This window comes from Stenotrophomonas sp. S41 (assembly GCF_016624625.1).
In the GTDB taxonomy this organism is placed as follows: Bacteria; Pseudomonadota; Gammaproteobacteria; order Xanthomonadales; family Xanthomonadaceae; genus Stenotrophomonas.
In genome coordinates this window covers 1-57,671 of the sequence record NZ_JACVTV010000016.1, presented here as the reverse complement: position 1 = coordinate 57,671, position 57,671 = coordinate 1, and the positions used below count along the sequence as shown (strand labels likewise).

Sequence of the window (57,671 nt, the reverse complement as noted above, 5' to 3'; positions counted from 1 at the left end):
AGTAATGCAGGATGTCGGCCGGAAATACGGTCAGGTTGAGCAGCCCAAGCACGGCCAGCACGATGGCGCGACGCCAGGCCTGCCCGATCGCGCTCCACGCAGGCTGACGCTGGCTCGCCAGCACCAGGCCGAGCCCGGCCAGCGTCACGAAGGTGGCCGATGCCTTGCCTTCCAGCAACCGGAACAGGCTGCCCAACCCCCCGTGCGCATCGCCGGCCCCCATCGCCAGCCGGAAGTTCACCAGCACCATGCCGGACAGCGCGAGATAGCGTGCGAGGTCCAGCCCGTGCAGGCGCCCTGCCGCTGCAGTCACCCGCGCGCGCCCATCAGTGCCGCCAGCAGCGCGGGGGCCAGCACCTCGACCGAGCCCGCATGCGTCTCCGCCATCTGCCCCAGGCCCGCGCGCAGTGCCGCGCTCTCGATGGCATCCAGCATCACCTGTGCCTGCAGCATGGCTGGCAGCGCAGGACGCCGCCGCTCGCGCTGGGCCAGCGCCTGCAGGGCATCGGCCAGTGCGTGCTGCAGGCGCGCGCGGTTGTTTGCGAAGGCGCGCGCCACATCCGGGTTGCGCGCACACTCGGCCAGCACTTCGACGCTGAGTACCGCCCACTGCGGCTCGCGGCACAGGGCATCGAAGGCGTGCAGCGAAGCCTGCACCTGCTCACGCTGGCCCTCGCTTTCCTGCAGCTGCTGCAGCAGGGGCTGCAGCGCCTCCTGTTCCAGTTCTGCCGCGGCCAGGATCAGCGCCTGCTTGCCCGGAAAGTGGTTGTACAGGTTGCCCAGGCTGACCCCGGCCGCCTGCGCGATGTCACGCATGCTGGCCTGATGGAAGCCTCGCTCCACGAAGCACTGCAGGGCAGCCTGCAGGATGTGGGCGGCACGCTGCTGGTTCTGTTCGTCACGGCTCATGCCCAAACAATGAACGAACGTTCGCTCAAATAAAAGATCCGCCCCGGCGTGCGGAGCGGATCGATTCAGGCGGACCCGCGACTCAACCCGCCTGTTGCGCCGCCCACAGGCGTGCGTAGGTACCCCCGGCCATGCACAACGACTCGTGTCTGCCCTGCTCCACCAGCCTGCCCTGCTCCAGCACCACGATGTGGTCGGCGTGCCGGACGCTCTGCAGGCGGTGCGCGATGACCACCACGGTGCGCCCGGTCGCCAGCTCGCTCATCGCCCGGCGGATCTGCACTTCGGCGGTCGGATCGACGCTGGCCGTCGCCTCGTCCAGCAGCAGCACCGGGGCATCCTTCAGCAGCGCACGGGCGATCGAAATGCGCTGCCGCTCACCGCCGGACAGCGATGCGCCGCCTTCATCCAGCAGGGTGTCGTAGCCCTGCGGCAACGCCATGATGAACTCATGCGCCTGCGCGCGCCGCGCGGCCTCCTGCACCTGTTCGCGGCTGGCATCGATGCGGCCGATGCGCAGGTTGTCCAGCACGCTGCCGGAGAACAGCACCACGTCCTGGAACACCATCGCCACCTGCCCATGCAGCGCGTCGGTGCCGATCTCGCGCAGGTCGGTGCCGCCCAGCAGGATCGCGCCCTCGTCGACTTCCCACAGCCGTGCGATCAGGTGTACCAGCGTGCTCTTGCCCGAACCGCTTGGCCCGACCACGGCCGTCAGGCGGCGCGCCGGCAGCACCGTGCTGATGCCCTGCAGTGCCGGTCCACTTTCACCGTCGTAACTGAAATGCACGTTGCGCAGTTCGATGTCCTGCCCGGCCGGCGACAGCGCCGACGTCGGCTCGGCCAGCGCGTCCACCTCCAGCAACTGCTCGATGCGGGCCAGGGCGCGGCGGCCGAAGCGCAGCAGCAGCACCGACAGGCCGAGGTCGAACAGCTGCCGGTACAGCGGCGCGGCCAACACCAGGAACGCGACCAGGCTGGCCACCGGCAGGCGGCCCTGTGCGGACAGCCACACACCCGCCACGGCCAGCAGCACGAAGCCGGTTTCCAGCACGAAACCATAGGCCGCCACCCACGGCGCCGGCCGCGACTCCACCTCGATCACCGCACGGTGCTGCTCATCCAGCGCCGATTGCAGGCGCGCCCATGCCTGGCCGAAGCGACCGGAACTGCGGATCGTGGCGATGCCCTGCAGGTAGTCCTGCAGTTCGGCATTGGCGGTGGCACTGGCTTCCATTACCCGCACGCCGGCCGCACCGGCCTTCCATTGCGCGATCATCAGCGCCAGCACCGCCACCGGCACCGTGGCGGCCACCACCAGCGCCAGCCGCCAGTCCAGCCATGCCAGGAACACCAGCAGGCCCGACGGCATCGCCACCCCGGCAACGAACACGCCGAGGAAATGCGACCATAGGTTTTCCACCAGCTCCAGGTCCGAGGTCAGGCGGGCGGCCAGGTCACCGCCGCGCTGGCGGGTGAACCAGCCCATCGGCAGGCGCCGCAGGTGGTCGGCAATGCGCAGCCGCGCCTCGCCCATCAGCGCGTAGGCACCAGTGAACACCAGGGGCATGCCGCGCGAACCGGCCACGATGCGCAGCACCACGCACAGCGCCATGCCCGCCGCCAGCCAGGCGATGCGCGGGCCCTGCAGCTGGCCGGTGAACGCATCGCGCAGCAGCAGGTAGAGCAGCGGATACGGCGCCGCTGCGAACAGGCCTTCGATGGCCGACCACACAAGCCCGCGCGTCAGCCGCGCATCGCGTGTGCCCGACAGTTTGTAGCCGGACTGCACCAGTTCGCGGATCATGCCGCACCTCCTTCCGCGCCCAGGCTCCAGGCACTGGCGGCGCTGTAATCTTTCCACAGTTGCTGATACGCCACGCAGCCGGCGATCAGCTCGTCGTGCGTGCCCTGCCCTGCCACCTCGCCGCCGTCCATCACCACGATGTGGTCCGCATCGACCACGCTGTCCAGGTGGTGGGCGACCATCAGCGCGGTGCGCCCGGCGCAGACCGCCTTCAGCGCCTCGCGGATCAAGCCGGCGTTCTCGGCATCGGCGTGCGAGGTGGCCTCGTCCAGCAGCAGAACCGGCGCGTCCTTCAGCAGCGCGCGGGCGATGGACAGGCGCTGGCGCTCGCCGCCGGACAGGCGCGTGCCCCGCTCGCCCAGCGGCGTGTCGTAGCCCTGTGGCAGGGCCATGATGAAGTCATGAGCGCGTGCCGCCTTGGCTGCGGCGACCAGCGCGGCCTCATCGGCCTGCGGGCGCGCCAGCAGCAGGTTGTCGCGCACCGTGCCATGGAACAGGTGCACGTCCTGCAGCACCACCGACATCTGTGCGAGCAGCACATCGAGCGACCAGCCACGCACGTCGACATCGCCGACACTGACCGCGCCTTCCTGCACGTCGTACAGGCGAGGCAGCAGGCGCAGCAAGGTGCTCTTGCCAGAACCGGACGCCCCCACCAGCGCAGTGGTGCGGCCGGCTTCAGCACGGAAGCTGACCCGCTGCAGCGCCGGCTTTTCACCATAGCGATGGCTCACCCCGACGAAAGCCAGGGCATGCGGTGCCGGGGGCTGCTGCGGGTTCAACGGTTCGGACAGCGCCGGTGCGTGCAGCAGCGCCTCGATGCGCTTGAGCGACGCAACGCGGTGCATCTGTTCGCCCAGCGCGTAGGTCAGCCGCAGCAACGGCGCCAGCACCACCGGCGCCACGAGCAGGAACAGCACCCAGGTCGCCAGGTCCAACGAACCGCGCATCAGCAGCCACGCGCCGAGCGGCGCGATCACCACCACGTTGGCGGTGAGCAGGCCGACGAACAGCACCCAGCCGCTGGCACTGACCCGTGCGTAGTCGGCCACCCAGGCCACTGCACCGCGGATGGCATCGGCCAGCTCGCCGAAGGAACGCGCGGACAGGCCGAAGGCCTTCACCACGTGCACGCCGCGCACGTACTCACCTACACGGTCGGCGATGCGTTTCTGCAGCGCGCTCCATTCCATCATGCGCGCGCCCGAGCGCGACATCAGCCACCACTGGATGGCCACGGCCACCGGCAACGGCGTGAGCGAGGCCAGCGCCAGGCGCCAGTCAGCCGCGAACAGCAGGACCAGTGCAGCCAGCGGCACCATCGCCGCGGCGGCTGCATCGGGCAGCATGTGGGCGAGGAAGCCCTCCATCGCGTTGACATCGTCGTTGAGCGTGCGTCGCAGGCTGCCGCTGCCGCGCTGGGCGAAGAAGGACATCGGCACCTCGCCCAGCCGTCGTGCCATCGCCACGCGCACGCGGTGCTGCACCGAGAACGCGCCGCGGTGGGCGAGCACATGGCTGACGGCCATCAGCGCCCAGCGCAGTGCCAGCAGAGCCAGGGCCCAGGCCAGCGACTGGCGGATCACCTGCGCGTCCGGCGTGCTGGACAGCAGCTGCTGCACCACGCGGTACAGGCACCAGAACGGCGCAACGCTCAAGGCGGCCGAAGCGATGGCGGTGAGGGCGGCCAGGCCGAGCAGGCCCGGGGACATCTTCATCAGGCCGAGGAAACCACCGGACGGTGGTGCGCCGGCCGGTGGCGGGGTCGCCACGTCGGTCATGGGGGATCTCCAGTTGCGACCCACACGACAGGCTGGCGGCGTGCTGGCAGCAGCGGATCGGATCAGCGCGGAATGCGTGCACACAGCCTAACGACCGCACGCGCACGCCGCGGCTGTGCGCCGCGCCGCTATCGCTGCACGATGCGCAGAATCAGATCACCTCGCTGCCGCGTGGGCTCAGCGCGCGTAGAACCCCAGGAACATCGCCACCGCCGATTCGGCGACCTTGCGCCGTTCGACCGGGCCCAGCGGCGGCTGGCCCATGGTGACCTGCGGCCAGAACGCGAAGCCCTTCACCAGGCCCTGCAGCTGGTGGTCGGCGAATTCCGGATCGACCTCACGCAGGCGTCCATCGGCGATGGCGGCGCGGATCCATGCGCTCACGCCACCTTCCTTTTCGCCCATGCGGCAGACAATCGCCTGCGCACGCTCGGGCGAATGGATGATCTCGGCCATTGCCACACGCGCCAGGTCGATGAAGTTGGCATCGCCCAGCAGGTCAAGCTTCTGCCCGAGCAGCTGCAGCAGCTGCACGTCGAGCGGCTGGTCGGCGCGGTACGGCAGCTCGACGGCGGCCATGCTGCTTTCCCACAGCTCTTCGAGGATGTGGCCGAACAGCTCTTCCTTGCTGGGGAAATGGTTGTAGACCGTGCGCTTGGACACGCCGGCCGCCGCCGCGATGCGGTCCATGCTGGTCGCCTCGTAGCCGGCGCTGCGGAACTCCTCCACGGCCGCGCGCACGATGGCTTCGCGTTTGCGGTCGGTCAGGCGTTGCGGGGCACGGGACATGGCAGGGAACCAGGAAACTGAACGGATGCGCATATTTTACACCGACCAGTGTACTTTCCTGAAATCGGAAACTACACTGTGCAGTGTACCCAGCGGACGTCCCCGATGAAGCGCCTGCTCCTCATCCTCCTGATCGGAACCCTTGCCGTGACCGCCTATACCTTCTGCAAGTCGTGGTCCCTGCCCGACTTCCCTGATTCTCCGCAGTACCGTGATGGCCGGTTCCAGAATGTCCTGCCGAAACCGGCGATGGGCCTGCGTGCGGGCGTCGAGCTGTGGTGGACCTTCCTGTTCAACCGGCCCAAGGGCACCGTGCCGACCGACCCGATCCCGGTGCAGGCGCTGGACCGTGCCACCTTGGACGCCGCACCGGACCGCACCCTGTTCCGGCTTGGCCACTCCACGATCCTGCTGAAGCTGCGCGGCCAGTACTGGCTGACCGACCCGGTGTTCTCCGAGCGTGCCTCGCCGGTGCAGTGGATGGGCCCGGCACGCTTCCACGCACCGCCGATCAGCATTGAAGACCTGCCGCCGATCGCAGGCGTGATCCTCTCGCACAACCATTACGACCATCTGGACCATGCCGCGGTGATGCAGCTGGCCGGCAAGACCGCGCGCTTCATCGCGCCGCTGGGCGTGGGCGACCAGTTGATTGCCTGGGGCGTGGATGCGGCAAAGGTCGAGCAGCTGGACTGGTGGCAGTCGACCGAGGCCAACGGACTGCGCCTGACCGCAACGCCGGGTCAACACTTCTCCGGCCGCGGCCTCGGTGACAGCGATCGCAGCCTGTGGGCCTCGTGGGTGATCCAGGACGGCGATTTCCGCGTCTTCTTCAGCGGCGACACCGGCTATTTCGACGGCTTCAAGGCCATCGGCGAGAAGTACGGCCCGTTCGACCTGACCATGATCGAGACCGGCGCCTACGACAAACGCTGGGCCTTCGTGCACATGCAGCCCGAGCAGACCCTGCAGGCGCACCTCGACCTGCGCGGCAAGTGGCTGCTGCCGATCCACAACGGCACCTTCGACCTGGCCCTCCACGCATGGCAGCAGCCGTTCGAGCGGATCACCGCGCTGGCGGCGGCGAAGAACGTGCCCGTGGCTACGCCGATCATCGGCCAGGCGCTGGACATGCAGGCGCCTGTGGCGGGTACGCGATGGTGGGAAGCCTCACGTTGAACCCAGGTAGCTGCCAACCTTGGTTGGCGCCTTCCGTCGACCAAGGTCGACGACTGACAGAGCGATAGCCGCCCGCGCTTTGGTAGCTGCCAACCTTGGTTGGCGCTCTCCGTCGACCAAGGTCGACGGCTACCAGGGCGCCCGAAGGCGATCACCCGTGCTGGTGAATCCCAAGACCCTCAGCTCCTTCGGCCAGACCCGACCGCAGCTCCAGCGACGGAATCAGGTAGTCCCCTGCGTTCTGCCGCCGGTACGGAATCACCGCGTCAGTGGCCAGGCCATCCAATCGCCTGCCCAGCCCTTCAAGCACGTCCGCCACGTTCTGCTCGCCCACCTTGCTGCTGCGGTAGATCACGTGGGGCGGCAGCACATCGAAACCGGGATAGAACAGGATCCCGTGCTGGATCGGGAACAGCAGATCATCGATCGGACCGTTGATGCCGCGGGCGGCGTAGTGCGACTCCCAGCCACCGGTGGTCACCACCAGCATCGCGCGCTTGCCGGCCATCGCGCCCTCGCCATAGCGGTCGCCCCAGTGCCGGTCCGAATGCTCACCCACGCCATAGGCGAAGCCATAGGCATAGACCCGGTCGACCCAGCCCTTGAGGATCGCCGGCATCGAGAACCACCACAACGGGAACTGCAGGATGACCGCATCGGCCCATCGCAGCTTGTCCTGTTCGCCGGCGATGTCGGCACTCTGCCGGCCATTGGCATAGGCCTCGCGCGAATCCAGCGAGGCATGGAAGGGGCGCTGCGGATCGCGCCCCGGATGGTCATCGCCATCGATCGGCGCCTTCCAGCGCATGGCGTACAGGTCTGACACCTGCACGGTATGTCCTGCCGCCTGCAGGCGCTGCACGGCGAAGTCCTTCAGCGTGCCGTTGAGCGAGGTGGGTTCGGGATGGGCGTAGACAAGCAGAACGTTCATGGATCACCAGATCAGGGAATGCCGATGACGATAGGCAGCATCACGCTATAGTTGAAATGAATTCCCGCAATTGCCCCCATTGCCATGGACAATATCCTGCGTCGCATCGACCTCAACCTGCTGGTGACCCTGCAGGCGCTACTGGAAGAACAGAACGTGACCCGCGCGGCCGAACGCCTGCACCTGGCCCAGCCCACCGTCAGCATCCAGCTGGCGCGGCTGCGTGACTTGTTTGATGACCCGCTGCTGCTGCCGGGTTCGCGCGGCATGCGCTGTACGGCCCGCGCCGAGGCGCTGCGCGAGCCGCTGGCCGAAGCACTGGAAGCGGTCCGGCGCACCGTCGCGCCGGTGCAGGCGTTCGATCCTGCCCGTGCACAGCAGACCTGGCGGATCATGGCGTCGGACTTCGGCGAATCCACCGTTGTGCTACCTGCACTCCCCGCGATCCGCGATGCCGCGCCGGGCACACGCCTGGCGGTGCTCAGCCTGGCGCCGGCGCAGATGGTGGCGCAGGGCGAGCGTGGTGAGATCGACGTTGCCATCCACATTGCGTCTGAAGCGCCGCCGTCACTGCACCAGCGTCCGCTGTTCCAGGAACGGTATGTCCTTGCTGGCCGGCGCGACCATCCAAAATTGAAGCGACGGCCGACGCTGAAGCAGTTCTGCGCGTTGCAGCACGCGATCGTGTCCCCCGATGGCGGCGGCTTCCACGGCAACACGGACAGCGCGCTGGCGCATGTCGGCGCCCGCCGCGAGGTCGTGCTGTCCGTGCCGCACTTCCTGTTCCTGCGCAGTGCCCTGCTACGCACCGACCTGGTCGCGATGATGCCTTCGCGCCTGGTGGAGGCTGACCCTGCGTTGAAGGCGGTGGAGGCACCGATCGACGTGCCGGGATTCGAGATGATGCTGTTCTGGCACGAGCGCGTGCACCGCGATCCCGCGCATCGATGGCTGCGGGAGCGTTTGGCAGCCCTGTAGAGGCCAACCCTGGTTGGCGCTCTGCCGCTCTGGTAGATCCCAACCTTGGTTGGCGCTCTGCGTAGACCAAGGTCGACGGCTACCAAAGCAAGGACGGTCGACGGCCATCAAGCGTGGTCACAGATCCGGCAAACCCGGCGGATTGGTCTGCGACTGCGGCACGGCTTCCTCGGCCAGGTTCCAGCGCGCCAGGGCCTGCGCATAGGTGCCGCTGCGGATCTGCGTGTTCAACGCTGCGGTGATCGCATCGGCCAGGCCGCTGCCCTTGCGGGTGGTCGCCGAGATCGCCGCGGCATCCGGCCAGCCACCGGGGAACAGCCCCACCCGGCGCACCTTGCCGTCGCGTGCGGAGTACGCACCCGTGGCGTTCGGCTCGAACGACACATCGGCGCGGCCGGTGATCACCGCCAGCCGCCCCACCACGGCATCGTCGAAGTACTGGTACTCCACCGGCTTCAGGCCGGCGGCGATGTTCTGCTGGTCCCAGTGCCGCAGGATCTGGTCCTGGTTGGTGCTCGCCCCGACCACCACCTTCAGCCCGGCCACGTCGGCCGGCTTCTCGATCTTCTGGATCGGCCCGTCGGTGCGGGTGTAGATGCCCAGCAGGTCGAACCGGTAGCTGGAGAAGTCGAACTTCTTCTTGCGCTCCTCGGTCACCGTCACATTGGACAGCACCGCATCGTACTTGCCGGATTCCAGCCCCAGCGGCCAATCCGGCCATGCCACCGGCACCAGCACCAGCTTCAGGCCCAGGCCATCGGCGATCAGCTTGGCGATGTCCGGCTCGACACCCACCACCTGCTTGCTGTCGGCACCGTAGTCGGCCAGCGGCAGCTGCGCCGGATGGGTTGCCACGGTCAGCACACCGGGGGTCACGAAACGGTAGCCCGCCGGAATCAACGCCTGCGCCTTCGGGTCGGGCGTGCCGGTCAGCGCAGGCGCATCGGCACCGGCCAGGGTCACACTGGCGGCAGGCGCATCAGCGGGCGCGCGCACGCGGGAGTAAACGATGCCGGCGATGCCGATGACCAGCACAGCGCCGATCAACAGGGTGCTGCGCGAGGGACCGCGGGATGCTGCAGGGCTCATGGAAGTCCTCGGGTTACAGGGTCTTGGCCAGAAAATCGGCCGTGCGTTGCTGGCGCGGCCGCTCGAACAGCGCCTCGGGGCTGCCCTGCTCGATCACCCGGCCCTGGTCCATCATCACCACGGTGTCGGCCACGCGCCGGGCGAAGCTCAGTTCGTGGGTGACGATCACAAGGGTGGTGCCGGAGCTGGCCAGCTCCTCGATCACGCTCAGCACTTCGGCCACCAGTTCCGGGTCCAGTGCCGAGGTCGGCTCATCGAACAGCAGTACCTTCGGCTGCAGGGCCAGCGCACGGGCAATGGCAATGCGCTGCTGCTGGCCACCGGACAGCTGCCGCGGGAAGGCATCGGCCTTGTCGGCCAGGCCGACACGCTGCAGCAGGTCGCGCGCCTGCTGCTCGGCCTGCGCACGCGGCAGGCCACGCACGGCGATCGGCGCCTCGATGATGTTTTCCAGCGCGGTCAGGTGCGGGAACAGGTTGAAGCCCTGGAACACCATGCCGACCCCGGCACGTCGGCGGCGGATCTCGCTCTCGGGCAGCTCGTACAGCGTGTCCCCGTCGCGGCGGTAGCCGATCAGCTGCCCGCCCACGGCCACATAGCCACCGTCGGCGCGCTCGAGATGGTTGATCAACCGCAGCAGGGTCGACTTGCCCGCGCCCGAAGGACCAATCAGCACGGTCACGCTGCCGGCGCGCAGCTCAAGGTTCACATCCTCCAGCACCGTCTGTTCGCCGAACACCTTGCCGACACCGTGCAGCGCCACCGCGGCGCCCTGCCCGGGCTCGACCTGGGCCGCGACACGCGGTCGGCTGGCCACGCGCGGTTCCCCCTGCGCTGCGGGCCTTACCGGTGAGGACACCCGCGAGATGCTGCGCTCGCGCTGCAGCTGGCCACGCGCGAAACGCTGCTCCACCCGCCGCTGCAGCAGCGACAGCACGGTGAGAATGACCAGGTACCAGACCGTGGCCACCATCAGCAGCGGCACCACTTCCAGATTGCGCCGGTAGATCACCTGCACGGTGTAGAACAGCTCCGGCAACGCCAGCACGTAGACTACCGACGTGCTCTTGGCCAGGCCGATCACATCGTTGAAGGCCGCCGGCAGGATCGAGCGCATTGCCTGCGGCAGGATGATGCGGCGTACCTGGCGACCGCGCGGCAGGCCCAGCGCCTCGGCGGCTTCGTACTGCCCATGGTCGACCGAGAGGATACCGCCACGGATCACTTCGGCCGAGAACGCCGCCTGGTTCAACGTCAGGCCCAGCACCGCCGCGGTGAACACACCGATCAGCTGCGTGGTCGGGTACGAGAACAGGCTGATGCCGGTGAACGGCACGCCCAGTTCGATGGTGCTGTAGAGATAGCCGAGGTTGTTCAGCAGCAGCAACAGCACCAGCAGCGGAATTGAACGGAACAACCACACGTACCCCCATGACACCGCCGACAGCAGCGGCGAGCCGGAGACGCGGGCCAAGGCGAGCAGCGTGCCGAGCGCGAAGCCCAGGCCGGTGCCCAGCGCGGTCAGCAGCAGGGTGCGGCCGAGCCCTTCCAGCACCGGGCGCGCGAAGAACCATTCGGCGAACGTGCCCCAGCCCCAGCGCGGGTTGCCCAGCACCGACTGCAGCCCGATCAGTATCAGCGCCAGAGCCAGCACCGTACCGACGGTCTGCAGCGGGTGCCGCGCCGGTACGATCTTCAAGGCCGGTGCGGACGCGGTTACCGGGCGGGCGGCGATGCCCTCCAGCGCGGTGGAAGGCGTGCTCATGCATGGGCTCCGTGCAGCAGTACAGCACTGGCCGCCGGCAACGGCGCCGACGCGTGCAGGTGTTTCTCGAATGGCAGATGGGCGATGGACTCCGGGTCCGCGTTCAGATCGAACAGCGCGGTGTAGCCATGGCTGAGGTACAGGCCCACCGCCTCGGGCTGGCGGAAGCCGGTGGTCAGGAACACGCGGCGATAGCCCTGGCGAGTGGCCTGGTCTTCCAGCTCCTGCAGCACGCGGCGGGCGATGCCCTGCCGGCGCAGGCCGGGCAGCGTCCAGATCCGCTTGAACTCGGCGGTGTCCGCGTCGCGGTGCGGCATGAAGGCGCCGCCGGAGATGGCGACGCCATCGCGCAGCAGAAGCACGAAGGCCCCCACCGGTGCGGCAAACGCCTGCGCCGGGTAGCGCTGCAGCTCCTCGCGTGCACTCCCGCCGACGCGTCCGCGCACATCGGCGTAGCGGCTGTCGTACTCCTGCTCCAGGCCATCGAACAGCGGCCGCGCCAGTGGATCATCCACCGAGGTGTAGAGGAAACGCTCGTTGTCGAACTGCACGCTCATGCCGCGTCCTCCACCAGGTAGTGCTCGGCCAGGCGCGCCCACAGGCTGGCTGCCGGGGCGATGGCTGCGTCGTTGAACACGTAGCGCGGGCTGTGCAGCGGCGCGCTGTCGCCGTTGCCGACGAATACCAAACTGCCGGGCCGCGCCTGCAGCAGGAAGGCGAAGTCCTCGCTGGCCGTACGCGGCGCGAACGCCCGCACCACCTGCGCCTCACCAAAGCCCTGCCGCGCGACCTCGCGGATGTAGGCGGTCTCCTGCGGATGATTGATGACGCTGGGGAAGCCGCGCGGGAATTCGATCTCGGCACGCGCACCGAACGCAGCGGCGGTCTGCTCGGCAATGTCGGTCACCCGGCGGCGCAGGATGTCGCGCACTTCCGGCAGGTAGGCGCGCACGGTCAGCTTCAGCTCCACCACGTCGGGAATCACGTTGGCCGCCTGCCCGCCGTGGATCGAGCCCACGGTGACCACGCCCATCTGCCGCGGATCCACGTTGCGCGAGACCACGCTCTGCAGCGCAGTGATGATGTGCGCGGCAACCAGGATCGGGTCGACGCTGCCCTGCGGCTCTGCGCCGTGGCCGCCCTTGCCGATCACCTTCAGCCGCGCCCAGTCCACCGATGCCATCGCCGGCCCATCGACGAAGCCGAAGTGCCCCACCGGCACGCCCGGCCAGTTGTGCAGGCCATAGATGGCATCCACCGGGAAGCGCTCGAACAGGCCGTCTTCGATCATCTTCGAGGCACCCGAACCGGTCTCTTCGGCCGGCTGGAACACCAGCTGCAGGGTGCCATCGATGCGCCCGTGATGGGCCAGGTAATGCGCCGCCGACAGCAGGATGGCGGTGTGGCCATCATGCCCGCAGGCGTGCATCAGCCCTTCGTTCTGGCTGGCATAGGCCAGACCGGAATCCTCCTGGATCGGCAGTGCATCGATGTCCGCGCGCAGGCCCAGGCGACGGCTGCCCTGCCCGCGCTGCAGCGTGCCCACCACGCCGGTGCCACCGACGCCCGTGGTCACCGCATAGCCCCACTCCTGCAGCAGCTCGGCCACGCGGGCGCTGGTGCGATGTTCCTCGAACGCCAGTTCGGGGTGGCGGTGCAGATCGTGGCGCAGGGCGATGGCTTCTTCGGCGCGTGCTGCGATCTGCGGCAGCACACCGATCGTTTCATCGTGTCGGCGGGCGTGGCCCGGGGCGATTGGCAGTTCTCCGCTCATCGTCCTACCCCACCTTCCGCGCCGGCTCGGTGTCGGTCGCATGGCGGCTGGCCTTGCGCGGCAGGCCCAGATGGTCGCGCAGGGTCTGCCCCTGCAGCTCGCGCTGGTGGTAGCCACGCGCCTGAAGAATCGGCAGCACCAGCTTCACGAAATCATCCAGGCCCTCGCGCTGCGCGGCAAAACCCAGGATGAAGCCATCGCTGGCACCGGCATCGAACCAGCGGATCAGTTCGTCGGCCACGTGCTGCGGCGTGCCGATGAAGTTCGGCCGCGGGCTGACCGCCTGCAGTGCCACCTGGCGCAGGGTCAGGCCCTGCTCGCGGGCGTCCTGCTTGATGCGGTCGGTGGTGGAGCGGAACGAGTTGCTGCCGATGTCGCCCAGCTCAGGGAACGGCGCATCCGGGTCGTACTGGCTGAAATCATGGTGGTCGAAGAAGCGCCCCAGATAGGCCAGCGCATCGTCCAGGCTGGCCAGCGCGGCAATGGCCTGGTACTTGGCCTCGGCCTCGGCCGCCGTATGACCAACGATGGGGCCGATGCCGGGGAAGATCTTCACGTCGTTGCCGCTGCGGCCATGGGCGATGGCCGAATTCTTCACCTTCTGGGTAAACGCACGCGTCTCTTCCAGCGAAGGCGAATGGGTGAACACCGCATCGGCGTACTTGCCGGCCAGCGCGATGCCATCATCGGACGAACCTGCCTGGAAGATCACCGGCTGCCCCTGCGGCGAGCGCTGGATGTTCAACGGGCCTTCCACCTGGAAGAACTTCCCCTTGTGGTCCAGGCGGCGGAATTTCTCCGGTGCGAAGAAGGTGCCGCTGTCGCGCTCACGCACGAAGGCATCGTCATCCCACGAATCCCACAGGCCCTGCACCACGTCCAGGTATTCATCGGCAATCTGGTAACGCAGCGCATGCTCCGGGTGCGGGCGTCCGTAGTTGCGGCCCGAGCCTTCCAGTGGCGACGTCACCACGTTCCAGCCGGCGCGGCCACCGCTCAGCAGATCCAGCGAGGCGAACTGGCGGGCGACGGTGAACGGATCGCTGTAGGAGGTCGACAGCGTGCCGGCCAGGCCGATCTTCTTCGTCGCGGTCGCCAGTGCGGACAGCAGCGAAATCGGCTCGAAGCGGTTGAGGAAGTGCGGGATCGATTTCTCGTTGATGTACAGGCCATCGGCCACGAAGCCGAACGCGATGCCGTTGTCCTCGGCGGTGCGCGCGATGTCGATGTAGAACTGCAGGTTGACGCTGGCGTCGGTCGGGTTGGAGGGATGCTTCCAGGCATGCATGTGGCTGCCGGGGCCCTGCAGCATGATGCCGAACGGAATGTGGCGCGGAGGGGTGCTCATGGGGGTCGCTCCTGCAGGTCAGGCCACCGCCGCGCGCGGCGCGGGCGACAGCAGTTCAAGGGATGTCAGGCGGGCATCCAGGTCGGCCACGGGGGCGTCGAGGATGAATTCACCCACGCCGAAGCGCCGGTGCAATGCGTCCAGTTCGCCACGCACATGCGCGGCATCGCCGGACAGCACGCTGGGACGGGTTTCCTCGATGCGGAAATCGCTTACCCCGACCTGCCGCGCGTACTCGGCGGCCGCTTCCGGGCTGGGCAGGTTCACCGTCTGGCCCGGGCCGAGGTGCAGCTTGTAGACGCGCAGTGCGCCGATGTGGCGAGCAGCGGCTTCGCTCGTGGGCGCTGCGAAGGCGACCGTGGCCAGCAGCGGCGGCTGCGTGGACAGTGCGCGGTAGGCCTCGAAGGCCGCCTCGATATGGGTCGGATCGCCATCGAAATGCGCCGCATACACAAATCGCCAGCCGAGCTCGGCCGCCTGTCGCGCGCTCTGCCGGCTGGCGCCCAGCAGGAAGCGTTCGGGTGCACTGTGTGGCACAGGCCGCGCCTGCGCGTCTTCCTGCGTGCCGGACAGATAGCCTTCCAGATCACGCAGCTGCTGGGCGAAGTCGGCGAAGGACGGTCGACCCGCGGCCAAAGCTGCGGTCGAGGCCGGCAGCCCACCGGGGGCCTTGCCCACGCCCAGGTCCACGCGGCCCGGCGCCAGCGCTGCCAGCAGGTTGAAGTTTTCGGCCACCTTGTACGGTGCGTAGTGGCGCAGCATCACCCCGCCGCTGCCGATGCGGATGCGCCGGGTCTGCGCCAGCACCCACGCCGCCAGCACTTCCGGCGCCGGGCTGGCCAGGGTCGGTGCGGCATGGTGTTCGGCGAACCAGTAGCGGTGGTAGCCGAGTTGTTCGGCACGCTGCGCCAGCTGCAGGCTGTTGCGCAGTGCCTGCTCGGGCGTGCCACCGTCGGCCACCGGGCTCTTGTCCAATACGCTGATCAGGTAGCTCATGCGCGCGTCCTCGCTCAGGGATGGGCCACGGGAATGCCGAGCAACCCGTTCAGGGCAGCCAGGATGGGTTCGGCACCGGACACGTACTGGCGCTCGAGGTGGGCACCGTTGGCGTGTTCGCTGTGCACGCCCTGCGGCAGCACCAGCTTGGGCAGCGACTGGTCCTGTTCGCCGATCTCGGCAATCACTTCGCGGCGCGGCCGTGCAAAGCCGATCCGGCGCACGTCCAGGTGTGCATCCAGGCCATCGATGCTCGACAGCGCGCCTTCCAGCAGCAGGCTGTGGCGGCAGAAGAAGCGCTGCCCGGGCAGCTGGCCGTCCTCGAACTCGCGGTCCAGCAGGAACAGGATGGGTTTGGGGGTTGCGTCTACAGCCACGGGGTCGTCCTCATCAGGTCCGGCACCGCAGTGCCGCTTCGTCTTCGATGCTAGAGAAGGCCGGCGCTGCATCTGCGCCATCGCGCGACAATCGGCGGTCAGATCCGGCCACGCAGATGCGCCTTGGCCATAAGCAAAACGCCGCCGGTTATGCCGCGCGCTCGCCGCTCACGCGATACGCCGCAATGGCGCGGGTGCAGCGACTGCCTGCACCGCCAGATGGCCAGCGGCACGCTCGGCCGCGAGATCAATTCGCGCCTGCAGCGCAGCGCTGTTGATCTGCGCGCCATCGAAATCCGCCGGCGTGGCATACACCCCGATCGGCAGCGTGTGCGCCTGCAGGAAACTGAACAACGGGCGCAGCTGGTGGTCGATCACCAGTGCATGGCGTTCGCTGCCACCGGTGGCGGCCAGCAGCACCGGCGTGTCGACCAGCGCCTCCAGCTCGATGAAATCCACCAGGTGCTTGAACAGCCCCGGGTAGGAACCGCGATACACCGGCGTGGCCACCACCAGCAGATCCGCCGATTCCACGGTGGCCAGTGCCTGTTCAACGGCCGGCTCAACCTCGGCACGCGTCAGCGACTGCCCCAGCGAGCGCGCGATCGGCGCCAGCTCCACCAACGTCACGCTGGCATGCAGGCGCTCCTGCAGTGCGTCCAGCAGGTGTCGCACCAGCAGCAGCGTCCGCGACGTCGCCGAACTCGACGGCGAACCAATCAATGCAACCACGTTCAATGCAGATGACATGCAATGCTCCTTTCAATCAAAACCGGTAATTGACCCGCCCGTACCAGAACGCACCCACGGTGCTCAGCACATCGCCGGTATCCCAGGTGGTCTCGATGCTGGCCACGTCGCTGGCGCTGCGCGCGTACTCGGGCACCTTGCGGGTGCGCTTGTCGAACAGGTTGTTGATGCCCAGCGCCGCGCTCCAGCCGCCGCCCAGCTTGACGCCGCCGGACAGATTGGTCACCAGGACCGGCGGCTGCTTGTACTCCACGCCGTTGTTCAGGCGCTTGATCGGGCCGTAGTAGGTGAAGTCCAGGTTCGAGCGCCAGCGCCCGTTCTGCCAGCCCAGGCCCGCCACCTGCGTGTAGCTGGGCGTGCGGAAGCGCAGTGCGTATTCGCTGGATTTCGTCAGCAGGTTGATGTTCGGCAGGCCCTGCAGCGCGGCAGGAATGTCGCTGACCTTCTGGATGGTGGTGCGGCCGACGTTGGCCGCGTAGGTCCAGCGCAGCTTGCCCCACGCGGTGTCCTGGTTCGCTTCCAGGGTCAGCTCGACGCCGCGCGTACGGGTGTTGCCCACGTTGGTGAAGTAGCTGGCATAGAACGCATCGCCGGGCAGGATGCTGATGCCGGCCGTGCCCAGCAGCGCATCAATGGTGCTCTTCTGCGCCGCGGTCAGCACCGTGCCGCTGTTGTCGGTGATGTTGGCCGGGTCCTGCGCGTTGTAGCCGATCTGGCTGGACTGGCCCAGCTGGCCGCGGATGTCGATCTGGTACGCATCCACCGCCAGGTGGAAGGCCGGGCTCGGGTCCCAGGTGACGCCCAAGCTGTAGTTGGTGGCTTTCTCCGGCTTCAGCGGCGTCGCGCCGAGGGCAACGGCCGCCGGCGATGACACCTGTGCCACCAGCGTGGTGCCGCACGGGCAGCTGCCGGTGGCTTGGTAGAACTGTGCCCCCAGGCTGGGCGCATGGAAGCCGTTGCTGACTGTCGCGCGGACGCCCAGCGCATCGGTGAAATCAAAGCGCGTGGTCAGGCGCGCGGTCGACACACTGCCGAAGTCGGAATGATCTTCCCAGCGCGCGGCTGCATCCAGGTACCAGCGCGAGGTGATGTTGCTGGCCGCGCCCACGTACACCGCCTTGCTGTTGCGCGTGGCCTTCACCACATCGGCGGTGGAGTAGCCGACGAAGGCGGCGGCACCGAAACCGGTGTACGACTCCCACTGCCCTGCCCCGCGCTCGTACTGTTCATGCTGGTACTCGGCACCGGCACTTACTTCCAGCGGTGAAGCCAGCGCCGCGACGTCGAAGCCGCGGCGCAGGTCGAGGTTCGCGATGCCCTGCTGGTAATCCAGCTTGCCGTCATAGAAGTCGGTGGGCGAGCCCGGGTACGGCAGCGAGAAGTTGGCCGAGTTGCGCGTGTAGGTGCGCACCGTGCTGCGGTTGCCGGTCAGGCTGGCGTCGTAATCCCAGCCAGCCAGCTGGCCCTTCACCCCGGCACTGCCGGTGTACTGCTTCTCCTTGGTCTCCAGCACCGGCAGGAAGCCGTCGGGCCACACGCTCAGCACGCTCGGTGCCTTGTAGGTGGTGAAGATCGTCGCTGGCAGGCGGAAGTTCTGGATCGCCTGCGCGCTGCGGTCGCTGGCGGTCGCCGTGGCGTAGAACTGGGCGTTCTCGCCCAGACCGTGGCCGGCGTTCAGTGCAAAGGACTTCAGCGAATACGACGGTGAACTGAGGATGGTGTTGGCTTCGGCATCGCGCGTGGCCTCGGCCGGGTTCGGCGTCGCACCGGCGGGAAGCTGGTTGTTCGGCCGCAGCGCGACCAGATTGCCGTTGGCATCCACTGCCGGATAGCTCAGGTAGCCATCGATGTAGCGCCGCGTGCGGATGGCGTGGTGCTGGCGGGTGGTTTCGCCAGACAGGTTGACGAAGCCATCCTCCCCCCACGGCAGGCCGACGTTCGCGCGCACGCTGGTACGCGTGCCGTCGCCGTCGATGCTCTGCCCGCTTTCCACCGAAACATCGCCACCCTGCGCCTGCGACTTCAGGATGACGTTGACCACGCCGGTGATGGCATCGGAGCCGTAGATGGCGGAGGCACCATCGCGCAGCACTTCCACATGGTCGATGGCCGCCACCGGAATCAGCGCGAGGTCGGCCCAGGCATGGCCGGGATAGCCGCCACCATTCGCACCGCTGACATAGGCGCTGGCATTGCGGCGCTTCCCATTCACCAGCACCAGCGTGTAGCCCGGCGACAGGTTGCGCAGCTGGTAGCCGCGGATCAGGCTTTCCTGGTCGCTCTGGTAGCCACCGATCTGGCTCAGCGACGGCAGGCTGCGCTGCAGCGCTTCCAGCAGGTTGGCCTGCCCGGTAGCCGCCAGATCCTCGGCGGAGATCACGTCGATGGGCGTGGAACTGTTCTTGACCGTGCGCGTGCTGGAGCGTGAGCCGGTGACCACCACTGCATCCAAAGTAGATGCGGCGAGGTTGGCAGAGGCGGCAGTCGCCGCATCTGCGGGGGCATCTGCCTCGGCAGCATGGGCAGTGGCAGCAGCCAGCGCGGCTGCAATGAGGACAGCAAGGGAATTCAGGACAGGCGAATGGGCGGCAGGCATGGGGGCTCGTGGGGGTGGGCCGGAGACACACCTCCATTCAAAGACCCCGGCCGACGACGCAACAGCCGATATCGCGTCACCCAACCGTCATATCCGGCCAGCCACATGACCGCTGGTAATGACCTTACGCAAGGGGTGATGCCAGGGGTCGGATCCCTTCCGCAGGAAGGGCTCTGACCCCGGTGCGCGCACCGGGCGTCTGCGGGGTCAGAGCCCGTCCTGCGGACGGGATCCGACGCCTGCCATATACCTCGCGGGCATCTGCACATGCCCGCACGCCACTGCGCGCACTGCGGCCGCCTCGGTAGCATCAAGCCATGAGCATCGACCCGACCGCGCCCACCGTCGCCATCGTGGCCTGCCACGGCCAGGGGCTGTTCGAGTTCGGGTGCGCGGTCGGCCTGTTCGCCCCCATCCGCCCGGAACTGGGCGTGGCCTGGTACCGCACCCAGCTCTGCGCCGGCGAACCCGGTGCACTGCGCATGTTGGGCAGCGCACAGGTGCAGCTGCCCTACTCGCTCGATGCCATCGACGACGCCGACATCATCGTCATTCCCGGCTGGCGCGAGCCCACTGAACGCCCACCGCAGGCCCTGCTGGACGCGCTCATTCGCGCCCACGCGCGTGGCGCACGCATCACGTCCATCTGCTCGGGCGCGTTCGTGCTGGCCTGGGCCGGCCTGCTCGATGGCCGCCAGGCCACCACCCACTGGCGGCTCACCGAAGCGCTGGCGCGCGACTTCCCGCGCATCCACGTGCGCGAGGATGTGCTGTACGTCGACACCGGCGACATCATCACCTCGGCTGGCTCGGCAACCGGCATGGACATGATGCTGCACATGGTCCGCAAGGATTACGGCGCGCGCGTGGCCAACCTGGTGGCCGAGCGCCTGGTGCTGGCACCGTGGCGCGATGCCGAGCGAAGCCAGCGGGTCAGCCGGGCCATTCCCAACGGCGAACCCACGCGGCTGGCCAAGCTGATGGAATGGATGCGCCACAACCTGCGCGAGGCGCATTCGCTGGGCAGTCTTGCCGAGCAGGCGGCGTTGAGCCAGCGCACCCTGCAGCGGCAGTTCCTCGAAGCCACCGGCCTGTCACCCATCGACTGGCTCATCCGCGAGCGCGTGGCGTTTGCCCGCGAGCTGCTGGAATCCACCGACCGTCCGCTGCAGTGGGTGGCCGAGCAGGCCGGCTTCGGCTCGCAGGAATCCTTCCGCCGGCATTTCCGCGGGCTGGTCGATGCCAGCCCGACGGAATACCGCAACCTGCATCGCGGTGCGCTCAGTGCGGATCGGCTGGTGGGGTGCTGATCATCCCGGCGCGTTCCAGCTCGGCCGCGACAGCCACTTTCAGGCGCTCGGTGATCGCATCCTCCAGCCGCTCACCCAGCCCCTTCACCGTGTCATCGTAGTAGATGCGATGGATGGTGAATGCCGCAGCACTGGCAACAATTGGCGACACCGATGCGATATCAACGATCAGGCCGCCATGCGCAACGTTGATCTGTTGCGGATGCCCACCCTCGATACGCCTTTCCGTGTACAGCTTGCGGGGATAGGTATCGTAGTGGCATGAATCCTGCCAGATGCCAGCGTCACCCGTGAGCGCGGCACAGGCTGCTTCACAGGCGTTGTGCAGGACACCGACGCGTTCACTGGCCGACAGCGCCATGTAGCCACGATGCTTCACCGCGAGGCCTTCGGCGATGCGCCAGACATCATGTCTGGGGTACGAACGCCGCTCGGCAAAGCGCTTGGCCAGTTGGCTGACCGCCGTATCCGGTGCAGCCAGGAACAGATGCAACGAGCCCCAGAACAGCGAGTCATCCAGCACCAGCGTGTGCTCGAGGTTGCCCGGTTCGCGGAAGAAATGTACCAACGGATGGGCGTCGCTCAAGCCCGCCTTCTCTGGAGCGTCCTCACCGATCAGTTCGAACACCCGCACCATCAGCCTCGAGAACATGTGCTCGAACCCACGTGTACGGTGATGCAGGTACAGGGTGGGATAGAGCTGGAACACGGTCACCATGAACTGCTCGATCGAGATGAACGCCTTGCTGTCGACGTAGAAGAACTGGCCGGACTGACGCGTCCCTACGCGCAGGTGATCCACCAGCCAGTCGAGATCGATGCCGCCGGAGGACACGCCCGCGAAATAGGGATCGCGCTTTGCGTAGTCGAGGCGATCAGCATCCAGCTGACTGGAGACGATCGACGTGTAGATGCAGTCCGGGTCCTGCTTCTCGATCATCGCAGCCACTTCCTCGGCGAAGCCATCGCCGCCGATGCGCTTCAGCACCCGCGCCACGGAGGTCTCGGTCACGATGCGGCGGCTCAGCTTCTCGTGGTTGACCGCGTCCTTGAACTGCTCACCTACCTCGGGGTGGGTCTCGATGAACTTCTCCATCGCGTGCTCGAATGCATGGCTGAACATGCCATGGCCTACGTCGTGCAGCAGCGCTGCCGCCAGGCAGGCCTTGCCCTTGCGTGACCAGTCATCACCGCGGCCCTTTGGCTCCACCACCGACAGCAGACGCTTGGCAACGCCATACACACCCAGCGAATGGGCAAACCTCGAGTGGGTGGCAGACGGAAACACGTGGTCGGAGAACCCCAGCTGCTTCACCCGCCGCAGCCGCTGGAAGTACGGGTCCGACAGCAGGTTCTTCAGTTCCAGCTCGGCCGCGCCTTCAAACTTCACCGCCCCGTGGATGGGGTCCTTGATGGTCTTGCTCGTATCCACAGTCACCTCGTCGTTCTCGGGTTCATTGTCGGCGCATCGCCTGCGGTCCGGAAAGGCAGCCTTGCCGGATCCGAGCGGGCCACGTCGTGGTCGAAGTCGTTCCTCCCATAATCCCGCGGGTAATACGAAAACTGCTTGAGCCGGAAATACTGGCCTGCATCCATGTAGCGGCGCGACAGCTGCAGACTCAAGTGTTCGGCATCGGTGGCATCGATCTCGCGGCTTGGATGGATGCGGCTGATGCCGGTCTCCTGCGCGCTGCCCGCATCGATGGTGCGCGCGCCCAGCTCAACCAGCTCATGCAGGAAGGGGTCGGCCGTCTTCGGTGGCCCATACGCCACCACCGGGCCCACCGACACACCGGCGATGCAACCGGCATGCTCATCCAGCCACTGCTGCGTCTCTCCCAGGGTCCTGGCCGTTTCGCCGCCGTAGATCAGCACGTTCACCTTGGCCTGCACGCACTCGCGCGCGCAGGCGTTCAGCAGCCGCGAGGCGCGGTCCAGGTAACGGTCGGGAAACCGCGACTTGTTCATCGCCACGATCTGCTGCGGCGAAGCGGTCTCCAAGCCGAGGTCCAGCACCTTCATCCCCGCCGCGGCCAGCGCCGCGATGGTGTCTTCGGTCAGCGCGTCCACCCGGCTCTCGGTCCGCCATGCAATCTGAAGGGTGTCGCGCTGCACGCATTCGGCCAGCGCTTCGGCCCAGCGCGCGGTGGGCACGAACATCGAGGCCTGCAGGTACGGCCGGATCTCACCGCCGGCATACTGCGCCTGTACGGCCTTCATCGTCGTCCACATCCGTTCGGCCGGGCCCAGCTTGTCCACGGGGATGTCACGCTCCTCGCAGAAGCCGCAGCCCATGCCGCACCCGCGCGAGGCCTCCACGCTGGGCTGGTAGCGCAGGTAGCCGTCCACCAGCGGGTGATGCAAGGGGCGATCGGGCCGCGGCACGCGCGGTCGGCCCATCTCCGGCAGGCCGGTCAGCAGCGCCTCGATGTACGGCTCGGCCAGCCCTGGCACGAACACCTCGGCCTCGGGCAGTTTGCCGCGCAGCCACTCCGGGTCGGGGCCCACCACCCAGCGCCCGCCGACGACGATCCGGCATGCGGGCAGCGCGCGCCGGATCAGCGTGCAGAACGTGCGCGCCCACGGCAGCGCATGAAAGCTGGGCAGGGACAGCATCAGCGGATACATCGAGGGCAGCCGGCCCGATTGCAGCAGCGCTGCAACGACACTCTCGGGCGTCTCATGTTCACCGTGCACGACAGAAGTGTCGTATCCGGCCAGAGACAAGGTCGTCGCCAGCGAAAGCGCGCCGTAATTCAAATACAGCTGACGCCGCGCCAGCGCATGGTCGCGCTTCTTTGGCGAGGACATGCCTGCCGATACGAACACCACTGCCTCGGAGTGCTTCATGCCATGCTCAAAACCGTCGTTAACGATTTATAGGGCAGACACGATGGCTTTTGTCACGTTTGAAGGGATAGACGGCAGCGGAAAGACAACGCAGGCCAAGCGTCTGATCACGGCATTGGGCGAACGCGACATTGACGTCGTCGCTGCGAAGGAACCCGACGGTGGCCATATCGGCCCGGAAATACGGGCAATCCTGGTGAAACAGCGCGCGCGCAGGCTCGACGCCTACGAAGAAATGCTGCTGGTTTCCGCCGCGCGCCATGACCACGTACGAAGCGTGATTCGCCCAGCGCTTGATGCCGGGTCGTGGGTTGTTTGCGACAGATTCATCGATTCAACCTTCGCCTTCCAGGTCTTCGAGAACACCATGTCCGAGTCGTTCCTCGATGTCGTTTCGAACTATGTCACCGGCCAGACGCGTCCGGACTTCACCTTCATCCTGGATCTCGATGCCAAGACGGCTTTGCAACGTCGTGATGCAAATGCACCTGCGCGACACAGCGACCCGGCCGAGGCGCATCGCAACTTCGGTCGCATCCGTCGCGGCCTGCTGGAGGCGGCGCGGCGTGATCCGCAGCGCTGCCACGTGATCGACGCCACGGGCAGCGAGGAATGGATCACCGCGCAGATCCTTGATGTGCTGCAGGCCGCCGGCCGACTTCACCCGATCGCAGCCTGATGGCATCAGGCCCGCGCATGTTTGTTGCGCGCATGGATGCGCCAGCACTGCGCCGCGAAGCCGATCACGAACACCACCGCGCAGCCCAGCAACACCTGCAGCACCACCGGTGCCAGCGGCGCGGCGGCAATGGGATGGCCCACCGGCACGCGGGTCAGCGTTTCGTTGGTGCCCGGCACCAGTGACAGCAGGAAGCTGAAGGACAAGGCGAACGTCGACAGGTACGGCGCCAAGCGGCCTAGGAAACGCAGCCGCCCCGCGAACACGCCGCCGAAGGCTATCAGCAGCACGATCACCCCGAACGCATGGCCGGGGTTCAACCCGCCGGTGCTGGAGATGGTGAAGGCCGTCGCGACCGACAGCACCAGGCCCAGCAGGTAGAGCTTGCCCGAGCGCGTGGCCGGGTCAATCGCGCGATGGCGAATGAAGCCATACAGGCCGGCCAGGACCGGGATCAGGCTGACGGCAGTGTGGATCGCGCCGAGGGTGGACAGGGGGTGTGCCATGGGATGTCTCCGAGGATGATTGAACCTACTAGTAGGTAGGCTTAAAGGGTAAAAAGAAGGCCCGCGTTGCCGCAGGCCCATCACACAAACCTCAGGCCGCCGCGCTGACCCGCGCAATGGCCAGGCGCGCCAGCGCCGCGAACGTGGCCGCATCACCCAGGCCGCGCGCGGCCAGCATCGCGCCGTGCACCGATGACATGAACGCCTTGGCCTCATCCGCTGCCGAACCCTGCAGCCGCAGCTGGCCGGTCGCCGCGCCCTTCTCCAGCGTCAGCGCCAGCCAGCCGCTCAGATCCTCGAAGTGGCCGCGCACTTCATCGGCGATCTCGGCCGGAATCATCGGCGCCTCCGCGGCCAGCATCGCGCAGATGCAGAACGAGGACGTGCCGCCGGCAATGCAGCTGGACCAGTAATCCACGTAGGCATTGAGCTCCTGCAGCGGGTCGCCCAGCTGCCGGTCGAGCAGCGCCAGGCCCTCGCGCGCCTCGGCCCGGTAGAGCACCACCACCGTCCGCACCAGATCCGCCTTGCTGGGGAAGTGGTGGTGGATGCTGGCCTTGCTGATGTTCACCCGCGCCGAGATGTCGGCGTAGCTGAAACCGTTGTAGCCGCCGGCTTCCAGCAGCGAACGGGCGTGGGCGAGGATCTCGTGGGCTTTGGGGGAGAGCGTGTCTTTCATGGGGACTCACCCTACTAGTAGGTAGATTCACTGTCAATCCGCCGGGCATGGCCCGGCGCTACCGGGGATCGTGGCCTCGCGACCCTGCTGGTGGGTGCCGACCGTTGGTCGGCACGGTGTCGGGTCCGCGGGCCATAACCCGATGCTCGCCAGGCATTGCTTTGCGCCACCGAGGGGCCGCGCCGCATTTCCCGTCGGGCATGCCCAGGCGCCACCCGCGTGAGGATGGCGCTCGCGTTTCTTTCACTGGCACGCCACCCCCACGCACGCAGGATCTAAGCCCCCATCCCGGGCTTTCCAGAAAGGTGTTCTGCAATGGACAAGAATCGTACCGAAGGTGCCAAGAACCAGGTCAAGGGCACGGTGAAGGAAGTGGCCGGCAAGGTCACCGGCAACAAGACGCAGGAACTTGAAGGCAAGGCACAGAAGGGCGTTGGCAAAGTGCAGAGCGCCGTCGGCAAGGCCAAGGATGACGCGCGCCACTGATTCACTGAAATACCGCCGCGCCTCATCTCGCGGCATCCGGGTGCCCTCAATCGAGGGCATCTGCAGTTCCGCCACATGCATCGAGAACTCCCCCGCTGTGACTCCACCGACCACGCAACGCATCCTGCTTGTAGAGGATGACACGGCCATCCGCGAACTTACCGAGGATGTCCTGTCCGAAAGCGGCTACGAGATCACTGCGGTTGGCGATGCAGAAGCGGCGGTGACGGCGCTATGCAGCGCCGGGTCATTCGATCTTCTGATCTCGGACATCCGGCTGCCGGGCATGAACGGTTGCGAGCTCGCGCGCCACGCGATGGGCCGTGACCCCGCCTTACGCGTCCTGCTGATGACCGGTTACGCTGGCCAGCTCGCGGGCGATCCGGAGATCCTGCCCCGCCACATACCCCTGCTGCGCAAGCCGTTCACGCTGCGGGAGCTTCTGAAGTCGGTGCACTCCACGATCTGAATTCCCCTGCCAGCAACCGGTCTACGCGCCGCTCGAGTTCTACGGCAGAGAAGGGTTTGGTCAGAATCTCCATGCCCGCCTCAAGGTGCTCACCGCCCACCGCCGCAAATGCTGCGTAGCCGGTGATGAACAGAACAGGCATCGCCGGTCGCGACTGCCGACCCGCGTCGGCAACCTGGCGTCCATTCAATGCTCCCGTCAGGCCCACATCGGTCACCAGCAGGTCGAACGAATGGTCAGTCGCCAACAACGAAAGCGCCTCGCTGCCATTCGCCGCTTCGGTCACGTGATGACCCTGCGTGCTCAGGACATCGCGCACCAGCGCCCGGATGGACGCTTCATCCTCAACCAGCAGCACTGAGCGGCCCGAGAGCATTGGCATGGTTGAGGCATCGGCCACGGGCTCGGCGCAGGTCGCCGGCGCGGGGCTGAACTGCGGCAGATACAGGCTGATCGTGGTGCCCTGCCCCGGCGTGGATTCGACGTCCACCTGCCCGCCCGACTGCCGGGTAAACCCGTAGATCATCGAAAGGCCGAGCCCGGTGCCCTGGCCGATCGGCTTGGTGGTGAAGAACGGTTCGAATACCTTCTCCAGCACGCTGGCATCCATACCGGTCCCGGTATCACACACGGAAAGGCGCACGTACGTCGCTGCGGGCAGTCCAAGCTGCTCACCGCGTGCGCTTGTCACCACCTCGATGTCCGAGGCGATGACCAGCGTTCCGCCTTCGGGCATGGCGTCGCGGGCGTTGATGCAGAGATTGAGCAGGGCGTTCTCAAGCTGCGGCGCATCCACCAGTACGTCATCGCCGCCGTCCCGCAGTCGCGTTTCAATGCTGATCGAAGGCCCGATGGAACGACTGAGAATGTCCAGCATGCCGCTTACCAGCGTGGAAACGCGCACCGACGATGGCGCCAGGGTCTGCCGCCGCGAAAACGCGAGCAGACGTTGGGTCAGTGCCGCAGCCCGCTCGGCGCCACCTCGAGCCATCTCGAGATAACGCTGCAGATCCTCCACGCGCCCCTGCCCCACCCGCAGTTCCAGCAGCTCCAGACCCATCGAAACAGCGGTCAGCATGTTGTTGAAATCGTGCGCGATGCCGCCGGTCAACTGGCCCAGCGACTCCATCTTCTGGCCCTGCCGCAGACGCTCTTCCATGGCCATCAGTTCGGCCGTTCGTGCCTGCACCCGCTCCTCCAGGGTCAGGGTCATCTGTTGCAGACGCTGCTGGGCAATGCGGCGGTCACTGATGTCAGCCGCTGCACCAAACCACTCCCGTACCTGCCCGTCTTCATCCAGCAGCGGCACGGCACGCATCTGCAACCAGCGAACCTCGCCGTCGGGCATCAGGCTGCGGTGTTCAACCTCCAGCGCCGAACCCATCTCGCGTGCTTCTTCGATGGCGGCATCCACGGCGTCACGATCGGCAGGATGGATCAACTGATCGCGCCACGACCCGCCGGCCTCGCGAAGGTCCGCGGCGCCGCCCTGGCGATAGATCAGGTTTACCTGCTGCCAGTCGGCAGAAATGGCGTACAGCGACTGCGTTGCTGCAGCAACCAGCGCCCCCAGTCGTCGCTCGCTCTGCACCAGCGCTTCGGAGGCGTGTCGCTCAGCGGTGCGGTCGCGGAACACCACCACATAGCCCACGGCCTCGCCTTCATGGCCACGCAGGACCGCCATCGAGCCATGTGCCCAGAACCGCTCCCCGTCGCGCCGACGCAGCCAGCGCTCACCGCTCAGACCTCCCCGCAACCGCGCCTGGTCCATGTTGTAGCCGAAGCGACCGGCCAGTCGGTCATCGTCCAGGTAAAGCACCTCGCCATGACGGCCCAGCACTTCGGACTCATGCCAACCGAGAATCTCCTCCGCGCCGCGGTTCCACAGCGTCACCAGACCGTCCATGTCGAAGGCGATGATCGCGTAGTCACGGGCACTGTCCATGATCTGCCGGTGCCGCGCCTCGGTCAGCGAGAGGTGACGCTCAAGCGCCACCTGCGGCGTCAAGTCCAGACCCTGCACGAAGATGCCGTTGACCTGCCCCGTCTCGTCCTTGCACGGCTGGAACACCACGTCGACGATATGGCGCGGATCGCTGCCGGCCTGCGCGATGCCGCTGTCGTAGGCCACCTTGCGCCCGATGTACGGCTCACCCGTGCGGTAGACCTCATCCAGCAGATGCAGATACCCCTGGTCCAGCACCTCCGGCAGCGCCTCGACAATGGGGCGGCCAATCACCTCGCGGTGCCCGATCAGGCTTGCATAGCCCGGATTGACCAGCTCGATGCAGTGTTCCGGCCCGGTCAGGAACGCCATGAACAGCGGGGACTTCTCGAACAGCGCGATCAGCCGTTCATTCTCGCGTGCCAGGCGATCCTGCGCGACCACCATGCCGGTCACTTCCTTGGTCACGCAGAAGGCGCCCGCGACCTCTTCCTCGTCCCCGTACAGCGGGGAGAACGAGAACGTCCACCAGGTGTCTTCCGGCGTCCCATAGCGGTTCATCGCCACCGGCACATTCTCGAAACGCGACCCCTTCCCGGCAAAAGCTTGCTCGATCGGCTCGCGTACTGCAGGCCACGCATCGGCCCAGAGGCTGCGCAGCGGTGCGCCCATCGCTTGGTCCAGGCGCGGCCCCAGGATCGGTGCATAGGCATCGTTGAACAGGAAAACCAGCTCGTCGCCCCAGACCAGGTACATGCTTTCCGGGGAATTGAGCATCAATTCCACCGCACAGCGCAGTGAAGCGGGCCACTGCGCAACGGCCCCAAGGGCTGTCGCCGACCAGTCGTGATGACGGACACGCTCGGCCGCAGCGCCTGCAGCACGGGGGAACACGGGAAAATGGGGCTGCATTTCAATTCCTGGAGAAAAGCGGGAGTCGCAGCACCCCAGGGGCATCCGGCCCGCTGCAGAAAGTGAGACTGTCGACACCAATGTACGGCATCGGGGCGCACGCCGCCGTCAACGGATCCCCTAGACAGCGCTTGCCCGCAGAACGCGTGAGCAAAGCCTCACGCCTCCCCGAAGGCGGCTCCGTATAGTGACGCGCGTCACATACGAACCCCTTCCATGCTCCGTGCATTTGCGTACTCCAGCCACATGTCGGCTGGCCTTTCCGATGAGAAGATCCGCGGCATCATCTCCCAATCGGCCTCGTTCAATCGCGTTGCAGGCGTCACTGGAGCGTTGCTCATCAGTGGGCAGCAGTTCTTCCAATACCTCGAGGGCCCCCCGGACGGGCTGACGACCGTCATGCATCGCATTCACGAAAGCCGCTCGCACCACGGCCTGGTGCAGGTGCTGGATGCCCCGATCGAAACGCGTGCGGTGCCCTACTGGGCAATGACCCGGGTCGAAACCGGCCAGACCATCGTCTCCGGCCTGGTCAACGCGCAGTGGGACGAGTTCGGGCGCCGCGCAACCGTGGCCAGCCCCGGCATGGAGCTGCTTGCCTCGCTGCTGCGCCCGCACTTCCCTGCCTTGGGCGGTGCAGCAGCGTAGGCAAGGTTGAGCGCGGCGTCAGGCGGCCTCGCGCCGCCCCAGCGAACCCATCGTGAAGATATAGCCCGCCTCCAGCAGGAAGCCACGCATGCGCTGCTCGGCAGTCCGTGGGCAGGAGATCAGCTCTGGGCCGTACAAGGCGTAGACCCAGTGGTCTTCGCCCAGCTGCTCGCGGCGCACACCCGAACGCGGCGACTGGCAGGCCCAGGTCCACGCCTCGCGCAACCGTTCCGGGCCGATCGATTGCCCATTGCGCAGCCGGAAACTCAGCCAGCGCACCATACCGCCGTTCGATTCTTCCATGCTTCCCCCTCGTGTGAGCAGCCACCCTAGCCGCTCACCCCGTCATGCCGGAGTGAGCACGCTCACGCGTGCGGCAGTTCCCAGAAGTCCACCAGCGGCGCCAGCCCCGGCACCGCACGGCGGTCCTCGCGCACCGTGGGGAAATGCCGCTTCCACTTGCCCGCGGCGATGGCGTGCAGGGCCGACACGTCCACGCTGCGGCACACCATCGACCAGGTGCGGAAGTAGCGCTCGCTGACCGCTTCATCAAACTGCACCACTACATTGCCATGGCGCGTGGCGGCCTCGATCCGGCTGAAAACCTGGTAGATGGCCTCTTCCGGGCCTTCCAGATACTGGAAGAACCGATGCCCATCGAACAGCAGCACGCCGGTCACCGATAGCGCCTGGTTACGCGCCATGGCATCGATGAGCAGTTCGTCTATCGAATCGGCGGCCAACGGACACGAGACGGTGCTCTGGTAGGCCAGCGCACGCAAAGGCAGGGCAGACATGGGGACTTCCGGAAAGGAGAATGACGCGACGTAGAAAGTCGTGCCGGAGGTGGAAACGCGTGCGTCACGTTAACCAGCCGCCTGTGCGGGTCTTGTGACTATCAGCCGACACGCGCGTCCGGTCAGTCCTCAATGCGACGACACATACACCGCATCCACCGGCGCCGGTGGCAGTGCGAAGCTGCGCCGCATCCGCGCCACCTCGGCCGCGGGCGGCAGCGCGAACAGGCGCTTGAACTCACGATTGAACTGCGACGCGCTGGCGTAACCCACGCCCAGTGCCGCCGCCTCCGCCGTCATGGCCTGACGCAGCATCAGCAACCGCGCCTGATGCAGCCGGGTCGACTTCACGTACTGCATCGGCGAAGTACCGGTGATCGCACGGAAGTGATCGTGGAAGGTCGGCACGCTCATCTCCGCCTCCGCCGCCAACGCATCCACATCCAGCGCTGTCGCGTAGGCCGCATGGATATGCCGCAGGACCTTGCCGATGCGGCCGAAGCGCCCGCGCATTGCCAGTGCCTCGCGCATCGCGCCGCCCTGTGCACCGGTCAACACGCGGAAATACAGCTCGCGCACCAGCGCCGGGCCGAGCAGCGCCGCCTCCAGTGGATCGCCCAGCGCCTCCAGCAGACGCAACACGGTGGCCTGCATCGCTGGCTCCATCGGGCTGGCCATCATGCTCTGCGCCGGTGCTGGCACAGCATCCGCGTGCGCCTCCAGCTCCAGCATCAGGTCCGCGGCCAGTTGAAGGTCCAGGTGCAGGTAGATCGCCAGCAGCGGCGCGTCGGCGCTCGCCTCGGTTTCCATGGTGAACGGCACCGGTACCGACACCGCCAGGTAGTGCTGCGCGTCGTACTGGTAGACCTTCGCGCCCATGTAGCCGCGCTTCACGCCCTGGCAGACGATCACGATGCCCGGGTCATACAGCACCGGGGTCCGCGCCAGCGGCCGGTCCGAGCGCAGCAGTCGCACGCCCGGCAGGGCCGTCAGCGTGTAGCCCTCCTGCGTGGCCTGCGCCTGCAGCAGGCCGACCATGCGCGCCTGCAGCGACGGTTCAACAGCGGGCACGGGCACCTCAGAGGAATAGGCAAGAATGCCCGAATGCTAGGTCTGGGCCGTCGTCCAGGCAAGCACTAACGTGCAAGTCCCGCATCCGAGACCCGCAACCATGACGATCTCCCGCCTCTTCCTCATCACCGGCGTCAGCAGCGGCTTCGGCCGTGCCCTGGCCCAGCAGGCCCTGCAGGCTGGCCATCGCGTGGTCGGCACCGTGCGCAGCGAAACCGCCCGCCACGACTTCGACGCCCTAGCACCCGGCAAGGCCTTCGCGCGCCTGCTCGATGTCACCGATGCCACGGCCATCGATGCGCTGGTACGCCATATCGAAACCGACATCGGCGCCATCGACGTGCTGGTCAACAACGCCGGTTACGGCCACGAAGGCGTGCTCGAGGAATCGACACTCGCAGACCTGCGCCAGCAGTTCGAGGTGAACGTGTTCGGCCCGGCCGCCCTCATCAAGGCCGTACTGCCGAACATGCGTGCGCGCCGCCGCGGCAACATCCTCAACATCACCTCGATGGGCGGCTTCATCACGATGCCGGGCATCGCCTGGTACTGCGGCAGCAAGTTCGCGCTGGAAGGCATCAGCGAAGTGCTGGCCAAGGAAGTGGCCGGCTTCGGCATCCACGTCACCGCCGTCGCGCCCGGTTCGTTCCGCACCGATTGGGCCGGCCGCTCGATGGTGCGCTCGCCACGCGCGATCGAAGACTACGACGCCCTGTTCGACCCCATCCGCAGCGCGCGCGAGGCCAAGAGCGGGCAGCAGCTGGGCGACCCGTTGAAGGCTGCACAGGCCATGCTGCAGCTGATCGACAGCCCCATCCCGCCCACCCACCTGCTGCTGGGCAGTGATGCGGTGCAGCTGGTGCGCGGCAAGCTGCAGGATCTGGCTGCCGGCATCGAGGCGTGGGAGGGCCTGAGCCGTTCGACCGACGGCTGAGTCGGCTTGGCCGCTGCGCTCGCCGGGCATGGCCCGGCGCTACCGGGGCACGACCCTGTTGGTGGGTGCCGAACGTTGGTCGGCACGCTGCCAGGCCCGTCGTCCACGTGAAGGCCGCGCGCACGGTTCGCCCTCCCCCCGGTTGTAGCCTGAGCGCCTACCAGCAGCCAAGGAGGCGCGAGGGTGAATGCATCGATCCGGCAGGTGAACCTGCAGCGGCTGATCCTCGCGCTTGCCACGCTGTCGGCGCTGGTCATGCTGGGTAATACCCTGTGGGCCAGTTACCAGGTGCAGCGCCAGCAGCTCATCGAAAAGAGCCTGGAGGCCAACCGCGTGTACGCGCACTCGCTGGCCCAGTCCACCCAGCACTTCGTTATGAACGCGCAGCGGCAGCTCGCGGTCGGGGCCGAGCGCCTCAGCCGCGAGCTTGGCCAACCGGCGGCGCATGACGATGAGGTCGAGCGCATCAAGCAGCAGACCGATGCCTTCAACAGCGTCATCGCGGTAAACGCGCAGGGCGTGGTGGTCGGCACTTCGCCCGCGCTGCCGGAACTGCAGGGCAAGGCGCTCACCAGCGCCGCCAACCGCAAGGCCCTGCAGCAACGGCTGCCGATGGTCAGCGATCCGTTCATGGCCCACACCGGCAACCTGGTCGTCACCCTCTCCCATCCCGTGTTCGATGCCGACGGCGAGTACGCCGGCTACATCACCGCCGCCATCCACCTGCGCGACCCGAACGTCCTGCATTCCCTGCTCGGCACGCACCCCTACGAGGATGGCTCGTACCTGTACGTGGTCAGCCGCGATGGCACCGTGCTCTACAACCCCGAGCCGGACCGGGTCGGACAGCCCGCCACCCGCAACGCCGCCGTCGATGCCCTCAGCCAGGGCCGCGCCGGCGCACTGCATTCGCACAACAGCCACGGCGTACATATGCTGGCGGGCTTCGCACCGGTGCCCGCTGCCGGCTGGGGCATCGTCGCCCAGCGTCCCATCGAAGCCGCCACCGCGCCCATGGGCAGCCTGTTCGGTACCGTACTGCGCAATGCCGCGCCGCTGGGCCTGCTGTGCCTGCTGCTGATCTGGCTGTGCTCGCGGCGCATTGCCTCGCCCCTGCAGGAACTGGCCCAGCACGCGCAGGACCACGACGTCAGCGCGGCCATTTCCCAGGTCAAGGCGGTCAATTCCTGGTATTTCGAAGCGGCCCAGCTGAAGCAGGCGGTGCTGGTCAGCTTCCGCAACCTCAGCGACCGCATCGGCAAGCTCGACCTGGCCGCGCTCACCGATCCCCTCACCCAGCTGCTCAACCGGCGCGGGCTGGAACGCGCGCTCAGTGCGCTCACCGCCACCAGTGTGCCATTCGGCGTCATCACCCTCGACGTGGACCACTTCAAGGACGTGAACGACCGCCACGGCCACGACGCCGGTGACCAGGTCATCGCCGGCGTCGCCCAGAGCATGCGCGCCAACGCCCGCCCGCAGGACGTGCTGTGCCGCCTCGGTGGCGAGGAGTTCCTGGTGCTGCTGCCCGAAGTCACCGCCGATACCGCACTGCAGGTGGCCGAGCGACTGCGTGCCGCCATCGAAGCGCAGCCCTTCCCCAAGGTTGGGCATATCACCATTTCCGCCGGCGTCAGCCATTACCCGGAAACCGAGACCGACCCCGATCTGGCCATCCGCCAGGCCGACAAGGCGCTGTACCGCGCCAAGCATGGCGGCCGTAACCGTGCCGTGCTCTACCGCAGTCGCAACCATCGACCTGCAGCGCCGTCTTGACGTGGTGCTTGCTGCGTCTACACGGCACCACCGCAATACACCTGCAAATCTGGCAGTGCTCATAGTTCGAGGCGTTGCGACGATCTGGCTCCCGCGTTCCCGTTCAACCGGTTAAAGCACATGGCCCCTACCCGCTCTGATGAACGCATGTCGACATTGGGCAGCCTGGATGCCCTGGACGAGGTTGTCAGCAGTTCACTGGACCGCCTCACCGAACTGGCCACGCGCCTGTTCCAGACCGACGTGGCCTTCGTTTCCCTGGTTGAGACCGAACGCCAGCGGATGATCGCGCGGCAGGGCCTGGACGCTGCCGAAATGCGGATCGAGCACTCCATCTGCGCTCACACGATCCGCTCGGTCGACGGCATGGTGGTCGCCGACCTGCGCTCCGACCCTCGCTTCGCGGGCAACCCGCTCGTGGTGAAGCCGCCACATCTTCGGTTCTACGCCGGCGCGCCGCTGCTGGCCAAGAATGGCGTAGCCATCGGCGCCCTCTGCGTGATGGACCCCGCAACCCGAACGTTTTCGGAAGACGACCGCAGGCAGCTTCAGACACTGGCCATTGCGGTCATGAACGAGCTTGAGCTGCGGGTCCTCACGGGCCGCCGCGACCCGGTCAGCGGACTGCCCAACCGCCATCAGTTCGCCCTTGACTATGCCGCCTGGTCGGCACGCGCCCCACAGCGCGTGTGTGTGGCCGTACTGGTAGACGTGCTGGATCTGCCAAGGGCAAATGAAGCTGGGCAGGTGCTGGGCATGGCCCCGCTGGAAGCGCTCATCCGCCGCGCGGGTGCGCGCATCAAGTCTGCCCTGGAAGGCGTCGCCGAGGTCTACCACGTGGGGGTAACCCGGTTTGCATTCGTGTTGAGGAAATCTGACGGTGAGGCTGCCGAGCGGATGGTGAACGAGCTGCAGGGCCGCCTGACCCGCCCCATGCTTGCTGCCGCCGTACCGATGTCCCCGATGTTCCATGCAGGCCTGTGCGAAATCGAACTGGACCGCCACAGCGCCGACGATGTCCTCCGGCGCATGCTGATCGGCCTGCACTGCGCGCACAGCACCGGCGCACCGTTCTGCTGGTACTCGGCCAGCCGGGATGCCGGCTTGAAGCGCGGCTATCGTCTGGCGACCGACGCCGAGCGCGGACTTCTGAATGATGAGTTCTACCTGGTGTACCAGCCGCGCTATCGCGCGCGGGATCTGGTGCCGGTGGCCGCTGAGGTGCTCCTGCGCTGGAACCATCCCGACCTGGGCGCAGTGAGCCCGGCCGAATTCATTCCCGTGTTCGAACGCACTGCACTGATGGAGGTGGTGACCGACTGGGTACTGGACCGTGCATTGACGCAATTGGCCCAGTGGCGCCGGGAAGGGATTTCGATGGTGCTGTCCATCAACCTGTCGCCGCGTGATGTTGCACGTGTTGGCATGGCCACCCGCCTGCTTGCGCATATCGAGAGGCACGGCCTGCGCTGCCAGGATGTGGAGATCGAAATTACCGAAGGCGAGTGGCTTCGCGCGGATTCCCCGCCCGGCGAGCAACTGAAAGAGCTGGCTGCTGCGGGAGTGCGTCTGGCGGTGGATGATTTCGGTAGTGGCTATAGCAACTTTGGCTACCTCACCGAGTTGCCCATCCACACCATCAAGCTGGACAAGTCGATGATCGACGACCTGTCCACGGATACCCGTGCGCAACTGAAGGTGCAGGCGGTCATCAGACTGGCGCAAGGCCTGGGTTACAACACGGTGGGCGAAGGTGCCGAGACCCCTGAGCAGGTGGCTCTGCTGCAGGCGTACGGCTGCGACGAGATCCAGGGCTTTGCGTTGTCGCGCCCGGTAAGCGCCACGGACCTGGCCGAACTGCAGACGGTGCCGTACGTTCTGGCATGAGTCATACGCCGGGCTGAACGGGGCTGAGTGCGTTCATCTTCTTCGCACACTGTTGCCGCGGCGAAGCGGGCATGATGGCGGCGTAGCAGCAATGCCCCTTCCACTGGATTCCTTTTGCAGCCGTCTTCCTCTTCGGCCGGATCACCGGCCTCGCCGTCGCGTTCTTTCTTTGAATACCTGGCCGTACGGGCCGGTGAGCAGTGGTTTGCGGTGGATGTCCAAGCCGCCGTCGAGATCCGCGGCCAGGAGACCTTCGACCGCCCTGTGGGCGAAGGCGGGCCCAGGCTGACGGTCCGCGGGGATGCCCTGCGTGTGGCCGATCTGCGCCGCCTCAGCGGGCTGACACCGTTTACCTATACCTGCCCGGCGATGACGCTGGTGCGGGCCGGCGTGGATGTGATCGGCCTGGCCGTGGATGAAGTGGGCGATATCGAAAGCGTGCCACGCAAGCAGCTGCGCGCCGCCAATCCGCTGGGGTATGTGTTCTGCAGCCAGAGCATTGCCATGGCCGACAACGGCGAGATCCCGCTGATCGACCCCGCCCTGCTGATCGGAGCACCGTAGCGCCGAGCCCACCCGGTAGCGCCGGGCCATGCCCGGCGAGCACAGCGGCCCGGCACCGCCGGCAGCCCACGAGCAACCAACGACATCACCACACCCACCATCGGCATGCCCCACACCGGCCGTACCGATGACCGCGTTTCCCGCGGCCAGCACCCGGAACGCATCACCGCCATCGTTTCGCAGAATGGCAACGCCTATGAAGAAGGCCTGGGCGAGCTGTGGGAGCCGATCAAGCGCTACTGGAGTGCGCCGACCGCGCCCAACCGCGATGCACTGCGCGGCATGTTCGCCCCGGAAAGCATCCAGTGGCAGTACACCCACGGCGCGCCGGATGCGATGCGCATCGCGCCGGAAACCTACACGCTGGACAACGAGCGCCTGGCACGCCCGGGCAATCTGGATATCCAGCTGGACCTGATGCTGGATTACCGCACGAACGTGGTGATGTACCCGCAGCTGCAGAAGTACTTCCGCGACCGTAAGCCGCCGCTGCTGGCGGTGTGGGGGCGCAACGATGCGATCTTCATTCCGGCCGGTGCCGAGGCATTCAAGCGCGATCTGCCGAAGGCGGAGGTGCATTTCTATGACACCGGGCATTTCGCGTTGGAAAGCCATGTGCAGGAGATCGGGCCGGTGATCCGCGCGTTCCTGGACGCGACTCTGTAAGGACCGTTTGCGCGGGCCACGTTTGCGCCTCGCCCGACCAACCCGCCGTTGACCGGGCTGCGTTCGACCAACCCTTTGGTAGCGCCGGGCCATGCCCGGCGAGCGCAGCGGCCGCATGACGCATCCGGCACGCCTAATCGGCCGGATGTGTCACATCGCTCTACGTGGCGGGTCGCCCACGCGTCCGGCTGGAGTGCTTCATACAACGATTAGTAAGCGAGAAGCGTCACGCGCCTCACTCCAATGCGGGCTGTTTGCGGCATGGCATGTCGCCTGTACCAGTCCGACACCTTGCCCGCGTCATTCCGTGTCGCTTCCGCCGTTGCTGGTACGTGCCACACTCATTCCCGCTCTATCGACTCATCCGCACGTTTCGGATTTTTCTCATTGAAGCGAACGTGCATCCGTAAACAACATGGCGCGCCACCGACAACGGGTGGCCGGGTCTGCAAACCCGTGAAGTATCAATGCACGTTGTTTACGCTTGCCCGTCGGCACCGCCCGGAAACCGGTGCCGGCGGGTAATCCGTCGGCCTGTATGGCGGGCGGTGCGTGGGGGTACTCGTACCCACCGGTCTAATTGCATTGCACTTCCCGGTTTGCAGCCACGCACCGTCCGCCACCCGCTTCCGCGCGGTGGCGCTGTTAAGTACAGCCACGGAAGCCAACGCCATGACCACTCGCAAGAACCCGCCTTTCTCCGTTGATGACTCGATCAACGACGACAACAATCCCTCCTCCGACCTCAGCACGTTCCAAGGCTGCCTCAAGCGTATCCGCGATGGCGAAGGTTCCGATGGAATGTTGTGGCCGGAAGAGAACCTCTCTGAAGGGCGGCGGCAGTCGCTGGCCCGGATTGATCGCGCAGCAGTCGCGATCCTCACGGCCGTCGAGATGTTGCACGCAGCAAGCCGCTGCGAGTCAGTGGCTACGCCCAACCGACATCTGGACGAAGGCGTGGTCGAGGGGCTGTTCTTCGCCTGCCGGGAGCTGGCAGAACTGGTTTGCAGGGAAGTTAGGCCAGCCTGACCTTGCCGCGCTGCGCGCTCGCGGGGCATGGCCCCGCGCTACCACCCTGCCCCGGTAGCGCCGGGCCATGCCCGGCGGGAAATCAAACGTACCGCGCAGCCACGCTTAGCGCGCCGTCCAACCACCATCCATAGTCAGCGCCGTGCCCGTCATCTGAGCCGCGGCGTCCGACGCCAGAAACACCACCATCTCCCCAAGCTGTTCCGGCGTCACGAACTGCAGCGAAGGCTGCTTCTCGGCCAGCAGCTCACGCGCGGCGGATTCCTGATCCGTCCCCGCCCGCTCCGCCAGTGCAGAGATCTGCTTTTCAACCAGCGGGGTCCGCACCCAACCCGGGCAAATGGCGTTGGCCGTGATGCCCGTGCCCGCGTTCTCCAACCCGGTCACCTTGGTAATCCCGACCACGCCATGCTTGGCGGCCACATAGGCGGATTTGTTCACCGAACCCACCAGACCGTGCGCCGACGCGATATTGATGATGCGGCCCCATCCCTGCTGCTTCATGTGCGGCAAGGCCGCCGCCGTAGCATGGAACACCGCCGATAGATTCAACGCCAGGATGGCATCCCACTTCTCGACGGGGAAGTCCTCGATCGAGGCGGTGTGCTGAATGCCCGCATTGTTCACCAAGATGTCGATGCGCCCCAACGTGGCAACGGTACGAGCGATCATCTCCCGCACCGCCTCGCCACGCGAAAGGTCGGCGCCATCATGCGCCACCCGCACACCGAACTCGGCCTCCAGACTGGAGCGGATGCGTTCAATCTCCTGCGCATCGCCAAAACCATTCAGCACGATGTCGGCGCCTTGCCGCGCCAGGGCAGTGGCAATGCCAAGACCGATACCGCTGGTGGAACCGGTAATCACCGCGACTTTTCCAGAGAACATTGGGGCGCTTCTATAGGGCGTAGGCTAACAGTGTAGATCCAAGCTATGTGTGGATGCGCCTCTTTTCGAACAGGAAGAGACTGTCCCCACTGTGCAAAGCTGCAAAAAGGCCACTCCGCACAGCGGGAAAGACAATCAACAACGCCAAAATAATCTGAACTTCCATTCAACCAGTGTGATCTTCGCAGAGCTACAAATTACCAGCTAATTTATAAACCACCCGAAGTGCACGGATCGACGGTCGTGCCCGCAAACAAGCAACCGGCGCACTGAGTATCTAGCCATCACTTGGCAAGCAACCGCAGATTCCATCAATATCTGCTATCAGACCATCATATAAGTCAGATATCTGCTGGCGAGTCACTTCTTCATTCTTTCTGTTAACGAAAACCCAATCAACAAGATTGCGGCTCTTCTCAGCAATCGCCTGACCCTCATGCCTAAAGACATATGGCAATACGATCACCTCAGGATGCCAGGCCATATGATTATGTACCCGCACCCATTTCAGTTCCGCGTTGACCGCAAGCTTACGATAGTCACCCCACGCAGGAAACAGCATTCTTTTTCCAATCTCAAACCCACTACCCTCCCCACACATGATATTCTTCAGAATATCGGAACAAACCGGGATTATGTCCTTATCTGACCAACTGCATTTGAAAGAAAAACCCTCCCTTGGCACCAACTCTTGCCAGTAGAGGCTTTGCTCGGTGCCCAGCAAGGCAATAAGATTTATATCAACGTCCGCAACAGATCCTCCCAAGATGGCAATGTTGCTTGCCTGAGTTTGTTTCGGATCCTCAACCAACTCGATCGAATGATAGCGTTTCTGCCTCACTTCAAAACCCACTATCTGCTTGCTTTTTATTCTATCTATAACCGATGACAGGGGCACAGCTCCCTCCCCATCAATTTCAACCGTATAGCTCATTAGCCCACGCCGCATCGCCGCCGTGAATTGGGAACTGCGATCGTGCAGATAGTAGAATGCCGCCGCACAAGGCCGCTGCTGTTCGTCAATGAAAGAAAATTTTTCTTCAATGTAGCGCAGGATAGCAGCCTTTATCTGTTTGCCAGCCCGTGATCTCATGTGTGGCAATATTTTCCCGCGACTGTACGTAAGAAAATCAATTGCCTCATATCCATAGAAGTCCGCCTCGAAAGAGACAAGGGGGAGAAAAGGATGGAGGTCACTGAACGGCTGCCCCCGGAATAGCGTCCTTCCGTTCGAACCATCGAAATAGCCGAACTGCACGTCGGCCAAACAAATATTCTGATCTCGAGCAAAGAATATCTTCTTCCTGTCTGACGGCAACGAGTGCTGAGCTGAAGAAATCTTTACAGGACTACCACGATTGAAGGTATTGATGGCGTCAAATATTCTTACCTGCTCATAAACTTTGAGGTCAGAGCCAGGCTCAGTGAAGTCATAGCCATTCATTTTCTCCATGAGCAGCCCCCTAGATTTACCCCAAGGAATACTTATGGTCTCAGGAAAATCATCGAGGGCAATATCAACGGACACTGTCGCGCCATAATCGATATCGTTACCATCAATCGATTCGACAACCACGGAGCTTCCGGACGTCAGATTGAAGGTTATCTTAAAAGACTCGTGCGATTCCCTGCTCTTCGTGACAACAGTGAATTTTTCCGCCAACAGACTAATACTCTGCAAGCCAATTCCAAAATTGCCAGACGGCCGGAACCAGCTCGGCATATCCCTAATCAACCTTGATCTACGTGTATTCTTCTTAGAGCTTCCTACCCTGAGCATACGCTCCAAGTCAGAACGGCTAATTCCAGTTCCAAAATCTTTGACCGTCAGAGAGAATTTACCATCCCCACTGGAGCTTGACCCAAAGTCCACATAAATCTTACTTTTATCATACAGCTCAAGTATTGCCTCAGAACCAGGATCCATTTCTATAATGGAGTCTTTATGCTGCTGCCAGATGGCAATAATTGTGGAGTCAACGGCGTTCTGCAGTATTTCACGAATACTATCAAGCTTCGAATCGTACAATCCTGTACCTCGAAGTATTCTTAGCATTGCAGCTTGATCCAAATCAAAACTCGGCCTCTTCCCCTCATTCAGGATCAGATATGGCTTTTGGAGCGAGACCTTTGGTGGGGATAGCGTCGGGAGCCTCCCGAGTTTCTTATTTGGCACAATCTTCGGCCAATGCTGAGACTGACTGTGATATTCACGCTCCAACCACTTGAACCAATCATGAGCAATCTCATAAGACTCTGGTGTGGGACAAATCACCTCAATCTTTATTCGCTCAGAATCCAGCCGGAAGTGCTTTATACCCTGATGCTTTTCGAGATGAGCATGACTACTTGCGGGCAAAGACGCTCCGCTCATCCTCATCATTACAGGACAAAACCTGTTGTCATCAACATCCAACAAATCCGCCATTCGCAGCAAGAACGCCACATAGCGAGGATGGCAATCCTCTGTTGCCATTCCAGCCTCTGAGAACGGAAGCTGCAGAACGTCATCGAATGGCAATCCATGAGCATTGCAGATGGCACCTAGCGCGCCGAACAGACGCCTTGGCAGCAGCTCATTTCGCGGCGAAGAAAGCCCTATCTCATCCAGTGGATCTCTAACGATTTTCGCGGAGTTCTCGGGATGCTTTCTGCGATACCACTCAGCAACAAGTTGTCTATATTCATTAAAGAAAACCTGAGCCTTTGCACCTTCCGGAAGAGTTGCGCCGCCTCCGACCCAATCTACAGCAAACTGATGCAGCTCATGATCCGGCTGCACAGCAATATCACTGACAAATGCCTTGAACTCAGGCGTATCCATATCCTGAATTTGCTTATGCGTAACCACCATTCCGATATCATGGCAATACGCAGACTCCAAAATGAGCCACATATCAGTAGCAGTCAAATTGTAAATTCGATCCCCGAGCATCCTCTCGATATTTACAATTATCTGCTTGGAGTGAGATGAGTCATGCCGACTATAGTGCGGGAACATTGATGAAATGTTTTGGAGCGCCTTGGAAATCAGCTCTTTATCAAATCGCCATTGGGACAGCAGGAGCTTCAGATGGTCATGCTTCTCGCAAGACTCTTCGAAGACCTTCTCTAAACTCGTCAACCGCATCCTTTCGCCTCGTTCAATTTTTACTAATTTTTCGAATTAGACATGAGCATCATTAGACATCTACAACCTTGAAGCTTCCCGCTCTTCAACCGCAAGCAAGCTTTCACGCAATGTCCAGGCTTTCAATATACAAAACAATCCATCCAATTCCCATTCACGGTGCATTTTCCATAAGCAGAAAAGTGTCGCGAGCAAAGGAACGACATCTTCCCAGGCTGCTCAACACCGGGGGGGGGGGGGGGGGGGGGGGGGGGGGGGGGGGGGGGGGGCCAAAAGGAACCCCAAATTCCCCGGCGGGCCAAAACCCCCCCCCCCCCCCCCATAGCAATTCCAGTTCAGGGATAAACCACCTCTCAGAACTAGGCTGTACCGCGACTCATCTTATAGAAACCAAAAGCCCGCCATGAGGCGGGCCTTTGGGCAACTCTTATAAGCGTGCGGAGAAAAACCTTTTGCGCCAACTCATTCCCACTCAATAGTAGCCGGCGGCTTCCCCGAGATGTCATAGACAACCCGCGACACCCCCCGCAACTCATTGATGATCCGGTTGCTCACCGTCCCCAAAAACTCATACGGCAGATGCGCCCAATGCGCCGTCATGAAGTCGATGGTCTCCACCGCACGCAGCGCAATCACCCACTCATAAGCGCGCGCATCGCCCACCACGCCCACCGACTTCACCGGCAGGAACACGGCAAACGCCTGGCTGGTCTTGTCGTACAGATCCGCCTTGCGCAGCTCATCAATGAAGATGGCATCGGCCTTGGCCAGCAGCTCGGCGTACTCACGCTTCACTTCACCCAGGATACGCACGCCCAAGCCCGGGCCCGGGAACGGATGGCGGTAGACCATGGTGCGCGGCAGGCCGAGCTCGACGCCCAGGCGGCGCACTTCGTCCTTGAACAGCTCGCGTAGCGGCTCCACCAGGCCCAGCTTCATGTGCTCCGGCAGGCCGCCCACGTTGTGGTGGCTCTTGATCACATGCGCCTTGCCGGTCTTGCTGCCGGCCGACTCGATCACGTCCGGGTAGATGGTGCCCTGCGCCAGCCACTTGGCATTCTTCAGCTTGTTCGACTCTTCATCGAAGATCTCGACGAACAGGTTGCCGATGATCTTGCGCTTGGCTTCCGGGTCGCCCACGCCTTCCAGCGCGCTGAAGTAACGGTCGGCGGCATTCACGCGCACGACCTTCACGCCCATGTGCTCGGCAAACATCGCCATCACCTGGTCGCCTTCCTGCCAGCGCAGCAGGCCGGTATCCACGAACACGCAGGTCAGCTTCTCGCCGATGGCCTTGTGCAGCAGCGCAGCCACGACGGACGAATCGACGCCACCGGACAGGCCCAGGATCACTTCGTCATCGCCCACCTGCTCGCGCACGCGGGCGATCTGGTCGTCAATGATGTTGGCGGCGGTCCACAGGGTCTGGCAGCCGCACACATCCACCACGAAGCGGCGCAGCAGCGCCTGGCCCTGCAGGGTGTGGGTCACTTCCGGGTGGAACTGCACGCCGTACCAGCGCTTTTCTTCGTTGGCCATGGCGGCCACCGGAATGCGGTCGGTGGTGGCGGTGATGGTGAAGCCCGGCGGCGCGACGGAGACGTGGTCGCCGTGGCTCATCCAGACATTCAGCTTCGGCTCGCCGCCGTGGTCGCTCAGGCCCTTGAACAATGCATCGGGGTTGATGACATTCACTTCGGCATGGCCGAACTCGCGCTGGTCCGCCGCTTCGGTGGCACCGCCCAGCTGGGCAGCCAGGGTCTGCATGCCGTAGCAGATGCCGAAGATCGGCAGGCCGCTGTCGAACACTTCCTGCGGTGCGGCCGGGGCGCCCGGCAGCGTGGTCGATTCCGGGCCACCGGACAAGATGATGCCCTTGGCGCCAAACGCGGCGATCTCGGCCGGGTTGTGGTCCCAGGCCCAGATTTCGCAGTAGACGCCCAGCTCGCGGATGCGGCGGGCGATCAGCTGCGTGTACTGCGCGCCGAAATCGAGGATCAGGATCTTGTCGTTATGGATATTGGTCATGGCGCCCTGGCAATGCAGTAGGGAAAACGAAACTTCAAATAATTTGCTGCGGCAGATGGAAAAAGAGGAACGGGAATCAGCTTCCTCGTTCCTCTTTCTCCGGCCCGCGTCAGGCGCGGTAGTTCGGCGGTTCCTTGGTGATCGTCACGTCGTGGACGTGGCTCTCACGCTGGCCGGCGCCGCTGATCTTGACGAACTTGGGCTTGGTGCGCATGTCGTCGATGGTGGCGCAACCCACGTAGCCCATGGTGGCGCGCAGGCCGCCCATCAGCTGGTGGATGATGCCGCCCACCGGGCCGCGGTACGGCACGCGGCCTTCGATGCCTTCCGGCACCAGCTTGTCGGCGGTGGCGGCGTCCTGGAAGTAGCGGTCCTTGGACCCCTTTTCCATGGCGGCCAGCGAACCCATGCCGCGGTAGCTCTTGTACGAACGGCCCTGGTACAGCTCGGTCTCGCCCGGCGATTCCTCGGTACCGGCCAGCAGGCCACCGACCATGATGGTCGAGGCACCGGCAGCCAGCGCCTTGCCGATGTCACCCGAGTAACGGATGCCACCGTCGGCGATGAGCGGGATGCGGTCCTGCAGGGCTTCGGCCACCAGATCGATGGCGGTGACCTGCGGCACGCCGACGCCGGCGACGACGCGGGTGGTGCAGATCGAGCCCGGGCCGATGCCGACCTTGACTGCGTCCGCGCCGCTGTCCAGCAGCGCCAGTGCGGCTTCGCCGGTGCAGATGTTGCCACCGATGACCTGCACGTGCGGGAAGTTCTTCTTCACCCAGGCAACGCGGTCCAGCACGCCCTGCGAGTGGCCGTGCGCGGTATCAACCACGATCACGTCCACGCCGGCGGCAACCAGCGCTTCCACGCGGCGGTCGGTGTCACCTCCCACGCCGACGGCAGCGCCGACCAGCAGGCGGGTCGACAGATCCTTGGCGGCGTTGGGGAAGTCGGTGTTCTTCTGGATGTCCTTGACGGTGATCAGGCCACGCAGGGCGAAATCATCGTTGACCACCAGCACCTTTTCGATGCGGTTGCGGTGCAGCAGCTGCAGCACTTCGTCGCTGGCGGCGCCTTCCTTCACCGTGACCAGGCGATCCTTCTTGGTCATGATGTGGCGGACCGGATCGTCCAGCTCGGTCTCGAAGCGCATGTCGCGATGGGTGACGATACCGGCCAGCAGGCCGTCGCTGCCCACCACCGGCACGCCGGAGATGTTGTGCGCCTGGGTCAGGGCCAGCACGTCGCGGATGGTGGTTTCCGGGCCGACGGTGATCGGGTCGCGGATGACACCGGCCTCGAACTTCTTGACCTTGGCCACTTCCGCGGCCTGCTGTTCCAGGCTGAGATTCTTGTGGATGATGCCCATGCCGCCGAGCTGGGCCATGGCGATGGCCAGGCGGGCTTCGGTGACGGTATCCATGGCTGCGGACAGGATCGGAAGCTTCAGCTTCAGGTCGCGAGTCAACCGCGTTTCGAGGTTGACGTCCTTGGGCAGGATGGTCGAATGAGCGGGGACGAGCGAGACGTCGTCGTAAGTGAGTGCTTCAGCCTGGATGCGCAGCATCGGCATACCCGAGATGTGGGGAAGCGCGACATTTTACCCCTTTTTCACGCCCCGTGGGAGGGGGTCGATGCGACGCAGTGTCGCGCGGGCGGGGCCTTTGGAATGTGCCGACCAACGGTCGGCACCCACCAAGAGCCGGTCTTCGGCCTGCTTTTGGTAGGTGCGGACCGTTGGTCCGCACTGTCCGGCAATGTGCCGACCAACGGTCGGCACCCACCAAGAGCCGGTCCTCGGCCTGTTTTTGGTAGGTGCGGACCGTTGGTCCGCACAATCCATCAGGCCCCGATACCCCACCAGGAGCCGGCAATCAGCTCAGCGCTTCCGCAGCTTCCAGCGTGTTCTGCATCAGCGTGGCCACGGTCATCGGGCCCACGCCACCCGGCACCGGGGTGATCCAGCTCGCCCGCTCGGCCGCAGCCTCAAACCCGACATCGCCCACCAGGCGGCCATCCTCCAGCCGGTTGATGCCGACGTCGATCACCACCGCGCCCGGCTTCACCCACTCGCCCGGCACGATGCCCGGGCGGCCCACGGCCACCACCAGGATGTCGGCGTTGCGCACGGCCTGTTCCAGCACGTCCTTCGGGGTGAACTTGTGGCAGCTGGTGACGGTGCAGCCAGCAATCAGCAGCTCCAGGCCCATCGGCCGGCCGACGTGGTTGCTGACGCCGACGATGGTGGCGTTCCGGCCGCGCACCGGCTGGTCGGTGTGGCCCAGCAGCGTGGTGATGCCACGCGGGGTGCACGGGCGCAGGCCGAATTCACGCAGAGCCAGGTGGCCCACGTTCTCCGGGTGGAAGCCGTCCACGTCCTTACGCGGGTCGATGCGCTGGATCAGGCGGCGCGCGTCGGGAATGCCCGGCAGCGGCAGCTGGATCAGGATGCCGTTGATCTTCGGGTCGGCGTTCAGCTGGTCGATCAGGGCCAGCAGTTCGGCCTCGCTGGTGCCGGCCGGCAGATCGTAGTCATGCGCTTCGATGCCGACCTTTTCGGCCGCGCGGCGCTTGTTGCGCACGTACACGGTCGAGGCCGGGTCACCCCCCACCAGCACCACGGCCAGGCCGGGGCGGCTGCCACCGGCGGCCACCCGGGCGTCGACGCGCACCTTCAGGCTGTCGAGCAGGTCCTCGGCAATACGGCGGCCATCGAGGATGCGGGCAGGAAGCTGGGGGGCGGAGTCAGTCATCGAATGCGGGGGCAGGCGGCGGCGGGGACGCTATTGTCCCTGATTCAGGCCCCCTCGCCCACCGGGATGTGGCAGCGGGGTCGGATCCCTTTGCCGCAGGCAAAGGGCTCTGACCCCCACCGACCAAGCTCAGGTACCGGCAGTGGGGGGGGGGGGGGGGGGGGGGGGGCGGCCGCGGGCCGGGAGCCTCATGAACGCGGCAATGCCGGCCAGCGGCCGGCACTACCTCCAACACGGGGTCAGAGCCCTTTCCGTGGGAAAGGGATCCGACCCCTGCGCTCAATCCTCTTCTTCTTCCGGCACCTGGTCCGCATTCAATGTGCGGGCCTTGCGCTTGGGCGCGGTGAACGGGGTCGGGGTCGGCACGCCCGGCAGCGCGCTGCCGAACACCATGTGCGCACCGGCGCGCAGGCTGCCGCCGGCCATTTCCAGTTCGAAGCGCTCGGCATCGCGCTCGCGGATCTGCTCGGCGATCTCCTGCGCGTCGTCCTCGTCCGCACCCAGCTCCATCAGCGCGGCCTGGCCGAACATCAGCGCCGATTCAAACGTCTCGCGGATCTGGAAATCGACACCGGCATGGATCAGCCGCAGCGAGTGCTCGCGGTCGAACGAGCGCACCAGCAGCTTGGCCTGCGGGAATTCATGCGCGACCAGTTCAACGATGCGGTCGGCATCCTCGGCATTGTTCACGCACACCGCGATCGCCCGCGCGGTACCGGCGCCGGAGGCATGCAGCACGTCAAGACGGGTGCCATCGCCGTAATAGATCTTGAAACCGAAGCGCTCGGCGTTGTGGATCATCTCCACGTCGTTGTCGATGATGGTCACGTCCACGTCGCGGGCCAGCAGCGACTGGCTGGCCACCTGGCCGAAGCGGCCGAAGCCGATCATCAGCACGCTGCCGGACAGGCCGTCGGCGGTGTCCACGCCTTCCAGGCTCACTTCCGGCTTCGGCGCCACGCGCTTGTAGACCAGCACCACCAGCGGGGTCAGCGCCATCGACAGCACCACCACGGCGGTGAAGTTGGCATTGATGTCCATGTCGATGACGCCGGCGCTGGCGGCGGCGGAGAACAGCACGAAGGCGAATTCGCCGCCCTGCGCCATCAGCACGCCGCGGTCCATCGCCTGCGCGTGGTCACTCCCCATCATCCGCGCCACCACGTAGATGCACAGTGCCTTGGCCGCCATCAGCGCCAGCACCAGGCCGACGATCATCGGCCAGTTGCCGGCCACCACGCCCAGGTCCAGCGCCATGCCCACGCTGAGGAAGAACAGGCCCAGCAGGATGCCGCGGAACGGCTCGATGTCCGCTTCGATCTGGTGGCGGAAGGTGGATTCGCTCAGCAGCACACCGGCAAGGAACGCGCCCATCGCCATCGACAGGCCGGACAGCTGCATCAACAGCGCCGCACCCAGCACCACCAGCAGCGCGGCGGCGGTCATCACTTCGCGTGCTTTCGATTCGGCAAGCAGGCGGAACAGCGGATTGAGCAGGAAGCGGCCGACCAGCACCAGGCCGACGATGGCACCCACACCGATCGCAACCGACAGCCAGCGCGAGCCCTCGCCATCGGCACTGCCCGCGCTCGGCGCCATCCACGCGACCAAGGCCAGCAGCGGGACGATCAGCAGGTCTTCGAACAGCAGGATGGAGACGATCTTCTGCCCCGACGGCAGCGCGATGTCACCGCGCTCGGCCAGCAGCTGCATCACCACCGCGGTGGAGGTGAGCACGAAGCCGGTGGCGCCAATGAAGGCGACCTGCCACGGCAGGCCGAACAGTTTGGCGATGCTGGTCAGCACCAGCGCACAGGTGACGATCTGCAGCGTGCCCAGCCCGAAGATTTCCTTGCGCAGGCTCCACAGATGCGAGGGGCGCATTTCCAGGCCGATGACGAACAGGAACATCACCACGCCCAGCTCGGCCGTATGCAGGATCGCCTGCGGGTCGGAGAACCAGCCCAGGCCAAACGGTCCGATCGCCAGGCCCGCAGCGAAGTAACCCAGCACCGAACCCAGGCCAAGCCTGCGGAACAGGGGCACCATCACCACTGCCGCGCCCAACAGGGCCACGACCTTGACCAGTTCGCTGGTCGCTGCTTCTACCGCCATGCGGTGTATTCCCGAAAACCGAAATCGGCCTCCACGATAGAGCAAGTTTTCTGACGGCAATAGCATCGACGTTGCGTTTAGTTGTGCCGGAAATGGAACGATGGCGGGATTGATACCCAGCATCGTTCCGGAATAGCCGACATTCATCCACGCATGGCGTGGATCTACTGGATTATCGCGGCGTGTCATCGACGCATGGCGTGGATCAACGCCGCAGTAGATCCACGCCATGCGTGGATGAGGGTGCGCAGCGATCACCCGCCCCGGCAGAACGCGGCGTAATCGATGTACCCCGGGAACGGCACCCCAGGCGCGCACACCGGGCACTGGGGATCAGGCTGGATGCGGGTTTCGCGGAAACGCATGCCCAGCGCATCGAAGCGCAGCAGCCGGCCGACCAGCGGCTCGCCGATTCCCAGCAGCAGCTTCAATACCTCGGTAGCCTGCAGCACCCCAGCCAGGCCGGGCAGCACGCCTAGCACGCCCGCCTCGGAACAGTTGGGGGCAAACTCCGGCGGCGGCGGTTCAGGGAACAGGCAGCGGTAGCACGGTGCCACGCCACGCTGGCGACCGGCATCAAACACGCTTACCTGGCCATCAAAGCGCTCGATGGCGGCATAGACCAGGGGTTTCGCGTGCTTGATGCAGGCGTCGTTGAGCAGGTAGCGCAGCGGGAAGTTGTCCGAGCCGTCCAGCACCACGTCCACGCCCTCCAGCAGGCGATCGACGTTCTCCGAGGTCACCCGGTCGGGCACGGCCTCGACCTCGATGGACGGGTTCAACGCCAGCAGCCGCTCGCGTGCCGAATCCACCTTCGGCTGGCCGACGCTGGCCTCGGTATGCACGATCTGCCGATGCAGGTTGCTGCGCTCGACGCGGTCATGGTCGGCAAAACGCAGCTGCCCCACCCCGGCCGCGGCCAGATAGAAGCCGGCTGGCGCGCCCAGGCCACCCGCGCCCAGCACCAGCACGCGCGACTGCTGCAGGCGGCGCTGGCCAGCCTCGCCCACCTGCGGCAGCAGCAGATGGCGTGAGTAGCGGTCGTAGAAATCGCGGTCAGCGGCATCCAGCATCGGTTGCACCAGTGGCAGCCCCTGCTCGCGCCAGGCCACGGTGCCGCCAGCCACGGAGGCCACGTTTGAATAGCCTGCGGCCAGGAGCGCCTGTACCGCGTCGGCCGATCGCTTGCCGCTCTGGCAGATCAGCAGGATGTCCTGGCCCTGGACCGGCAGGTGCGCGGCCGGGTCGGCCAGCAGGTCATCCTTGGCCACGCCACGCGCGCCCTCGGCCATGCCACCGGCACGCTCATGCGCATGGCGCACGTCGATCAGCACTGCACCGTGGGCCACGCGCGCCTGCGCCTGCTGCGGGGAAAGCTCTGGAATGCTCATGCGCCCATTGTAGGCCGCAGCCGCCGGGCACGGCCCAGCGCGGTAGAGTCGACCGTTGGTCGACTGCGCTTCGCCCAATGCCAGAACCCCGCGCTGCGCGCGGTAGTCGACTGACAGTCGACTCTACCCCGTCGATTTCCCCCGTTGGTTTCCCCCGGTCGGTTTTCCCGCCGGGTTCCAACGAAAAAGGCGGCCCTGCGGCCGCCTTTTCGTGGATCACTTGCCCTTGACGTGCTTCATCAAGCGCCGCTTGGCCTTGACCTGCCGCTCGGTGAGGACGTTCTTCTTGCCCTCGTACGGGTTGGTACCCTCGCGGAAGATGAAGCTCACCGGCGTGCCGATCAGCTTGAAGCGCTTGCGGAAGAAGTTCTCCAGGTAGCGCTTGTACGATTCCTGCAGCTCCTTCAGGCGCGTACCGTGCACGATGAAGGTCGGCGGGTTGGCGCCGGCCGGGTGCACGTAACGCAGCTTGGAGACGTGGCCGCGGATGGTCGGCGGCGGGTTGGTCTCGTAAGCCATCTCCAGCGCCTTGTTCACTTCGCTGGTGGTGAAGGTCTTGTTCGCCGATTCGTGCGCACGGTGCACCGCACGGAACAGCTCACGCAGGCCCGAACCATGCTTGGCCGAAATGCGCACCGACTCGGCCCACGGCACGAAGCCCAGGCGCAGCGACAGCATCGTTTCCGCCTGCTCGCGCTGGTACTCGGTCAGGCCATCCCACTTGTTGATGGCGATGACCAGCGCACGGCCGGCGTCCAGCACCGCGCCCAGCACGGTGGCGTCCTGGTCGGTCACGCCTTCGGTGGCGTCCAGCATCAGCACGGCCACCTGGCACTGCTCGATGGACTGCATGGTCTTGACCACCGAGAACTTCTCGACGACCTCATCCACGCGCGAACGACGGCGCAGGCCGGCGGTATCGATCAGGCGGTATTCGCGGCCGTCACGCTCCAGGTCCACGGCGATCGAGTCACGCGTGGTGCCCGGCACGTCCGAGGCGATCATGCGTTCTTCGCCGAGGATGCGGTTGACCAGCGTCGACTTGCCCACGTTGGGGCGGCCGACGAAGGCGATGCGGATGCGGTTCGGATCGTTGTCCAGCTCTTCGCCGCTGCCTTCTTCGGGCAGGCGCTGGATCACTTCGTCCATCAGGTCATCCAGACCCTGGCGATGGGCGGCCGACACGGTCAGCATTTCGCTGAAGCCATACCGGGCGAATTCCGAGCGGACGGTGTCCTCGTCGGTGCCGTCGATCTTGTTGATCAGCAGCAGCGTCGGGCGCGACAGCTTGCGCAGCCAGGCCAGGATCTCGTCGTCCATCGCCGAGGTGCCCTCGCGGGCATCGACGACGAACAGGATCAGATCGGCTTCGGCCGCAGCGGCGCGAGCCTGGCGCGTGGTAGCGCCGGCCAGGCCTTCCTCTTCCTCGGCAATACCGCCGGTGTCCACGACGAGGAAGTGGTTGTCCTCGTCCAGACGGCAGACGCCGTAGTTGCGGTCGCGGGTGACGCCGGGCTGGTCATGGACCAGGGCGTCACGCGTGCGGGTCAAAGCATTGAAAATAGTCGACTTGCCGACATTCGGCCGTCCAACCAGGGCGACCAAAGGCAGCATCGCGATTACTCCGTATTAATTTGCCAACCGGAATGCGGTCAGCTTGCCATCAACATTCTGCACCAGCAGCACCCCGTCGACGACGATTGGCTGGGCCAGCAGGGCGTCACCGCCGCTCTTGGCCCGCGCCGCCATCGCGCCGTCGGAGGCCTGCAGCCAATGCAGGTATCCCTTGTAGTCACCGACCACCACGTAATCACCCTGCAGCGCAGGGCCGGTCAGCGAACGACGCGCCAGACCGGTCTGCGACCACATCGCGGTGCCGCTGGTCTTGTCCAGGCCGAACACGCCGCCCTTGGGGTCGGTAACGAACACATTGCCCGAAGACACCGCCACGCCGCCGGCACCGCCGTGGTCGCGCGCCCACAGCGGGCGACCGGTCGGGCCTTCGATGGCCATGGTCTGGTTCTTGAAGCTGCTCACGAACAGCGTATTGCCTTCCAGCACCGGAGCGCCGTCGACGTCGGCCATGCGGTCCAGCTCGGTGCGGCCTTCGGGGCTGCCCACGGTCTGGTCCCACAGGGTGCGGCCGTCCTGCATGGCCAGGGCGGCGACAGCGCCGTCATCCTTGCCGATGAACAGCACGCCCGGACCGGTGACCACCGGCGCGTTGCCACGCACGGTCAGCGCCGGCAGCTCGCTGGGGTTGAACCACTTCTGGGTGCCGTTGGAGGCTTCGAACGCGGTGACGCGGCCATCGTTGCTGCGCACGAACACCAGGCCCTGCGACACGGCCGGGGCCGAGATCACTTCGCCCGGCACGCGGGCGCGCCACTTCTCGCTGCCATCGTTGATGTCCAGCGCGATCACCTGGCCATCGAGGGTACCGATGACCACCAGGTTCTCGCCAACACCCGGGCCGCCGGACAGGCGCAGCTTGGCCTTCTTCTTTTCCTTCTGCGGCTCCCAGGTCCAGACCTTCTTGCCGGTCTCCAGGTCGATGGCGTGCACGCCACCAGTGATCGCCGCAGCGAACACATGGCCGTTGGCCACGGCCGGGCCCTGGCGCACGCCGATGCGGCGCTCGCCCTTGCCCAGGTTGACCGACCAGGCCTTGTTGACCTTCAGGGTCGGCTCGAACTTGACCAGTTCGGCCGGCTCCTGTGCCTTCTTGGCGGCGGCATCCTTACCGGCGAACCAGCCCTTCATGGTGCTGCAGCCGGTCAGTGCCATGCCCAGCAGCAGGACGGAGGCGACGCGCGTAATCATGACCTTCTGACTCATCAAACCGACTCCGCAGGGGCGGCGACGGTGCCGCCAGCGTCCATAACCTTGGTTTCCAGCACACGCCGCTGCGGTGCTGCCACGTCCAGCGTCTTAAGCGCCTTCTCATACTGCTCACGGGCCGCGTCACGCTTGCCCTGCGCCAGCAGCGCATCGCCCTGGATTTCCAGGCTGCCGCTGTCGGTGGCGCTGCCAAGCAGCTTGATCGCTTCGTCGCTCTTGCCGGTGGCCACCAGCAGGCGGGCCACGCGCTGGTCAACCACGCGCTGCAGGTCGCCTTCGACCTTCACGCCGCGCAGGGTGGCCAGTGCTTCTTCGTTCTTGCCGGCATCGACCTGGGCCTTGGCCAGCTGCAGGGCCGCCAGGTCGCCATAGATGCTGTTCGGGCCAGCCTCCAGCGCCTTGACCGCCTTTGCCGCGTCATCCAGCTTGTTGCCCTGCAGGCCAACCAGCGCCTTCTGGTACTCGACATTGGCCGAGGCCAGCTTGCCGCCCTGGTTGGTCTGGTACCACTGCCAGCCGGCAATGGCGCCGATGGCGATCGCTACGCCACCGAGGATGCTGGCGCCATTCTTCCGCAGCCAGCTGCGGACACGTTCACTTTGTTCGTGCTCGTCGAGCAGATCGTCGATCGCCATGCGTACTCTCGCCCCGCCCGTAGGGAGGGACCATTGGGATTATCGAAGGTGGTGAAACCGCGTCTCAGTGTGAAACCGGGACAACGGAGCCTTCAGAGGATACCTGAAAGCGGGCCACGTTGGCTCGCTGGTAGGGGGTCAGATCGACGATAGCGCCGTTCTGCTGAACCTGGACCGCCGAGGCGTTGCCCAGGGTCACGCGGCTCACCTGGCCGGGGGGGAAGCTGCGGGTCTCGCCGGCCTTGATCAACGCCTTCTCGACCGAGCCGCCGTCGGGGCCTGCGATATCGACCCAGCTGTCGCCGCTGAACTGCATGTCCAGGTTGGCGGTGGCCGGGGCGGCCGGGGCCGGACGCGGCACCGGGGCCAGCGAGGCCACATACGGGGTGGCAGCCGGCTTGGCGGCGGCAACCACCGGCTCGGCACTGGCGTCCGCCGGTTCGTTGCCGACCGAGGACGGGGCCACCGGCACAGCGGCCGGCACCACGTCCAGCGAGGCCGTGTTCGGGGTCGCCGGGGTATTGTCGAAGTGGCCGCGGGTGGCGAACCACACCGGCACCGCCAGCACCGCGGTGATGCCGACATACAGCATGCGTCGGCCGAGGTTCTCGGCGATGCGGCGGGCACGCGGGGTATGGGTATGGCTGACCAGGGTGGGCGGAACGACCGCACCGACCTGGGCCTGCTCCAGCAGCTGGCTGATATCCACGTTCAGCAGGCGCGCATAGCTGCGCAGCTGGCCGCGGACGAATACCGGGGCGCCGAGCTTCTGCCACTGTTCTTCTTCAAGCGACTTGACCACCTGGACCGGCATGCGCAGGCGCTGGCCGACATCATCAAGGGTCAGTCCGGCCGCCTCGCGGGCCTGGCGCAGGCGGGTGCCGCAGCCGGCCGCAGTATCGAGAGCGCTCACAGTCTGGTCATCAATCACAATGCATCAACCCTGGAGGTTAGGAGCCCGCGTCCTGCGGAAATTCCTGTCGAATCCGCTGCAGATAACGATCGGATGCCGCCTGATCGCCCAGTCGCGCCTCGATTTCAGACGCAAGTTGTAACACGGAACGTGTGGCCGGTGCAGCCGCAATCCTACGTTCGGCGAAGGCGCGCGCCTCGAAGAACTGGCCACGACGGACGTTGAACTGGGCCATCGCCTCGAGCGCGACCGGGTTGGCCGGCATCATGACCAGGGCGGCACGCAGGTCGCGCTCGGCGCGTTCCACCTGCCCCGCATCCAGCGCACAGCTGCCGGCATTGGCCAGCGTGCCGCCTGCCGAAGCACTGCCAGGCAGCTGCAGCGCACGGTCGAACCACACCAGCGATTCGGCGGCATTGCCGTGCTGGCACAGCCAGGCACCGTAATTGTTGAGGACGTCAACGCGCTGCGGTGCCAGTTCGGCGGCGCGGCGGAAGCCCTCGCCTGCCTGCTGCGTCCGGCCGCGACGGTCGTCGATGCTGGCCATCAGCATCACCCCGTCCACGCCCTTGGGCTTGAGCTTGATGGCCTGGCGCACCTTGCGCTCGGCCTCGTCCAGATTGCCCACCTGCATGTCGCGGGCTGCCAGCGCGAGCTGGTCCTGGTAACGGAATTCCTCGCGGACGCCCGGCGCATCGCGCACGTGGCGTTCCGGGGCGATGTCACCGCCGCGGGTGTATTCCTCGGGGAGGTGCGACTTGGTGGTCTTGCTGCAGCCACTGGCCGAAACGGCCAGCACCCCTGCAATCAGGACTGGCCAGAGGCGGTCACGCGGCCGCATCGCTCCCCTTCCCTGCCAGCAACGTCTTGTTGAACTCCGCCTGGCGGCGGGTGCGGTCCATCACCTGGCCCTTGAGCTGGCCACAAGCGGCGTCGATGTCGTCGCCACGGGTGCGGCGGACCATCGTCAGCACGTTGCTGTCGAGCAGGATCTTCTGGAAGGCGCGGATATGCGCTTCTTCCGAACGCTCGTAGCGGGTGCCCGGGAACGGGTTGAACGGGATCAGGTTGACCTTGCCCGAATCCTTGGCCTGCACCGCGTTGTCGAACTGGCGCATCAGGCGGGCCAGCTCGCGGGCATGCTCGGGCTTGTCGTTGATGCCCTTCATCAGGGTGTATTCGAAGGTGACCGATTCGCGGCGCTTGTTGGCGCGCAGGTAGCGTGCGCACGAGGCCATCAGCTCGGCGATCGGGTACTTCTTGTTCAGCGGCACCAGCGTCTCGCGCAGCGCATCGTTCGGCGCGTGCAGCGACACCGCCAGCGACACGTCGCTTTCGGTGGACAGGCGGTCGATCTGCGGCACCAGGCCGGAGGTCGACAGGGTCACGCGCTTGTTGGCCAGGCCGTAGCCCAGGTCGTCGCGCATCACGCTCATGGCGCGCACGACGTTGTCGAAATTCATCAGCGGCTCGCCCATGCCCATCATCACCACGTTGGTGAGACGGCGCATCTGGTGCGGCACGTTGCCCAGGTGGCGTGCGGCAACCCACACCTGGCCGATGATCTCGGCGGTGGTCAGGTTGCGGTTGAAGCCCTGGGTGGCGGTGGAGCAGAACGTGCAGTTCAGGCCGCAACCGACCTGCGAGGACACGCACAGCGTGCCGCGGGTCTTGTCGGGGATGTACACGGTCTCGATGGCGTTCTTGCCATCCACGCCCATCGCCAGCAGCCACTTGTGGGTGCCGTCGGCGGAGGGCTTGTCGAACACGATGTTCGGAACCAGCACCTCGGCATGGGCCTGCAGCTTTGCGCGCAGGACCTTGCCGAGGTCGGTCATTTCATCGAAATCGGTGACGTAGCGATGGTGGATCCACTTCATCACCTGATGGGCACGGAACTTCTTTTCGCCGAGAACCTCGACGAAGAATTTCTCCAGGCCCGCGCGATCGAGGTCGAGCAGGTTCTGCTTGCCAGCCGTGGGTGCCGACTTCGGCAGCGGCTGGATGGCGGGGGACTGTACGACCTCGTTCACGGCATTACTCTCAGCGCGAGACGACTTCGGTGGCGGCGAAGAAGTAGGCGATTTCAATCGCGGCATTCTCGACCGAGTCCGAGCCGTGGGCGGCATTGGCATCGATGGATTCGGCGAAGTCGGCGCGGATGGTGCCCGCAGCGGCTTCCTTCGGGTTGGTGGCGCCCAGCAGGTCGCGGTGGGCCAGGACGGCGTTCTCGCCTTCCAGGGCCTGGATCATCACCGGGCCGGAGATCATGAACTCGACCAGCGCGTTGAAGAACGGACGCTCGCGGTGCACGGCGTAGAAGCCTTCGGCTTCACGACGCGACAGCTGCTTGTACTTGGCGGCCACGACCTTCAGGCCGGCCTTCTCGAAGCGGGCGTAGATTTCGCCGATGACGTTCTTGGCAACGGCGTCCGGCTTGATGATCGAAAGGGTGCGCTCCAGCGCCATGGGATGTCTCCAATGGAATCGGGCCGCTGATGGCCCGAAGGGTAACATGAAAAAAACCCGCGTCGGGACGCGGGCTTAGCCTGATAAACGTAGGCGAATTGTAAGAGATCCTGCCCAGTAGTGCCAGCCCATGGCTGGCAGGCCCCCGGCCGCAGGGGTCGGATCCCCGCAGGGGCTCTGACCCCATTGCCGGGTCTGCATCGGGGTCGGAGCCCCGTTCGGGGATCCGCC

General features: G+C 65.5%; 50 protein-coding genes (1 of these 50 running past the window's edge). 13 read left to right on the top strand and 37 right to left on the bottom strand.

Translation table 11 applies throughout. The annotated features are described in order from the left end of the window. The 5 genes from IAE56_RS05870 to IAE56_RS05850 all read right to left on the bottom strand — a co-directional run. Positions 1-313: the 5' portion of a heparan-alpha-glucosaminide N-acetyltransferase domain-containing protein gene (locus tag IAE56_RS05870; RefSeq protein WP_200751834.1), read on the bottom strand. It extends 719 nt beyond the left edge of the window; 313 of the gene's 1,032 nt are visible here — the first part of the coding sequence; the start codon lies at positions 311-313; its stop codon lies off the left edge, out of view. After that, complete coding sequence (locus tag IAE56_RS05865; RefSeq protein WP_200751833.1) at positions 310-909, bottom strand: TetR/AcrR family transcriptional regulator; 600 nt, start codon at positions 907-909, stop codon at positions 310-312. The genes IAE56_RS05870 and IAE56_RS05865 overlap by 4 nt, the downstream gene beginning before the upstream one ends. Positions 910-991: 82 nt before the next feature. Continuing rightward, complete coding sequence (locus IAE56_RS05860; protein WP_200751832.1) at positions 992-2,716, bottom strand: ABC transporter ATP-binding protein; 1,725 nt, start codon at positions 2,714-2,716, stop codon at positions 992-994. Continuing rightward, positions 2,713-4,497: an ABC transporter ATP-binding protein gene (locus IAE56_RS05855; protein WP_200751831.1), complete on the bottom strand. Its 1,785-nt coding sequence runs from the start codon at positions 4,495-4,497 to the stop codon at positions 2,713-2,715. The genes IAE56_RS05860 and IAE56_RS05855 overlap by 4 nt, the downstream gene beginning before the upstream one ends. 177 nt (positions 4,498-4,674) lie before the next feature. Beyond that, positions 4,675-5,286, bottom strand: coding sequence for a TetR/AcrR family transcriptional regulator (locus IAE56_RS05850; RefSeq protein WP_200751830.1), 612 nt, complete (start codon positions 5,284-5,286; stop codon positions 4,675-4,677). A 105-nt stretch (positions 5,287-5,391) separates the two neighbouring features. On the opposite strand from IAE56_RS05850, the gene IAE56_RS05845 reads away from it, so the two are divergent. Beyond that, positions 5,392-6,465 carry an MBL fold metallo-hydrolase gene (locus IAE56_RS05845; protein ID WP_200751829.1) on the top strand — a complete coding sequence of 358 codons (1,074 nt, stop codon included), beginning with the start codon at positions 5,392-5,394 and terminating at the stop codon, positions 6,463-6,465. A gap of 151 nt (positions 6,466-6,616) precedes the next feature. On the opposite strand, the gene IAE56_RS05840 is transcribed toward IAE56_RS05845, so the two are convergent. Then, positions 6,617-7,396 (bottom strand): NAD(P)H-dependent oxidoreductase, encoded by a 780-nt coding sequence (locus tag IAE56_RS05840; RefSeq protein WP_200751828.1) that lies wholly within the window; start codon positions 7,394-7,396, stop codon positions 6,617-6,619. An 84-nt stretch (positions 7,397-7,480) separates the two neighbouring features. On the opposite strand from IAE56_RS05840, the gene IAE56_RS05835 reads away from it, so the two are divergent. Next, a complete protein-coding gene (locus IAE56_RS05835) occupies positions 7,481-8,374 on the top strand; it encodes a LysR substrate-binding domain-containing protein (RefSeq protein WP_200751827.1) in 894 nt (297 codons plus the stop codon). A gap of 117 nt (positions 8,375-8,491) precedes the next feature. Here the strand turns inward: IAE56_RS05835 and IAE56_RS05830 are convergent, their stop codons facing one another. The 9 genes from IAE56_RS05830 to IAE56_RS05790 all read right to left on the bottom strand — a co-directional run bounded on the left by IAE56_RS05830 (position 8,492) and on the right by IAE56_RS05790 (position 19,069). Continuing rightward, positions 8,492-9,463 carry an ABC transporter substrate-binding protein gene (locus IAE56_RS05830; protein WP_200751826.1) on the bottom strand — a complete coding sequence of 324 codons (972 nt, stop codon included), beginning with the start codon at positions 9,461-9,463 and terminating at the stop codon, positions 8,492-8,494. Positions 9,464-9,476: 13 nt separating this feature from the next. Next, a complete protein-coding gene (locus IAE56_RS21275; RefSeq protein ID WP_200751825.1) occupies positions 9,477-11,228 on the bottom strand; it encodes an amino acid ABC transporter permease/ATP-binding protein in 1,752 nt (583 codons plus the stop codon). Then, the gene (locus IAE56_RS05820) at positions 11,225-11,785 is read right to left on the bottom strand and encodes a GNAT family N-acetyltransferase (protein WP_200751824.1); all 561 of its coding nucleotides are present in this window, start codon (positions 11,783-11,785) and stop codon (positions 11,225-11,227) included. The genes IAE56_RS21275 and IAE56_RS05820 overlap by 4 nt, the downstream gene beginning before the upstream one ends. Then, positions 11,782-13,002, bottom strand: a complete 1,221-nt coding sequence (locus IAE56_RS05815; RefSeq protein WP_200751823.1) for a M20 aminoacylase family protein — start codon at positions 13,000-13,002, stop codon at positions 11,782-11,784. The genes IAE56_RS05820 and IAE56_RS05815 overlap by 4 nt, the downstream gene beginning before the upstream one ends. Positions 13,003-13,006: 4 nt before the next feature. Next, positions 13,007-14,350, bottom strand: a complete 1,344-nt coding sequence (locus tag IAE56_RS05810) for an LLM class flavin-dependent oxidoreductase (protein ID WP_200751822.1) — start codon at positions 14,348-14,350, stop codon at positions 13,007-13,009. Positions 14,351-14,368: 18 nt separating this feature from the next. Then, the gene (locus IAE56_RS05805; RefSeq protein WP_200751821.1) at positions 14,369-15,346 is read right to left on the bottom strand and encodes an LLM class flavin-dependent oxidoreductase; all 978 of its coding nucleotides are present in this window, start codon (positions 15,344-15,346) and stop codon (positions 14,369-14,371) included. 14 nt (positions 15,347-15,360) lie between these two features. After that, a complete protein-coding gene (locus IAE56_RS05800) occupies positions 15,361-15,723 on the bottom strand; it encodes a DUF3088 family protein (protein WP_200751820.1) in 363 nt (120 codons plus the stop codon). Positions 15,724-15,891: 168 nt separating this feature from the next. Further along, positions 15,892-16,473 carry an FMN reductase gene (gene msuE, locus IAE56_RS05795; RefSeq protein ID WP_200751819.1) on the bottom strand — a complete coding sequence of 194 codons (582 nt, stop codon included), beginning with the start codon at positions 16,471-16,473 and terminating at the stop codon, positions 15,892-15,894. Between the two features lie 16 nt (positions 16,474-16,489). Then, on the bottom strand, positions 16,490-19,069 hold the full coding sequence (locus IAE56_RS05790) for a TonB-dependent receptor (RefSeq protein WP_200751818.1): 2,580 nt from the start codon (positions 19,067-19,069) through the stop codon (positions 16,490-16,492). A gap of 317 nt (positions 19,070-19,386) precedes the next feature. Between IAE56_RS05790 and IAE56_RS05785 the strand changes: the two genes are divergently transcribed. Beyond that, complete coding sequence (locus IAE56_RS05785) at positions 19,387-20,379, top strand: helix-turn-helix domain-containing protein (protein ID WP_200751817.1); 993 nt, start codon at positions 19,387-19,389, stop codon at positions 20,377-20,379. Here the strand turns inward: IAE56_RS05785 and IAE56_RS05780 are convergent. Together IAE56_RS05780 and IAE56_RS05775 are read right to left on the bottom strand one after the other, a co-directional pair. Continuing rightward, positions 20,351-21,817: an HD domain-containing protein gene (locus IAE56_RS05780; protein WP_200751816.1), complete on the bottom strand. Its 1,467-nt coding sequence runs from the start codon at positions 21,815-21,817 to the stop codon at positions 20,351-20,353. The two genes, IAE56_RS05785 and IAE56_RS05780, sit on opposite strands and share 29 nt — an antisense overlap. Beyond that, positions 21,814-23,229, bottom strand: coding sequence for a radical SAM protein (locus IAE56_RS05775; RefSeq protein ID WP_200751815.1), 1,416 nt, complete (start codon positions 23,227-23,229; stop codon positions 21,814-21,816). The genes IAE56_RS05780 and IAE56_RS05775 overlap by 4 nt, the downstream gene beginning before the upstream one ends. A 43-nt stretch (positions 23,230-23,272) precedes the next feature. On the opposite strand from IAE56_RS05775, the gene tmk reads away from it, so the two are divergent. Next, positions 23,273-23,908 carry a dTMP kinase gene (tmk, locus tag IAE56_RS05770; RefSeq protein WP_200751814.1) on the top strand — a complete coding sequence of 212 codons (636 nt, stop codon included), beginning with the start codon at positions 23,273-23,275 and terminating at the stop codon, positions 23,906-23,908. 5 nt (positions 23,909-23,913) lie between these two features. Here the strand turns inward: tmk and IAE56_RS05765 are convergent, their stop codons facing one another. Together IAE56_RS05765 and IAE56_RS05760 are read right to left on the bottom strand one after the other, a co-directional pair. Further along, positions 23,914-24,414, bottom strand: coding sequence for a hypothetical protein (locus IAE56_RS05765; RefSeq protein ID WP_108768655.1), 501 nt, complete (start codon positions 24,412-24,414; stop codon positions 23,914-23,916). 91 nt (positions 24,415-24,505) lie between these two features. Further along, positions 24,506-25,093, bottom strand: coding sequence for a TetR/AcrR family transcriptional regulator (locus IAE56_RS05760; RefSeq protein ID WP_200751813.1), 588 nt, complete (start codon positions 25,091-25,093; stop codon positions 24,506-24,508). A gap of 315 nt (positions 25,094-25,408) precedes the next feature. On the opposite strand from IAE56_RS05760, the gene IAE56_RS05755 reads away from it, so the two are divergent. Then, the gene (locus IAE56_RS05755; RefSeq protein ID WP_079221650.1) at positions 25,409-25,579 is read left to right on the top strand and encodes a CsbD family protein; all 171 of its coding nucleotides are present in this window, start codon (positions 25,409-25,411) and stop codon (positions 25,577-25,579) included. 124 nt (positions 25,580-25,703) lie between these two features. Then, positions 25,704-26,048, top strand: a complete 345-nt coding sequence (locus IAE56_RS05750) for a response regulator (protein WP_200751840.1) — start codon at positions 25,704-25,706, stop codon at positions 26,046-26,048. On the opposite strand, the gene IAE56_RS05745 is transcribed toward IAE56_RS05750, so the two are convergent. After that, positions 26,005-28,905: a PAS domain S-box protein gene (locus IAE56_RS05745; protein WP_200751812.1), complete on the bottom strand. Its 2,901-nt coding sequence runs from the start codon at positions 28,903-28,905 to the stop codon at positions 26,005-26,007. The genes IAE56_RS05750 and IAE56_RS05745 overlap by 44 nt on opposite strands. Positions 28,906-29,121: 216 nt before the next feature. Here IAE56_RS05745 and IAE56_RS05740 point away from each other — a divergent pair, with 216 nt between their 5' ends. Beyond that, entirely contained in the window at positions 29,122-29,553 is a 432-nt protein-coding gene (locus IAE56_RS05740; RefSeq protein WP_200751811.1) for a BLUF domain-containing protein, read from the top strand. An 18-nt stretch (positions 29,554-29,571) separates the two neighbouring features. Here IAE56_RS05740 and IAE56_RS05735 read toward each other — a convergent pair whose 3' ends face one another. The 3 genes from IAE56_RS05735 to IAE56_RS05725 all read right to left on the bottom strand — a co-directional run bounded on the left by IAE56_RS05735 (position 29,572) and on the right by IAE56_RS05725 (position 31,421). After that, positions 29,572-29,856, bottom strand: a complete 285-nt coding sequence (locus tag IAE56_RS05735) for a hypothetical protein (protein ID WP_174213503.1) — start codon at positions 29,854-29,856, stop codon at positions 29,572-29,574. Positions 29,857-29,918: 62 nt separating this feature from the next. Further along, a complete protein-coding gene (locus IAE56_RS05730; RefSeq protein ID WP_108768650.1) occupies positions 29,919-30,350 on the bottom strand; it encodes a BLUF domain-containing protein in 432 nt (143 codons plus the stop codon). Between the two features lie 129 nt (positions 30,351-30,479). Then, positions 30,480-31,421, bottom strand: a complete 942-nt coding sequence (locus IAE56_RS05725; RefSeq protein WP_325167169.1) for an AraC family transcriptional regulator — start codon at positions 31,419-31,421, stop codon at positions 30,480-30,482. A 100-nt stretch (positions 31,422-31,521) separates the two neighbouring features. Between IAE56_RS05725 and IAE56_RS05720 the strand changes: the two genes are divergently transcribed. The 6 genes from IAE56_RS05720 (at position 31,522) to IAE56_RS05695 (ending at position 38,277) form a co-directional block, all read left to right on the top strand. Further along, complete coding sequence (locus IAE56_RS05720) at positions 31,522-32,355, top strand: oxidoreductase (protein ID WP_200751810.1); 834 nt, start codon at positions 31,522-31,524, stop codon at positions 32,353-32,355. Positions 32,356-32,538: 183 nt separating this feature from the next. After that, a complete protein-coding gene (locus tag IAE56_RS05715; RefSeq protein ID WP_325167168.1) occupies positions 32,539-34,131 on the top strand; it encodes a sensor domain-containing diguanylate cyclase in 1,593 nt (530 codons plus the stop codon). A gap of 120 nt (positions 34,132-34,251) precedes the next feature. After that, on the top strand, positions 34,252-36,018 hold the full coding sequence (locus tag IAE56_RS05710; protein ID WP_234455913.1) for a sensor domain-containing phosphodiesterase: 1,767 nt from the start codon (positions 34,252-34,254) through the stop codon (positions 36,016-36,018). 114 nt (positions 36,019-36,132) lie between these two features. Further along, positions 36,133-36,582 carry a chemotaxis protein CheW gene (locus tag IAE56_RS05705; protein ID WP_234455912.1) on the top strand — a complete coding sequence of 150 codons (450 nt, stop codon included), beginning with the start codon at positions 36,133-36,135 and terminating at the stop codon, positions 36,580-36,582. 105 nt (positions 36,583-36,687) lie between these two features. Beyond that, positions 36,688-37,248 carry an alpha/beta hydrolase gene (locus tag IAE56_RS21065; protein ID WP_234455911.1) on the top strand — a complete coding sequence of 187 codons (561 nt, stop codon included), beginning with the start codon at positions 36,688-36,690 and terminating at the stop codon, positions 37,246-37,248. A 672-nt stretch (positions 37,249-37,920) separates the two neighbouring features. After that, complete coding sequence (locus IAE56_RS05695) at positions 37,921-38,277, top strand: hypothetical protein (protein ID WP_200751808.1); 357 nt, start codon at positions 37,921-37,923, stop codon at positions 38,275-38,277. 105 nt (positions 38,278-38,382) lie between these two features. Here the strand turns inward: IAE56_RS05695 and IAE56_RS05690 are convergent, their stop codons facing one another. The 14 genes from IAE56_RS05690 to ndk all read right to left on the bottom strand — a co-directional run bounded on the left by IAE56_RS05690 (position 38,383) and on the right by ndk (position 57,440). Continuing rightward, positions 38,383-39,165 (bottom strand): 3-hydroxybutyrate dehydrogenase, encoded by a 783-nt coding sequence (locus IAE56_RS05690; protein WP_200751807.1) that lies wholly within the window; start codon positions 39,163-39,165, stop codon positions 38,383-38,385. 277 nt (positions 39,166-39,442) lie between these two features. Beyond that, the gene (locus tag IAE56_RS05685; RefSeq protein ID WP_200751806.1) at positions 39,443-42,295 is read right to left on the bottom strand and encodes an ATP-binding protein; all 2,853 of its coding nucleotides are present in this window, start codon (positions 42,293-42,295) and stop codon (positions 39,443-39,445) included. A gap of 462 nt (positions 42,296-42,757) precedes the next feature. Beyond that, positions 42,758-44,323: a glutamine-hydrolyzing GMP synthase gene (gene guaA, locus IAE56_RS05680; protein WP_200751805.1), complete on the bottom strand. Its 1,566-nt coding sequence runs from the start codon at positions 44,321-44,323 to the stop codon at positions 42,758-42,760. A gap of 109 nt (positions 44,324-44,432) precedes the next feature. Continuing rightward, positions 44,433-45,890, bottom strand: a complete 1,458-nt coding sequence (guaB, locus tag IAE56_RS05675; protein WP_108747812.1) for an IMP dehydrogenase — start codon at positions 45,888-45,890, stop codon at positions 44,433-44,435. A gap of 307 nt (positions 45,891-46,197) precedes the next feature. Next, positions 46,198-47,076 carry a bifunctional methylenetetrahydrofolate dehydrogenase/methenyltetrahydrofolate cyclohydrolase FolD gene (gene folD, locus IAE56_RS05670; protein WP_200751804.1) on the bottom strand — a complete coding sequence of 293 codons (879 nt, stop codon included), beginning with the start codon at positions 47,074-47,076 and terminating at the stop codon, positions 46,198-46,200. 279 nt (positions 47,077-47,355) lie between these two features. After that, on the bottom strand, positions 47,356-49,191 hold the full coding sequence (locus IAE56_RS05665; RefSeq protein WP_200751803.1) for a monovalent cation:proton antiporter-2 (CPA2) family protein: 1,836 nt from the start codon (positions 49,189-49,191) through the stop codon (positions 47,356-47,358). A gap of 254 nt (positions 49,192-49,445) precedes the next feature. After that, a complete protein-coding gene (gene moeB / locus IAE56_RS05660) occupies positions 49,446-50,582 on the bottom strand; it encodes a molybdopterin-synthase adenylyltransferase MoeB (protein ID WP_200751802.1) in 1,137 nt (378 codons plus the stop codon). Positions 50,583-50,798: 216 nt separating this feature from the next. Further along, positions 50,799-52,196: a ribosome biogenesis GTPase Der gene (gene der / locus IAE56_RS05655; RefSeq protein WP_108768625.1), complete on the bottom strand. Its 1,398-nt coding sequence runs from the start codon at positions 52,194-52,196 to the stop codon at positions 50,799-50,801. A gap of 15 nt (positions 52,197-52,211) precedes the next feature. Next, the gene (gene bamB / locus IAE56_RS05650; RefSeq protein ID WP_164073117.1) at positions 52,212-53,420 is read right to left on the bottom strand and encodes an outer membrane protein assembly factor BamB; all 1,209 of its coding nucleotides are present in this window, start codon (positions 53,418-53,420) and stop codon (positions 52,212-52,214) included. Beyond that, a complete protein-coding gene (locus IAE56_RS05645) occupies positions 53,420-54,058 on the bottom strand; it encodes a tetratricopeptide repeat protein (protein ID WP_108768623.1) in 639 nt (212 codons plus the stop codon). Before IAE56_RS05645 ends, bamB begins: the two co-directional genes overlap by 1 nt. 64 nt (positions 54,059-54,122) lie before the next feature. Beyond that, positions 54,123-54,989: a RodZ domain-containing protein gene (locus tag IAE56_RS05640; RefSeq protein ID WP_200751801.1), complete on the bottom strand. Its 867-nt coding sequence runs from the start codon at positions 54,987-54,989 to the stop codon at positions 54,123-54,125. A 19-nt stretch (positions 54,990-55,008) separates the two neighbouring features. Further along, positions 55,009-55,812, bottom strand: coding sequence for a type IV pilus biogenesis/stability protein PilW (locus IAE56_RS05635; protein ID WP_200751800.1), 804 nt, complete (start codon positions 55,810-55,812; stop codon positions 55,009-55,011). Beyond that, positions 55,799-57,004, bottom strand: coding sequence for a 23S rRNA (adenine(2503)-C(2))-methyltransferase RlmN (rlmN, locus tag IAE56_RS05630; RefSeq protein ID WP_164073121.1), 1,206 nt, complete (start codon positions 57,002-57,004; stop codon positions 55,799-55,801). Before rlmN ends, IAE56_RS05635 begins: the two co-directional genes overlap by 14 nt. A gap of 10 nt (positions 57,005-57,014) precedes the next feature. Then, entirely contained in the window at positions 57,015-57,440 is a 426-nt protein-coding gene (gene ndk, locus IAE56_RS05625) for a nucleoside-diphosphate kinase (RefSeq protein WP_008265389.1), read from the bottom strand. Between the last annotated feature and the right edge of the window lie 231 nt (positions 57,441-57,671).

Bases quoted from the DNA above. Each gene is read 5' to 3' on its own strand.
- IAE56_RS05865 (WP_200751833.1), bottom strand. From the start codon at position 909: ATGAGCCGTGACGAACAGAACCAGCAGCGTGCCGCCCACATCCTGCAG.
- IAE56_RS05860 (WP_200751832.1), bottom strand. From the start codon at position 2,716: ATGATCCGCGAACTGGTGCAGTCCGGCTACAAACTGTCGGGCACACGC.
- IAE56_RS05855 (WP_200751831.1), bottom strand. From the start codon at position 4,497: ATGACCGACGTGGCGACCCCGCCACCGGCCGGCGCACCACCGTCCGGT.
- IAE56_RS05850 (WP_200751830.1), bottom strand. From the start codon at position 5,286: ATGTCCCGTGCCCCGCAACGCCTGACCGACCGCAAACGCGAAGCCATC.
- IAE56_RS05845 (WP_200751829.1), top strand. From the start codon at position 5,392: ATGAAGCGCCTGCTCCTCATCCTCCTGATCGGAACCCTTGCCGTGACC.
- IAE56_RS05840 (WP_200751828.1), bottom strand. From the start codon at position 7,396: ATGAACGTTCTGCTTGTCTACGCCCATCCCGAACCCACCTCGCTCAAC.
- IAE56_RS05835 (WP_200751827.1), top strand. From the start codon at position 7,481: ATGGACAATATCCTGCGTCGCATCGACCTCAACCTGCTGGTGACCCTG.
- IAE56_RS05830 (WP_200751826.1), bottom strand. From the start codon at position 9,463: ATGAGCCCTGCAGCATCCCGCGGTCCCTCGCGCAGCACCCTGTTGATC.
- IAE56_RS21275 (WP_200751825.1), bottom strand. From the start codon at position 11,228: ATGAGCACGCCTTCCACCGCGCTGGAGGGCATCGCCGCCCGCCCGGTA.
- IAE56_RS05820 (WP_200751824.1), bottom strand. From the start codon at position 11,785: ATGAGCGTGCAGTTCGACAACGAGCGTTTCCTCTACACCTCGGTGGAT.
- IAE56_RS05815 (WP_200751823.1), bottom strand. From the start codon at position 13,002: ATGAGCGGAGAACTGCCAATCGCCCCGGGCCACGCCCGCCGACACGAT.
- IAE56_RS05810 (WP_200751822.1), bottom strand. From the start codon at position 14,350: ATGAGCACCCCTCCGCGCCACATTCCGTTCGGCATCATGCTGCAGGGC.
- IAE56_RS05805 (WP_200751821.1), bottom strand. From the start codon at position 15,346: ATGAGCTACCTGATCAGCGTATTGGACAAGAGCCCGGTGGCCGACGGT.
- msuE (WP_200751819.1), bottom strand. From the start codon at position 16,473: ATGTCATCTGCATTGAACGTGGTTGCATTGATTGGTTCGCCGTCGAGT.
- IAE56_RS05790 (WP_200751818.1), bottom strand. From the start codon at position 19,069: ATGCCTGCCGCCCATTCGCCTGTCCTGAATTCCCTTGCTGTCCTCATT.
- IAE56_RS05785 (WP_200751817.1), top strand. From the start codon at position 19,387: ATGAGCATCGACCCGACCGCGCCCACCGTCGCCATCGTGGCCTGCCAC.
- IAE56_RS05775 (WP_200751815.1), bottom strand. From the start codon at position 23,229: ATGAAGCACTCCGAGGCAGTGGTGTTCGTATCGGCAGGCATGTCCTCG.
- tmk (WP_200751814.1), top strand. From the start codon at position 23,273: ATGGCTTTTGTCACGTTTGAAGGGATAGACGGCAGCGGAAAGACAACG.
- IAE56_RS05765 (WP_108768655.1), bottom strand. From the start codon at position 24,414: ATGGCACACCCCCTGTCCACCCTCGGCGCGATCCACACTGCCGTCAGC.
- IAE56_RS05760 (WP_200751813.1), bottom strand. From the start codon at position 25,093: ATGAAAGACACGCTCTCCCCCAAAGCCCACGAGATCCTCGCCCACGCC.
- IAE56_RS05755 (WP_079221650.1), top strand. From the start codon at position 25,409: ATGGACAAGAATCGTACCGAAGGTGCCAAGAACCAGGTCAAGGGCACG.
- IAE56_RS05745 (WP_200751812.1), bottom strand. From the start codon at position 28,905: ATGCAGCCCCATTTTCCCGTGTTCCCCCGTGCTGCAGGCGCTGCGGCC.
- IAE56_RS05740 (WP_200751811.1), top strand. From the start codon at position 29,122: ATGCTCCGTGCATTTGCGTACTCCAGCCACATGTCGGCTGGCCTTTCC.
- IAE56_RS05735 (WP_174213503.1), bottom strand. From the start codon at position 29,856: ATGGAAGAATCGAACGGCGGTATGGTGCGCTGGCTGAGTTTCCGGCTG.
- IAE56_RS05730 (WP_108768650.1), bottom strand. From the start codon at position 30,350: ATGTCTGCCCTGCCTTTGCGTGCGCTGGCCTACCAGAGCACCGTCTCG.
- IAE56_RS05720 (WP_200751810.1), top strand. From the start codon at position 31,522: ATGACGATCTCCCGCCTCTTCCTCATCACCGGCGTCAGCAGCGGCTTC.
- IAE56_RS05710 (WP_234455913.1), top strand. From the start codon at position 34,252: ATGGCCCCTACCCGCTCTGATGAACGCATGTCGACATTGGGCAGCCTG.
- IAE56_RS21065 (WP_234455911.1), top strand. From the start codon at position 36,688: ATGCCCCACACCGGCCGTACCGATGACCGCGTTTCCCGCGGCCAGCAC.
- IAE56_RS05695 (WP_200751808.1), top strand. From the start codon at position 37,921: ATGACCACTCGCAAGAACCCGCCTTTCTCCGTTGATGACTCGATCAAC.
- IAE56_RS05690 (WP_200751807.1), bottom strand. From the start codon at position 39,165: ATGTTCTCTGGAAAAGTCGCGGTGATTACCGGTTCCACCAGCGGTATC.
- IAE56_RS05685 (WP_200751806.1), bottom strand. From the start codon at position 42,295: ATGCGGTTGACGAGTTTAGAGAAGGTCTTCGAAGAGTCTTGCGAGAAG.
- guaA (WP_200751805.1), bottom strand. From the start codon at position 44,323: ATGACCAATATCCATAACGACAAGATCCTGATCCTCGATTTCGGCGCG.
- guaB (WP_108747812.1), bottom strand. From the start codon at position 45,890: ATGCTGCGCATCCAGGCTGAAGCACTCACTTACGACGACGTCTCGCTC.
- folD (WP_200751804.1), bottom strand. From the start codon at position 47,076: ATGACTGACTCCGCCCCCCAGCTTCCTGCCCGCATCCTCGATGGCCGC.
- IAE56_RS05665 (WP_200751803.1), bottom strand. From the start codon at position 49,191: ATGGCGGTAGAAGCAGCGACCAGCGAACTGGTCAAGGTCGTGGCCCTG.
- moeB (WP_200751802.1), bottom strand. From the start codon at position 50,582: ATGAGCATTCCAGAGCTTTCCCCGCAGCAGGCGCAGGCGCGCGTGGCC.
- der (WP_108768625.1), bottom strand. From the start codon at position 52,196: ATGCTGCCTTTGGTCGCCCTGGTTGGACGGCCGAATGTCGGCAAGTCG.
- bamB (WP_164073117.1), bottom strand. From the start codon at position 53,420: ATGAGTCAGAAGGTCATGATTACGCGCGTCGCCTCCGTCCTGCTGCTG.
- IAE56_RS05645 (WP_108768623.1), bottom strand. From the start codon at position 54,058: ATGGCGATCGACGATCTGCTCGACGAGCACGAACAAAGTGAACGTGTC.
- IAE56_RS05635 (WP_200751800.1), bottom strand. From the start codon at position 55,812: ATGCGGCCGCGTGACCGCCTCTGGCCAGTCCTGATTGCAGGGGTGCTG.
- ndk (WP_008265389.1), bottom strand. From the start codon at position 57,440: ATGGCGCTGGAGCGCACCCTTTCGATCATCAAGCCGGACGCCGTTGCC.